Source organism: Rhodococcus sp. LB1 (assembly GCF_001583455.1).
In the GTDB taxonomy this organism is placed as follows: Bacteria; Actinomycetota; Actinomycetes; order Mycobacteriales; family Mycobacteriaceae; genus Rhodococcus_F; species Rhodococcus_F opacus.
In genome coordinates, this window is sequence record NZ_LTCZ01000068.1 from 1 (window position 1) to 55848 (window position 55848).

58 protein-coding genes (1 of these 58 only partly in view) are annotated in these 55848 nt (G+C 67.5%); 27 read left to right on the forward strand and 31 right to left on the reverse strand.

The window, feature by feature from the left end:
• Nucleotides 1–47: 47 nt before the first annotated feature.
• Complete coding sequence (locus tag AZG88_RS12635) at nt 48–1679, forward strand: transposase (RefSeq protein ID WP_442971715.1); 1632 nt, start codon at nt 48–50, stop codon at nt 1677–1679.
• A gap of 112 nt (nt 1680–1791) precedes the next feature.
• Here AZG88_RS12635 and paaI read toward each other — a convergent pair whose 3' ends face one another.
• The 3 genes from paaI to paaZ are packed head-to-tail and all read right to left on the reverse strand — an operon-like array spanning nt 1792 to nt 4566.
• Complete coding sequence (paaI, locus tag AZG88_RS12640) at nt 1792–2205, reverse strand: hydroxyphenylacetyl-CoA thioesterase PaaI (RefSeq protein ID WP_061697886.1); 414 nt, start codon at nt 2203–2205, stop codon at nt 1792–1794.
• Between the two features lie 7 nt (nt 2206–2212).
• Nucleotides 2213–2530 (reverse strand): EthD family reductase, encoded by a 318-nt coding sequence (locus AZG88_RS12645; RefSeq protein ID WP_005250763.1) that lies wholly within the window; start codon nt 2528–2530, stop codon nt 2213–2215.
• The gene (gene paaZ / locus AZG88_RS12650; protein WP_061697887.1) at nt 2527–4566 is read right to left on the reverse strand and encodes a phenylacetic acid degradation bifunctional protein PaaZ; all 2040 of its coding nucleotides are present in this window, start codon (nt 4564–4566) and stop codon (nt 2527–2529) included. Before paaZ ends, AZG88_RS12645 begins: the two co-directional genes overlap by 4 nt.
• A gap of 159 nt (nt 4567–4725) precedes the next feature.
• Between paaZ and AZG88_RS12655 the strand changes: the two genes are divergently transcribed.
• The 12 genes from AZG88_RS12655 (at nt 4726) to AZG88_RS12710 (ending at nt 16027) form a co-directional block, all read left to right on the forward strand.
• A complete protein-coding gene (locus AZG88_RS12655) occupies nt 4726–5946 on the forward strand; it encodes a thiolase family protein (RefSeq protein ID WP_005250766.1) in 1221 nt (406 codons plus the stop codon).
• Nucleotides 5943–6671 carry an enoyl-CoA hydratase/isomerase family protein gene (locus AZG88_RS12660; protein WP_025433341.1) on the forward strand — a complete coding sequence of 243 codons (729 nt, stop codon included), beginning with the start codon at nt 5943–5945 and terminating at the stop codon, nt 6669–6671. Before AZG88_RS12655 ends, AZG88_RS12660 begins: the two co-directional genes overlap by 4 nt.
• Complete coding sequence (locus AZG88_RS12665) at nt 6668–7522, forward strand: 3-hydroxyacyl-CoA dehydrogenase family protein (protein WP_005250769.1); 855 nt, start codon at nt 6668–6670, stop codon at nt 7520–7522. The genes AZG88_RS12660 and AZG88_RS12665 overlap by 4 nt, the downstream gene beginning before the upstream one ends.
• Nucleotides 7523–7562: 40 nt before the next feature.
• Entirely contained in the window at nt 7563–8354 is a 792-nt protein-coding gene (locus tag AZG88_RS12670; protein ID WP_005250771.1) for an enoyl-CoA hydratase-related protein, read from the forward strand.
• Nucleotides 8355–8440: 86 nt separating this feature from the next.
• The gene (gene paaA, locus AZG88_RS12675; RefSeq protein WP_005250773.1) at nt 8441–9394 is read left to right on the forward strand and encodes a 1,2-phenylacetyl-CoA epoxidase subunit PaaA; all 954 of its coding nucleotides are present in this window, start codon (nt 8441–8443) and stop codon (nt 9392–9394) included.
• Complete coding sequence (paaB, locus tag AZG88_RS12680) at nt 9391–9696, forward strand: 1,2-phenylacetyl-CoA epoxidase subunit PaaB (protein ID WP_005250775.1); 306 nt, start codon at nt 9391–9393, stop codon at nt 9694–9696. Before paaA ends, paaB begins: the two co-directional genes overlap by 4 nt.
• An 8-nt stretch (nt 9697–9704) precedes the next feature.
• Nucleotides 9705–10622, forward strand: a complete 918-nt coding sequence (gene paaC / locus AZG88_RS12685; RefSeq protein WP_061697930.1) for a 1,2-phenylacetyl-CoA epoxidase subunit PaaC — start codon at nt 9705–9707, stop codon at nt 10620–10622.
• Between the two features lies 1 nt (nt 10623).
• Nucleotides 10624–11133: a 1,2-phenylacetyl-CoA epoxidase subunit PaaD gene (paaD, locus tag AZG88_RS12690; RefSeq protein WP_061697888.1), complete on the forward strand. Its 510-nt coding sequence runs from the start codon at nt 10624–10626 to the stop codon at nt 11131–11133.
• A gap of 2 nt (nt 11134–11135) precedes the next feature.
• Nucleotides 11136–12233 carry a 1,2-phenylacetyl-CoA epoxidase subunit PaaE gene (gene paaE / locus AZG88_RS12695; RefSeq protein WP_061046099.1) on the forward strand — a complete coding sequence of 366 codons (1098 nt, stop codon included), beginning with the start codon at nt 11136–11138 and terminating at the stop codon, nt 12231–12233.
• 32 nt (nt 12234–12265) lie between these two features.
• Nucleotides 12266–13564 carry a phenylacetate--CoA ligase PaaK gene (paaK, locus tag AZG88_RS12700; RefSeq protein ID WP_061697889.1) on the forward strand — a complete coding sequence of 433 codons (1299 nt, stop codon included), beginning with the start codon at nt 12266–12268 and terminating at the stop codon, nt 13562–13564.
• A gap of 11 nt (nt 13565–13575) precedes the next feature.
• A complete protein-coding gene (locus AZG88_RS12705) occupies nt 13576–14535 on the forward strand; it encodes a helix-turn-helix domain-containing protein (RefSeq protein ID WP_061697890.1) in 960 nt (319 codons plus the stop codon).
• 70 nt (nt 14536–14605) lie between these two features.
• Entirely contained in the window at nt 14606–16027 is a 1422-nt protein-coding gene (locus AZG88_RS12710) for an amidase (protein WP_082833294.1), read from the forward strand.
• A gap of 16 nt (nt 16028–16043) precedes the next feature.
• On the opposite strand, the gene AZG88_RS12715 is transcribed toward AZG88_RS12710, so the two are convergent.
• Genes AZG88_RS12715 through hpaC form a run of 4 tightly spaced genes read right to left on the reverse strand, consistent with a single transcriptional unit; the run spans nt 16044 to nt 19763 of the window.
• A complete protein-coding gene (locus AZG88_RS12715; protein ID WP_061697891.1) occupies nt 16044–17321 on the reverse strand; it encodes an amidase in 1278 nt (425 codons plus the stop codon).
• Nucleotides 17318–18868 (reverse strand): solute symporter family protein, encoded by a 1551-nt coding sequence (locus AZG88_RS12720; RefSeq protein WP_061697892.1) that lies wholly within the window; start codon nt 18866–18868, stop codon nt 17318–17320. The genes AZG88_RS12715 and AZG88_RS12720 overlap by 4 nt, the downstream gene beginning before the upstream one ends.
• A 5-nt stretch (nt 18869–18873) precedes the next feature.
• Complete coding sequence (locus AZG88_RS12725; RefSeq protein WP_061697893.1) at nt 18874–19167, reverse strand: DUF485 domain-containing protein; 294 nt, start codon at nt 19165–19167, stop codon at nt 18874–18876.
• 2 nt (nt 19168–19169) lie between these two features.
• Nucleotides 19170–19763, reverse strand: coding sequence for a 4-hydroxyphenylacetate 3-monooxygenase, reductase component (gene hpaC, locus AZG88_RS12730; RefSeq protein ID WP_025433337.1), 594 nt, complete (start codon nt 19761–19763; stop codon nt 19170–19172).
• 223 nt (nt 19764–19986) lie between these two features.
• On the opposite strand from hpaC, the gene AZG88_RS12735 reads away from it, so the two are divergent.
• Nucleotides 19987–20607: a response regulator transcription factor gene (locus AZG88_RS12735; protein WP_005250795.1), complete on the forward strand. Its 621-nt coding sequence runs from the start codon at nt 19987–19989 to the stop codon at nt 20605–20607.
• 16 nt (nt 20608–20623) lie between these two features.
• Here the strand turns inward: AZG88_RS12735 and AZG88_RS12740 are convergent, their stop codons facing one another.
• Genes AZG88_RS12740 through AZG88_RS12770 form a run of 7 tightly spaced genes read right to left on the reverse strand, consistent with a single transcriptional unit; the run spans nt 20624 to nt 26262 of the window.
• Nucleotides 20624–21583, reverse strand: a complete 960-nt coding sequence (locus AZG88_RS12740) for a PDR/VanB family oxidoreductase (protein ID WP_061697894.1) — start codon at nt 21581–21583, stop codon at nt 20624–20626.
• Between the two features lie 45 nt (nt 21584–21628).
• Nucleotides 21629–22369, reverse strand: coding sequence for an SDR family NAD(P)-dependent oxidoreductase (locus tag AZG88_RS12745; protein ID WP_061697895.1), 741 nt, complete (start codon nt 22367–22369; stop codon nt 21629–21631).
• Between the two features lie 41 nt (nt 22370–22410).
• Nucleotides 22411–22914, reverse strand: a complete 504-nt coding sequence (locus AZG88_RS12750) for an aromatic-ring-hydroxylating dioxygenase subunit beta (RefSeq protein ID WP_061697896.1) — start codon at nt 22912–22914, stop codon at nt 22411–22413.
• On the reverse strand, nt 22904–24190 hold the full coding sequence (locus AZG88_RS12755) for an aromatic ring-hydroxylating oxygenase subunit alpha (protein ID WP_061697897.1): 1287 nt from the start codon (nt 24188–24190) through the stop codon (nt 22904–22906). The genes AZG88_RS12750 and AZG88_RS12755 overlap by 11 nt, the downstream gene beginning before the upstream one ends.
• A complete protein-coding gene (locus AZG88_RS12760; RefSeq protein WP_061697932.1) occupies nt 24190–24690 on the reverse strand; it encodes a nuclear transport factor 2 family protein in 501 nt (166 codons plus the stop codon). Before AZG88_RS12760 ends, AZG88_RS12755 begins: the two co-directional genes overlap by 1 nt.
• Nucleotides 24691–24695: 5 nt before the next feature.
• The gene (locus AZG88_RS12765; RefSeq protein WP_061046108.1) at nt 24696–25073 is read right to left on the reverse strand and encodes a hypothetical protein; all 378 of its coding nucleotides are present in this window, start codon (nt 25071–25073) and stop codon (nt 24696–24698) included.
• 28 nt (nt 25074–25101) lie between these two features.
• Nucleotides 25102–26262 (reverse strand): acyl-CoA dehydrogenase family protein, encoded by a 1161-nt coding sequence (locus tag AZG88_RS12770; protein ID WP_037182472.1) that lies wholly within the window; start codon nt 26260–26262, stop codon nt 25102–25104.
• 198 nt (nt 26263–26460) lie between these two features.
• Here AZG88_RS12770 and AZG88_RS12775 point away from each other — a divergent pair, with 198 nt between their 5' ends.
• Entirely contained in the window at nt 26461–27966 is a 1506-nt protein-coding gene (locus AZG88_RS12775; RefSeq protein WP_061697898.1) for a PAS domain-containing sensor histidine kinase, read from the forward strand.
• A gap of 98 nt (nt 27967–28064) precedes the next feature.
• Nucleotides 28065–28334 (forward strand): hypothetical protein, encoded by a 270-nt coding sequence (locus AZG88_RS12780; RefSeq protein WP_005250812.1) that lies wholly within the window; start codon nt 28065–28067, stop codon nt 28332–28334.
• An 81-nt stretch (nt 28335–28415) separates the two neighbouring features.
• Here the strand turns inward: AZG88_RS12780 and AZG88_RS12785 are convergent, their stop codons facing one another.
• The 8 genes from AZG88_RS12785 to styD form a co-directional block, all read right to left on the reverse strand.
• A complete protein-coding gene (locus AZG88_RS12785; protein WP_061046111.1) occupies nt 28416–30125 on the reverse strand; it encodes an amidohydrolase in 1710 nt (569 codons plus the stop codon).
• Between the two features lie 34 nt (nt 30126–30159).
• Nucleotides 30160–30681 (reverse strand): hypothetical protein, encoded by a 522-nt coding sequence (locus tag AZG88_RS12790; RefSeq protein WP_005250815.1) that lies wholly within the window; start codon nt 30679–30681, stop codon nt 30160–30162.
• An 8-nt stretch (nt 30682–30689) separates the two neighbouring features.
• A complete protein-coding gene (locus AZG88_RS12795) occupies nt 30690–32129 on the reverse strand; it encodes an APC family permease (protein WP_061697899.1) in 1440 nt (479 codons plus the stop codon).
• Nucleotides 32122–34080, reverse strand: a complete 1959-nt coding sequence (locus AZG88_RS12800; protein ID WP_005250817.1) for a primary-amine oxidase — start codon at nt 34078–34080, stop codon at nt 32122–32124. The genes AZG88_RS12795 and AZG88_RS12800 overlap by 8 nt, the downstream gene beginning before the upstream one ends.
• Before the next feature lie 172 nt (nt 34081–34252).
• Nucleotides 34253–34822 (reverse strand): TetR/AcrR family transcriptional regulator, encoded by a 570-nt coding sequence (locus AZG88_RS12805; RefSeq protein ID WP_061046205.1) that lies wholly within the window; start codon nt 34820–34822, stop codon nt 34253–34255.
• 52 nt (nt 34823–34874) lie between these two features.
• Nucleotides 34875–35195, reverse strand: a complete 321-nt coding sequence (locus AZG88_RS12810; RefSeq protein ID WP_005250819.1) for a DMT family transporter — start codon at nt 35193–35195, stop codon at nt 34875–34877.
• Nucleotides 35196–35261: 66 nt separating this feature from the next.
• Nucleotides 35262–36377, reverse strand: a complete 1116-nt coding sequence (locus AZG88_RS12815) for an NDMA-dependent alcohol dehydrogenase (protein ID WP_005250820.1) — start codon at nt 36375–36377, stop codon at nt 35262–35264.
• A gap of 39 nt (nt 36378–36416) precedes the next feature.
• A complete protein-coding gene (styD, locus tag AZG88_RS12820; RefSeq protein WP_061697900.1) occupies nt 36417–37904 on the reverse strand; it encodes a phenylacetaldehyde dehydrogenase StyD in 1488 nt (495 codons plus the stop codon).
• Nucleotides 37905–38074: 170 nt separating this feature from the next.
• On the opposite strand from styD, the gene AZG88_RS12825 reads away from it, so the two are divergent.
• Complete coding sequence (locus tag AZG88_RS12825; RefSeq protein ID WP_005255983.1) at nt 38075–38740, forward strand: helix-turn-helix domain-containing protein; 666 nt, start codon at nt 38075–38077, stop codon at nt 38738–38740.
• 57 nt (nt 38741–38797) lie between these two features.
• Complete coding sequence (locus AZG88_RS12830; protein ID WP_061697901.1) at nt 38798–39409, forward strand: cupin domain-containing protein; 612 nt, start codon at nt 38798–38800, stop codon at nt 39407–39409.
• 71 nt (nt 39410–39480) lie between these two features.
• Here the strand turns inward: AZG88_RS12830 and AZG88_RS12835 are convergent, their stop codons facing one another.
• Nucleotides 39481–40833, reverse strand: a complete 1353-nt coding sequence (locus tag AZG88_RS12835) for an ammonium transporter (RefSeq protein ID WP_005250824.1) — start codon at nt 40831–40833, stop codon at nt 39481–39483.
• Nucleotides 40834–41025: 192 nt separating this feature from the next.
• Between AZG88_RS12835 and AZG88_RS12840 the strand changes: the two genes are divergently transcribed.
• A complete protein-coding gene (locus tag AZG88_RS12840; protein ID WP_061697902.1) occupies nt 41026–41577 on the forward strand; it encodes a HutD/Ves family protein in 552 nt (183 codons plus the stop codon).
• Nucleotides 41578–41622: 45 nt separating this feature from the next.
• Here AZG88_RS12840 and AZG88_RS12845 read toward each other — a convergent pair whose 3' ends face one another.
• The 5 genes from AZG88_RS12845 to AZG88_RS12865 are packed head-to-tail and all read right to left on the reverse strand — an operon-like array spanning nt 41623 to nt 45090.
• Nucleotides 41623–42198 (reverse strand): TetR/AcrR family transcriptional regulator, encoded by a 576-nt coding sequence (locus AZG88_RS12845; RefSeq protein WP_005250826.1) that lies wholly within the window; start codon nt 42196–42198, stop codon nt 41623–41625.
• Nucleotides 42195–43193, reverse strand: a complete 999-nt coding sequence (locus AZG88_RS12850; RefSeq protein ID WP_061697903.1) for a heme-dependent oxidative N-demethylase subunit alpha family protein — start codon at nt 43191–43193, stop codon at nt 42195–42197. The genes AZG88_RS12845 and AZG88_RS12850 overlap by 4 nt, the downstream gene beginning before the upstream one ends.
• Complete coding sequence (locus AZG88_RS12855) at nt 43190–44167, reverse strand: PDR/VanB family oxidoreductase (protein ID WP_061697904.1); 978 nt, start codon at nt 44165–44167, stop codon at nt 43190–43192. Before AZG88_RS12855 ends, AZG88_RS12850 begins: the two co-directional genes overlap by 4 nt.
• The gene (locus AZG88_RS12860) at nt 44164–44700 is read right to left on the reverse strand and encodes a dimethylamine monooxygenase subunit DmmA family protein (protein WP_061697905.1); all 537 of its coding nucleotides are present in this window, start codon (nt 44698–44700) and stop codon (nt 44164–44166) included. The genes AZG88_RS12855 and AZG88_RS12860 overlap by 4 nt, the downstream gene beginning before the upstream one ends.
• Nucleotides 44701–44706: 6 nt before the next feature.
• On the reverse strand, nt 44707–45090 hold the full coding sequence (locus AZG88_RS12865) for a cupin domain-containing protein (RefSeq protein WP_061697906.1): 384 nt from the start codon (nt 45088–45090) through the stop codon (nt 44707–44709).
• A gap of 315 nt (nt 45091–45405) precedes the next feature.
• Here AZG88_RS12865 and AZG88_RS12870 point away from each other — a divergent pair, with 315 nt between their 5' ends.
• The 6 genes from AZG88_RS12870 (at nt 45406) to AZG88_RS12895 (ending at nt 52275) form a co-directional block, all read left to right on the forward strand.
• Nucleotides 45406–46599 carry an NAD(P)/FAD-dependent oxidoreductase gene (locus tag AZG88_RS12870; RefSeq protein WP_061697907.1) on the forward strand — a complete coding sequence of 398 codons (1194 nt, stop codon included), beginning with the start codon at nt 45406–45408 and terminating at the stop codon, nt 46597–46599.
• A gap of 45 nt (nt 46600–46644) precedes the next feature.
• Nucleotides 46645–48006, forward strand: coding sequence for a type III glutamate--ammonia ligase (gene glnT / locus AZG88_RS12875; RefSeq protein ID WP_061697908.1), 1362 nt, complete (start codon nt 46645–46647; stop codon nt 48004–48006).
• Nucleotides 48007–48030: 24 nt separating this feature from the next.
• Nucleotides 48031–48927, forward strand: a complete 897-nt coding sequence (locus AZG88_RS12880) for a class II glutamine amidotransferase (RefSeq protein WP_061697909.1) — start codon at nt 48031–48033, stop codon at nt 48925–48927.
• On the forward strand, nt 48915–49613 hold the full coding sequence (locus AZG88_RS12885) for a protein glxC (RefSeq protein WP_054245623.1): 699 nt from the start codon (nt 48915–48917) through the stop codon (nt 49611–49613). The genes AZG88_RS12880 and AZG88_RS12885 overlap by 13 nt, the downstream gene beginning before the upstream one ends.
• 10 nt (nt 49614–49623) lie before the next feature.
• Nucleotides 49624–50940, forward strand: coding sequence for an FMN-binding glutamate synthase family protein (locus tag AZG88_RS12890; protein WP_005250836.1), 1317 nt, complete (start codon nt 49624–49626; stop codon nt 50938–50940).
• Nucleotides 50941–51045: 105 nt separating this feature from the next.
• Nucleotides 51046–52275: an allantoate amidohydrolase gene (locus AZG88_RS12895; RefSeq protein ID WP_061697910.1), complete on the forward strand. Its 1230-nt coding sequence runs from the start codon at nt 51046–51048 to the stop codon at nt 52273–52275.
• A 37-nt stretch (nt 52276–52312) separates the two neighbouring features.
• On the opposite strand, the gene AZG88_RS12900 is transcribed toward AZG88_RS12895, so the two are convergent.
• Nucleotides 52313–52906, reverse strand: coding sequence for a TetR/AcrR family transcriptional regulator (locus AZG88_RS12900; RefSeq protein ID WP_025433327.1), 594 nt, complete (start codon nt 52904–52906; stop codon nt 52313–52315).
• An 80-nt stretch (nt 52907–52986) separates the two neighbouring features.
• Between AZG88_RS12900 and AZG88_RS12905 the strand changes: the two genes are divergently transcribed.
• Both AZG88_RS12905 and AZG88_RS12910 read left to right on the forward strand, forming a co-directional pair.
• Nucleotides 52987–53373: a DUF1304 domain-containing protein gene (locus AZG88_RS12905; protein WP_061046134.1), complete on the forward strand. Its 387-nt coding sequence runs from the start codon at nt 52987–52989 to the stop codon at nt 53371–53373.
• 26 nt (nt 53374–53399) lie between these two features.
• Nucleotides 53400–54407: an NADP-dependent oxidoreductase gene (locus tag AZG88_RS12910; protein WP_061697911.1), complete on the forward strand. Its 1008-nt coding sequence runs from the start codon at nt 53400–53402 to the stop codon at nt 54405–54407.
• 53 nt (nt 54408–54460) lie between these two features.
• On the opposite strand, the gene xylB is transcribed toward AZG88_RS12910, so the two are convergent.
• Together xylB and AZG88_RS12920 are read right to left on the reverse strand one after the other, a co-directional pair.
• Nucleotides 54461–55843: a xylulokinase gene (gene xylB, locus AZG88_RS12915; protein WP_061697912.1), complete on the reverse strand. Its 1383-nt coding sequence runs from the start codon at nt 55841–55843 to the stop codon at nt 54461–54463.
• Nucleotides 55840–55848 carry the 3' end of a carbohydrate kinase family protein gene (locus tag AZG88_RS12920; RefSeq protein ID WP_061697913.1) on the reverse strand. The gene runs 915 nt beyond the window's last position, so 9 of the gene's 924 nt are visible here — the last part of the coding sequence; its start codon lies beyond the right edge, outside the window; it ends in the stop codon at nt 55840–55842. Before AZG88_RS12920 ends, xylB begins: the two co-directional genes overlap by 4 nt.

Below are 55848 nucleotides of genomic sequence, written 5' to 3' on the forward strand. Positions count from 1 at the left end.
GGGTCTCCGCGTGCCGCGGCGCCCCGACCTGATGTTTCTTGGATAATGTGTTGGTGGCCAAGGGGTATCGACCGGTGAATCGTGATCAGCAGTTTTTGTTGCCGCCGGACATGCGGGAGTGGGTGCCGCCCACGCATCCGGTGTGGACGGTGATCGAGATCGTCGACACTCATCTCGACACCAGCGCCTTTCATGGCTCTCGCCGCACCGGGGGTGCCGGGCGGGCCGGGTACGACCCGGACATGCTGGTGACCCTGCTGATCTGGGCGTGGTCGCGGGGGATGCGGTCGTCCCGGCAGATCGAGCGGGCCTGCTCGGAGGTGGTGTCCTACCGGGTGATCTGCGCCGGCGACACCCCCGATCACGTGACGATCTCACGGTTCCGCAAGGACAACCACACCGCCTGCGAGGCCCTGTTCACGCAGGTCCTGATCCTGGCCGCCCGGTTGGGTCTGGGTCGGCTCGAGACGATCGCGTTGGACGGGGTGAAGATCGCCTCGAACGCGTCGAAGGACGCCAACCGCACCGAGGACGGGCTGCGCCGGGCGGCCGAGGCCGAGGCCGCGCGGATCGCCGCCGCCGCGGTGGCCGCGCACGCCGCCACCGATGACGCCGAGGACGACCTCTTCGGCGAGGACGATCCGGGCCCGGGACAGGTGCCCGCGGAGTTGGCCGATCCCAGCACCCGCTCGGCACGGATCGCCGAGGCGTTGGCGCAGCTCGACGCGGAGAAGGACGCCGAACGGTGCGAGCGGGACCAGAAGGCGCAGGACTATCTGGCCCGGCTCGACGCGGGCCAGACGGTGATGGGCCGGGTGCCGGTCGGGGCCGAGGTCGCCGCCGCCGAGCGGCGTCTGGCCGAGGCGGTCGCCGCCCAGCAGGCGGTGATCGAGCGGTTCCAGGGTGGCACCGCGGCCGGGGGCGGGGGCACCCGGTTCGCACCGAAGCCGGTCGAGAAGCACCACCTGGTCCGGCGCCGGCGCACCGAACTCGACACCGCCCTCCGCAAACAGGGTGAGCGCACCGCCGCCGCCGGGCAGCGGCGCCGCAACACCACCGATCCCGATTCGCGGTTGCAGCCGCTGCGCGGCGGCGGCTGGGTGCAGGGCTACAACTGTCAGGCCTTCACCAGCGAGGACGGGTTGATCCTGGCCACCGGGGTCGGGACCGGCCCGGCGGACTACGACTACTTCCCCGAGATGGTCGACAAGGCCGGGGCGGCCGCGCACCTGATCGACACCACCCGACGTGGGAAGGAACAGACCGGCACGAGCCCGGAGGAGCTGATCGGGGTGATGCTCTTCGACGCCGGCTACTGCTCCCGCGAGAACCTCACCGCGCCGGGCCCGGACCGGTTGATCGCCACCGGCAAATCCCGTCACCTCGAGGCCGCCGCCACCGCTGATCCGGTCACCGGACCGCCACCGCCGCAAGCGGATCCGATCCAGGCCATGACCCACCGGCTGCGCACCGAGGCCGGTATCGCCACCTACCGCAAACGCTCACCCATCGCCGAAACCGTGTTCGGGCACGCCAAACACAACCTCGGATTCCGCCGCTTCACCAGCCGCGGCCTCGACCGCGCCCGCAGCGAATGGGCGTTCCACGCCGCCGTGCACAACCTCGGCAAGATCCTCACCCACCTGACCGGCGGCACCCCGCTCCCGGCCACCCCCTGACCCGGCGGGGGCCACCCCCCGCCCCGCACCGGCACCCACCTCGGCACGAGACACCCGCACCCGAACCGCCCTCACTCAATTCCGCAACAGCCCCCCCGCGGTTAATAAGTACTCACGGGCGCGGCTGCGCACGACTGTCGCCGCGGAACTCGGCGATGACGTCGTCGCCGCGCCGGACGGTGACGTCGTAGATGCCGTTGCGCCCGAAGCGGGCCCGTTCCACGGCCTCGGCGACGAGGGTGTCGCCGAGGCGGGTGGCGGTCAGGAATCGGATGTCGGCGCGGGCGGCGACGGCGGGCGTGTCGTATCCGTTGCACGCCATCGCGAATGCGGTGTCGGCGAGGGTGAACACGAACCCGCCGTGGGTGATGCCGTGGCCGTTGACCATGGTCTCACCCACGACCATCGACGCGACCGCGTGGCCGGGGCTGAGTTCGAGGATCTCGATGCCGAGCGCCTGGGACGCGTTGTCGGCCTCGAACATCTTCCGCGCGATACGGCATTCCGTGGATGCGTCGACAGTCATGGTTCTCCTACTGGTTGTAGACGGATTCTTCTTCTTGGACGTACATGGTGACGCCGCCGGTGGCGAAGTTGCGGACGTCCTTGCCCGCCTGCTTCATCTCCTCGGACTGCAACCCGGACTTCATGGTGGCGGCGTCGGGGAAGACGAGGCTCGCCACCGCGTAGTACGGCGGCGTGCCGCCGTCGAGGGCACTGCACTTGCCCCAGGTGAAGTCGGTCAGGCCGGGGACCTTGCGGGCCAGCGGCATGTGGGTGTCGCGGTAGTAGGCGTCGAACGCCTCGGGATCATCGGGCTGGCCGTAGCAGACGGCGACCTTGAAGCTCATGCGTTTTCTCCTTTGGCGACGAGGGTGAGAACGTCGTATGTTGCGACGGGATCGCCGTTCTGGTTGACGACGACTGCATCCCAACGGACTTCACCGTAGTCGGCGCTGCTGCGCGGGGTGATGAGCTTCGCGGTGAGCGTGACGGTGAGGCTGTCGTCGGCCTTGACGGGGGTGAGGAACCGGAGGTTGTCGACGCCGAAGTTGGCGAGGACGGGACCGGGATTCGGTTCGACGAACAGGCCGGCGGCGAGGGAGACGACGAGGTATCCGTGGGCGACGATGCCGCCGAACAGCGGGTTGGCGGCCGCGGCCTCGGGGTCGGTGTGGGCGTAGAACGTGTCGCCGGTGAACTCGGCGAAGTGGTCGATGTCGGCGAGGGTGACCTGGCGGGGGCCGCCGACGATGGTGTCGCCGATCCGCAACTGTGCGAGGTTCTTCCGGAACGGGTGGATGCCGTCGTCGTTGCGCTGCGAACCGGTGACCCACTTGTTTCCGACCGCGGTGAGGATGTCGGGGGTGGCCTGGACCGCGGTGCGCTGCATGTGGTGCAGGATGCCGCGGATGCCGCCGAGTTCTTCACCGCCGCCTGCGCGTCCGGGGCCGCCGTGCACGAGGACGGGCAGGGGTGAGCCGTGGCCGGTGGATTCCTTCGCGTCGTCGCGGTTGAGGACGAGGACGCGGCCGTGGAACGGGGCGAGGCCCAGCACGATGTCGCGGGCGAGTGCGGAATCGCGGGTGACGAGGGAGGCGACGAGGCTGCCCTTGCCGCGGGCGGCGAGTTCGATGACCTCGTCGGTGCTGTCGTATCCGATGACGGTGCTGACGGGTCCGAAGGCCTCGATGTCGTGGGGTTCGGTGGCGTCCTTGTCGTCGGAACGCAGCAGGATCGGCGGCAGGAATGCGCCCGTCGCCTTGTCGGCGCCGACGACCTCGAAGTTCTCCGGGTCGCCGACCACGATCTGCGCCGTCTTGGTCAGGCCGCGCAGCGATTTCAGGACCTCGTCGCGCTGTTCGAGGCTGGCGAGCGCACCCATCGTGACGCCTTCGGCGTCGGGGGCGCCGACCACGACGCGCGAGAGCCGGGCCTCGGCCGCGGCGATGACGTCGTCCATCAGTGCGGTCGGCACGAAGGCGCGCCGGATGGCGGTGCACTTCTGGCCGGCCTTCACCGTCATCTCGGTGACGAGCTGCTTGACGTAGAGGTCGAATTCCTCGCTGCCGGGCTCGACGTCGGAGCCGAGGATCGACGCGTTGAGCGAATCGGCCTCGGCGTTGAAGTGGACGCCCTCACCGACGACGTTCGGGTGCGCCCGCAGGGTGGCCGCGGTGTCGGCGGATCCGGTGAACGCCACGGAGTCCTGCCCGCCGAGGTGGTCGAGCAGCCCGCGGGCGCTCCCGGACAGCAGCTGGACCGAACCCTCGGGCAGCAGCCCGGACTCGATGATGCGACGGAACACGAGCTCGGTGAGATAGGCCGATTGGCTCGCGGGCTTCACGATCGACGGGACGCCGGCGATGAACGCGGGGGCGAGCTTCTCGAGGAAGCCCCACACCGGGAAGTTGAACGCGTTGATCTGGACGGCCACGCCGCGGCGCGAGGTGTAGACGTGCTGGCCGAGGAACGTGCCCTTCTTGCCCAGCTGCTCGAACGCGCCGTCGAGGTAGACGGTGTCGTTGGGCAGTTCCCGCCTGGCCTTGCTGGCATAGCTGAGGAGGGTGCCGAACCCGCCGTCGATGTCGACGCCGGAGTCGCGCTTGGTGGCGCCGGTCGAGGTGGAGAGGGCGTAGAACTCGTCCTTGCCGGCCATGAGGGTGAGTGCGAGCGCCTTGAGGGCGGCGGCGCGCTCGTGGAAGGTCAGCTTCGCGAGTGCCGGTCCGCCCACCTCGCGGGCGTAGGTCACCATCTCGCCCAGGTCGAGTCCGGTCGCGGAGATGCGCGCCACCTCGGAGCCGTCGACCGCGCTCAGCAGCGGCGTTCCCTCGTCCGGCGCGGTGTGCCAGCGTCCGGCGGCGTAGCTTTCCAGTAACTTGCTCACGACAACTCCATTTCACCGTACGTTCGGTCGGTTAACAGAATCGTCGCTTCTGCCGCTGGTTGTCAAGGGAGGATCGCAACTTTTCGTGCGCTACCTCCTCTTGCGTACCGACCGAAGATTCGGTTATTAATAGACGGCACCCCCGTGAAGGAGAAGACTGTGGCCGAAGTGTTTCTGGTGGACGGAGCCCGTACCCCGCAGGGTCGATACGGCGGAGCGCTCGCAGGAGTGCGCCCCGACGACCTTGCCGGTCTCGTGGTGGCCGAGGCCGCCCGCCGGGCCGGAATCCCGGGCGACGCCGTCGACGAGGTGATCCTCGGTGCCGCCAACCAGGCCGGCGAGGACAACCGCGACGTCGCCCGCATGGCCGTGCTGCTCGCGGGCCTGCCCGACAGCGTTCCCGGTTACACGGTGAACCGCCTGTGCGCGAGCGGTCTGACCGCCGTCGCGTCCGCCGCGCACACCATCCGCAGCGGCGAGGCCGACATCGTCATCGCCGGCGGCGTCGAATCGATGACCCGCGCACCCTGGGTGATGGCCAAGCCCGGCACCCCGTGGGCACGCCCCGGAGAGGTGGCCGACACCTCGCTCGGCTGGCGCTTCACGAACCCGCGATTCACCGCCACCGACCGGGACGTTCCGGCCGGGGCCGGACCGGACGTCCGCAAGGTGACGTTGTCGATGGGCGAGACGGCCGAGGAGGTCGCCGCGCTCGAGGGCATCACCCGCGCCGAGAGCGACGCCTTCGCGCTGCGCAGCCAGGAGCGGGCGATCGCGGCGGTCGACGCCGGCCGGTTCGAGCGCGAGATCGTGCCCGTGCCGGTGCGCGACGGTGAACTGATCGCCGACGAAACCCCCAGGCGGGGAACAACGCTGGAGAAGCTGGGCTCGCTGAAACCGGTGTTCCGCAAGGACGGCATCGTGACCGCCGGTTCGTCGTCCTCCCTCTCGGACGGCGCCGCGGCACTGGTCGTCGCGAGCGAGGCGGCGGTGGAGAAGTACGGCCTGACCGTTCGCGGCCGCATCGTCACCAGCGCCAGCGCGGGTATCGCCCCCAACGTCATGGGGCTGGGCCCGGTCCCGGCCACCCGGAAGGCGCTCGCCCGCGCCAACTGGTCGATCTCCGACCTCGGCGCCGCCGAACTCAACGAGGCCTTCGCGGCGCAGTCGCTCGGGGTGATCCGGCAGCTGAAGCTCGACGAGTCGATCGTCAACGCGGACGGCGGCGCCATCGCACTCGGCCACCCACTGGGCTGCTCGGGTGCGCGGATCCTGCTGACGCTGCTCGGCCGGATGGAACGCGAAGGCGCCCGCCGCGGGCTCGCCACGCTGTGCGTGGGCGTCGGCCAGGGCGTCGCGATGCTGATCGAGGCGCCGTGAACACACTGAAGATCGAGGACCGCGACGACCGCATGGTGGTCACGCTGCACCGTCCCGCGCAGCGCAACGCGATCAACGCGGAGATGATCGGCGAACTGCACCAGGTGTGCGCGTCGCTGGAGGCGACCCCGAAGCCGATGCTGCTGACTGGCGAGGGCGACCACTTCGCCGGCGGCGCCGACATCGCCGAACTGCGCGAACGCGGCCGCGACGAGGCGTTCGCCGGCATCAACCGCAATCTGTTCGACCGTATCGCGAAGCTGCCGCTGCCCACCGTCGCGGCGGTGAGCGGGTACGCGCTCGGCGGCGGCGCCGAACTGTCCTACGCGTGCGACATCCGCATCGCCACCGAGACCGCGGTCTTCGGGAACCCGGAGCCGGGACTGGGGATCATGGCCGCGGCCGGGGCCAGTTACCGGCTGCCCGAACTGGTCGGCAAGTCCGTCGCCAAGCAGGTCCTGCTCGGCGGCCGGAACCTCGACGCGCAGGACGCGCTGCGCAGCGGACTCGTGATGAGTGTCGTCGCACCCGGCGAGCACATCGATGCAGCGCACAAGATCATCGACCGCATCACCCGGTCGGCGCCGCTGGCGCTCAAGCTCACGAAGATGATCGTCGACGCGCCGGGCTCGCACCCGTTCGCCGACGACATCGCCCAGGCGGTGCTGTTCGAGAGCCGCGACAAACACGACCGCATGACTGCGTTTCTGGAGAAGAAGAGATGACGAGCACAGCACCGAAGAACGTCGGCGTGGTCGGCGGCGGCCGGATGGGCGCGGGTATCGCGCAGGTCTTCGCCACCCTCGGCTCCACCGTCACCATCGCCGAGAGCGGCGACCGGCAGGCGGCCCTGCAGCGGGTGTCCGACGGACTGGACCGCGCGCACGAACGCGGCAAGCTCGGCGACGTCGATCCCGCGACGATCCTCGGACGGGTGTCCACGGTTGCCGCCCCCGACGCGCTTCCGCCGGCCCTGGATCTGGTGGTCGAGGCGGTGCCGGAGTTGGTGGACCTCAAGCTCGGCGTGCTGTCTGTCGTCGAAAAGACGGTCGACCCGTCCACGGTGATCGCCAGCAACACCAGTTCGATCTCCATCGCCGAACTCGGCAATGTCCTCACCGACCCGGCCCGGCTGATCGGCATGCACTTCTTCAACCCGGTTCCGGCGTCGACGCTCGTCGAGATCGTCCGCGCCCCCGCCACCGACGCGGCTGTCGTCGACCGGGTGCGCGAGTGGGTGTCTCAGCTCGGCAAGACCGAGGTGCTGGTCAACGACTCCCCGGGTTTCGCGACCAGCCGGCTCGGCGTGTGCCTCGGGCTCGAAGCCATCCGGATGCTGGAGGAAGGCGTCGCCGACGCCGAGTCCATCGACCGGGCCATGGAACTCGGCTACCGGCACCCGATGGGTCCGCTGCGGTCCACCGACCTCGTCGGCCTCGACGTCCGGTTGGCCATCGCCGAACACCTCGCGAAGACGCTCGGCGACCGGTTCGCGCCGCCCGCGCTGCTGCGGGAGAAGGTCGCGAAAGGCGAACTCGGCCGTAAGAGCGGCCAAGGGTTCTTCACCTGGTCCTGACCGGGCCACGCACACCACAACCAGCAGGAGGCACATTCTCATGAGCACTGACGACGTGGTCGGACTTTCCGTGGACGCGGGACTGGCCACCATCACCCTGCGCCGCGCGGGCGCGTCCAACGCCCTGGACCGCGCGGTGAAGGAACAGTTGCTGGCGGCGGTGGAGAAGGTCGCCGCCGACGACGGCGTGCGTGCCCTGCTGCTGCAGGCGGAGGGCAAGAACTTCTGCGTCGGCCAGGACCTGGCCGAGCACGTGGCCGGCCTCGAGGCGGACGCCGCGCACGCGATGGACACCGTCGCCGAGCACTACAACCCGCTGCTCCGGGCGCTGGCCGGGGTCCGCGTCCCGGTCGTCGTCGCGGTCGGTGGGGCCTGCGTCGGGGCGGGGCTGGGCATCGCCCTGGCCGCCGACATCCGGATCGCGGGGGAGGGCGCGAAGTTCGCTACGGCCTTCACGGGGATCGCGCTGGCCGGCGATTCCGGGCTGAGCCACACCCTGGTGCAGGCGCTGGGACCGAGCCGGGCGACCGGGCTGATGATGCTCGGCGACCGGTTCACGGCGGCGCAGGCGCTGGACTGGGGGCTGGTGCACCGGGTGGTTCCCGACGCCGAACTCGGGGACGCGGCCACTGCGCTGGCGCGGAAGCTGGCTGACGGTCCCACGGCCGCGTACGCGCAGGTCAAGTCGCTGGTCTCGGCGGCGTCGAGCGGGCTGTCGGAGGCGCTCGAGCGGGAGCGCGAGGCCGCGGAGCAGCTCGGCCGGTCGAAGGATCACCGCAGCGCGGTCGACGCGTTCCTCGCGAAGCGCACGCCCGCCTTCGAAGGCCACTGACGTAATTCGGCTCCTGCCCTTGTGTGGGCGGGAGCTGACATGCATACTTGATACCAACCGATCATTCGGTAATAGAGGTAGGACATATGACCACGTCACACGCTTCCGATGAGCTGCAAGAGCTCTTCGATGACACCATCGCAGCCGACCAGAGGGTCGAGCCGCGGGACTGGATGCCCGACGGCTACCGCAAGACGCTGATCCGGCAGATCGCGCAGCACGCGCATTCGGAGATCATCGGCATGCAGCCGGAGGGCAACTGGCTCACCCGCGCGCCGTCGCTGCGTCGCAAGGCGATCCTCATGGCGAAGGTCCAGGACGAGGCCGGACACGGCCTGTACCTGTACTCGGCGGCCGAGACGCTCGGAGCCGACCGCGCCGACCTCACCGAGAAGCTGATCGAGGGCAAGCAGAAGTACTCCTCGATTTTCAACTATCCGACGCTGACCTACGCCGATGTCGGCGTGATCGGCTGGCTCGTCGACGGCGCCGCGATCTGCAACCAGGTCCCGTTGTGCCGCAGCTCCTTCGGGCCGTACGCGCGGGCGATGATCCGGGTGTGCAAGGAGGAGTCCTTCCACCAGCGTCAGGGTTTCGAACTGCTGATGACGATGATGCGCGGCACCGACGCCCAGCGCGAGATGGTGCAGGAGTCGGTGAACCGCTGGTGGTGGCCGGCGCTGATGATGTTCGGACCGCCGGACGATCAGTCGCCCAACTCCGAGCAGTCCATGAAGTGGCGCATCAAGCGGCACACCAACGACGAACTTCGTCAGCGGTTCGTCGACATGTCCATCCCGCAGGCCGAGGTGCTCGGCGTGACGTTCCCGGATCCGGACCTGAAGTGGAACGCCGAGCGCGGCGCTCACGACTTCGGCGAGCCCGACTGGAGCGAGTTCATGCAGGTGATCAAGGGCAACGGCGCGTCGAGCGTCGAGCGCGTCGCCAACCGGCGGGCAGCACACGAGAACGGGGCGTGGGTGCGGGAGGCCGCGACGGCCTTCGCCCGCCGCGAGAGCAGCAAGGAGAACGCACGATGAGCACGGACGACAACGCGGTGCGCGCGGACTGGCCCCTGTACGAGGTGTTCCTGCGCGGCAAGCGCGGACTCAACCACGTTCACGTCGGATCCCTGCACGCCGCCGACGACGAGATGGCCGTCCGGCACGCCCGGGACGTCTACACCCGCCGCAACGAGGGCGTGAGCATCTGGGTGGTGCGGTCCAATTCGATCGTGGCGTCCAGCCCGTCGGAGAAGGATCCCTACTTCGCGCCCAGCGGCGACAAGGTGTACCGGCACCCCACGTTCTACGAGATCCCCGACAACGTTCCCCACATGTGAGGCTGACGATGACCGACCACGACAATGCTTACGAAGGCCTCGTCGACGAAGACAGCCACGGCCAGTGGGCGTTCGGCACCAGCTTCGACGACCCCCTCGCGGGTGTCGACACCACGGTTCCCGAAGATGTCGACCTCTCCGCGCTGGCCGGCTACTGCCTGATGCTCGGTGACGATGCACTGATCAGCTCACAGCGTCTCGCCGAGTGGAGCACGCGCGCACCGGAACTCGAGGAGGAGGTCGCGCTCGCGAACGTCGGACTCGACCTGCTCGGTCAGGCGCGACTGCTGCTCGCCCGTGCGGCCGCGGCGGACGCGTCGGTGGTGCCGTACATCTCGGACACGAGCCCGGTTCCCGCGGAGGACGCGCTCGCGTTCTTCCGGGACGAGAATCGGTTCCGCAACACCCGGCTGGCCGAACTCGACAACGGCGACTTCGCTCAGTCGATCACGCGACTGCTGGTGTTCTCGACGTGGCGTCTCGCGCTGTTCGATCGTCTCCGCACGTCCCGGGACCCGGTCCTCGCGGCGGTCGCGGTGAAGGGCGTCAAGGAACTCACCTACCACCGCGACTACGCGGCCCGCTGGGTTGTGACGCTCGGCTGCGGCACGGAGGAGTCGAAGACCAGGATGGCAGCGGCGCTTACCCACGTGTGGCCGTTCGTCGAGGAACTGTTCGTCCCGACCACCGAGGAGCTTGCGCTCGCGGCGGTGGGGGTGGGCGTCGACCCGCGGGACGTGCGTGAGGAATTCGATTCGGTGCTCGAGCAGGTGCTGCACGCCGCCGAGCTCACCGCCCCGACCGGCCGGACCGTCGGCACCGTCGGCGGCCGGGCCGGACGGCAGGGATTGCACACCGAGGCGCTCGGACTGCTGCTCGCCGAGATGCAGAGCGTGGCCCGGGCGCATCCCGAAGGAGTGTGGTGACATGACCACCGCCGTGCGCAGCGACGCCCGTCGCCTCGCCGAATCCGTGCTCGACCCCGAGATGCCGATGCTCACGCTCGCCGATCTCGGTGTGCTGCGCGACGTCGAGGAACACGCCGACGGGTCGGTGGTCGTGACCATCACCCCCACCTATTCCGGTTGCCCCGCGATGGCCACCATGCGGGACGACATCGAGCACACCCTGCAGGACGCCGGGTTCGGCAGCGTCGAGGTCAGGACAGTCCTGTCGCCGCCGTGGAGCACGGACTGGATCAGCGAGAACGGCAGGCGCAAGCTCCGCGAGAACGGCTACTCGACACCCGGTCCCGCGCCGCGACGCGCATCGGGTCCGGTGCCGTTGACGCTCACCGTCAAGCCGCGACCCGTGGCGTGCCCCAAGTGCAACTCGGCGAACACCCGGCTCGACTCGGAATTCGGGGCGACGCTGTGCAAGGCGCTCTACCGGTGCCTCGACTGCCTCGAACCCTTCGATCACGTGAAGGAAATCTGACCATGACCACAGCGGTCTCCCCGAAACCCGGTGCGGCGTTGCGCAACAGGGCGTTCCACACCCTCACCGTCGCCGACGTCGAATCCCTGTGCGACGACGCGGTCGCGGTCACGTTCGACGTTCCTGCCGAGCTCGCCGACGAGTTCGCGTTCGGCCCCGGACAGTCGCTCACGCTGCGGCGGACGATCGACGGTGTCGAACACCGCCGCTCCTACTCCATCTGCGCCCCTGCCGGTTCCGCGCCGCGGGTCGGTGTGCGCGAGGTGTCCGACGGTCTGTTCTCGACGTGGCTCGTGCGCGACGTCCGCCCCGGCGACCGGATCGAGGTGCAGGGCCCGAGCGGAACGTTCGTCGCCGACCCCGCGGCCGGTGGTCGCCACGTGCTGATCGCCGCCGGGTCGGGCATCACGCCGATGCTGTCGATCGCCGCATCGATGCTCGCGAATCCCGAGGCCGAAGTCGTTCTCCTGTACGGTAACCGGCGGACCCGCTCGGTGATGTTCGCCGAGGAAATCGCCGACCTCAAGGACACGTACGGGTCGCGCTTCGACATCGTCCATGTCCTGTCCCGCGAGCCCCGCGAGGTCGAGCTGTTCACCGGCCGTCTCGACGCCGACCGGCTCCGGGCCATCTTCGACGCCGTGGTCCCCGTGGCCGATATCGATCACTTCTGGCTGTGCGGACCGTACGGGATGGTCACCGACGCCGAGACGGTTCTCGGCGACTTGCAGATCGACAAGAGCCGCGTGCATCACGAGTTGTTCTTCGTCGACGACGTGCCCCCGCCCATGGAAACCCACCGCGAGCCCGGCGTCACCGGGCCGAGCAGTGAAGTGACCCTGGTTCTCGACGGTCGCTCGACCACCGCGACGTTGCCGCGGGACGAATCGATCCTCGACGCCGCCGAGAAGTACCGCTCGGACCTTCCGTTCGCCTGCAAGGGCGGCGTCTGCGGAACGTGCCGCGCCAAGATCACCTGCGGTGACGTGGACATGCGCCGCAACTACGCGCTCGAGGACTACGAGGTCGACTCCGGCTTCGTGCTGACGTGCCAGACCTTCCCGGTCAGCGACAACGTGACCGTCGATTTCGACGCCTGACCATACCCAGCCCGCCCACCCCGGAGACTAGAATGACCAGTATCGCCACCCCCTCGCAGGACATCGAGTTCGCCACGCGCGACCGGATCTCATCGCTGCAACTCGAACGCCTGCAGTGGTCACTTCTCCACGCGTACACCAACGTTCCGCACTACCGGAAGGCGTTCGACGACGCCGGTGTGCACCCGAGCGACCTGAAGGACCTGTCCGACCTGGCGAAGTTCCCGTTCACGGCGAAGGCGGACCTGCGGGCGAACTATCCGTTCGGGATGTTCGCGGTGCCGCAGGAGAAGGTCTCGCGCATCCACGCGTCCTCCGGGACCACCGGGCGCCCGACGGTCGTCGGGTACACCACGGGCGACCTGAACAACTGGGCCGATCTGGTCGCGCGGAGCCTGCGGGCGGGTGGGGTGAAGCCGTCGGACAAGGTGCACGTCGCGTACGGGTACGGCCTGTTCACCGGTGGCCTCGGTGCGCACTACGGTGCGGAGCGGCTGGGCTGCACGGTGATCCCGATGTCCGGTGGCATGACGGACCGCCAGATCCAGCTGATCGAGGACTTCGAGCCGGACGCGATCATGGTGACCCCGTCGTACATGCTCACGATCGTCGACGCGATGATCAAGAAGGGCATCGATCCGTCGAAGACGTCGCTGCGGACCGGTGTGTTCGGTGCGGAGCCGTGGACCGAGGAGATGCGCACCGAACTCGAGAAGCAGCTGAACATGGACGCCGTCGACATCTACGGACTGTCCGAGGTGATGGGCCCGGGTGTGGCGATGGAATGCGTCGAGACCAAGGACGGCCTGCACATCTGGGAAGACCACTTCTACCCGGAGATCATCGACCCGGTCACCGGGGAGGTGCTGCCCGACGGTGAGGAGGGCGAACTCGTCTTCACGTCGCTGACCAAGGAGGCCATGCCGATCATCCGGTACCGCACCCGCGACCTCACGCGGCTGCTGCCGGGCACGGCGCGGTCGGTGCGGCGGATGCAGAAGGTCACCGGACGCACCGACGACATGATCATCCTGCGCGGGGTGAATCTGTTCCCCACCCAGATCGAGGAACTGATCCTCGCGGTGCCAGCGCTGGCCCCGCAGTTCCAGTGCATCCTCGACCGCCCGGGCCGCATGGACGAGCTGACCGTGCGGGTGGAATCGCGTCCGGATGCCGTGATCGACGACCACGCGCGGGCCGCGGGTGAACTGCAAAAGCTGGTGAAGAATAGAATCGGCGTGAGCGTGAAGGTCGACGTCGTCGCTCCCGGCGACCTCGAACGCTCACTCGGTAAGGCACGTCGACTGATCGACAACCGCTCAGCTCTGTGAGGTGATCGAAGGTGCGTCTCGGTGGTGGGCCCGCGCGTGACGACGGGCAGTTCGAGCACTGGCGTCAGGCCGTTTCCACGGCGTTCGTCCCGCTCGCCGTGATGTCCACGGCGGAGGACGGGCCGGGGCGCTTCACCGGGACCCTGCGCACCACCGCGCTCGGCGGGTTGCAGCTCAGCGAGGTCGGGGGACACGCGGTCGACGTCCGCCGGACCCGCACGTCGATCAAGCGGTCCGACCCCGGCCTGGTGAAGGTGGGCCTGCAACTGTCGGGCAGCGGCGTCATCGTCCAGGACGATCGCGAGGCCGTGCTCGGGCCCGGCGACTTCGCCGTCTACGACACCAGCAAGCCGTACGACCTGCACTTCGCGGGCGACTTCAGCATGTTCGTGTTGATGTTTCCCCGCGAACTACTGCGCATCGCCTCGCGGGAACTGGGCACCGTCTCCGCGCGCCGCATCCGCGGCAGCACCGGCATGGGCGCGCTCGTCTCGCCGTTCCTGACGAACCTCCACCACTCCGTCGTCACCGGCACCATGCCGACGACCCCCCTCGTCGAGGACGCGGTGCTCGACCTGCTCAGTGCCGCGGTGCAATCGGAGGCGCCCGCCGACGCCACCGCTCCCGGCGCGTCGTTGCTACTCCGGGTGAGGTCGTTCATCGACGCGCACCTGCACGACCCCACACTCGACACCGCTACGGTGGCGTCCCACCACCACGTGTCGACGCGGCACCTGCAGAAGATGTTCGAGGCGGACGGACACACGGTGGCCGGGTGGATCCGCCACCGCAGGCTCGAGAAGTGCCGCCGCGATCTCAAGGACGTCCGATTCCGCGGCGACAGCATCGGAACCATCTGTGCCCGATACGGTCTCGTCAACTCGTCGCACTTCTCGCGGCTGTTCAAGGAGACGTACGGGGTCTCGCCGCGAGCCTTCCGCGAACAGGAACTGCTGTCGATCACCGCGTGACGGCGGCAGAAATTCGGTCGCGCCGCACGGCCCTCCGGGTCACACTGAATCGGTCGTCGCGACCTGAGGAGTGGGACTGCTGGAACTGCACGAGTACACCGGGCTCGACGCCGTCGGTCTGAGTGAGCTGATCCGCGCTGGTGAGGTGACGGCAACGGAGGTCGAAGCCGTTGCGCGCGTCGCGATCGCGCAGGCCGATGCCGACCTCGGCGCACTGACAATGCCGATGTTCGATCCGGCCCTCGACCACCGGTCCGACGGGCCACTGGCGGGGGTGCCGTTCGTCATCAAGGACAGCGGCCCGTTCGCGAAGGGGGTGCCGTTCACACTCGGTAGCCGCAGCATCCGCGGCGCCGTCGCCGGTGTGGATCACGAACTGATGTCCCGGTTCCGGTCCGCCGGACTGGTGGCCCTGGGGCAGACGACAGCGCCGGAGTTCGGGCTGAACTTCGCGACGGAGCCGGTGCGGTACGGACCGACGCGCAATCCGTGGGGGCTGGGTCGCGGCACCGGCGGGTCGAGTGGTGGATCCGCTGCGCTCGTCGCCGCCGGGGCGGTTCCGTTGGCGCACGGCAACGACGGCGCCGGTTCGCTACGGGTGCCGGCCTCGTGCTGCGGGCTCGTCGGCCTGAAACCGAGCCGCGGCCGAATCCCCTGCGGCCCACTGGTCGGCGAGGCGGGGTTCGGGCACATCTACGAGTTCGCCCTCACCCGGACCATCCGCGACACGGCCCAACTGCTGGACGCCGTCGCCGCCCCGCCGGTCGGTGAAAAGTACACCGCCCCGGCGCAGTCCGGTCGCTACGCCGACACGATGCGCGCCGATCCCGGCCGTCTGCGGGTGGCCCTGACGACCGAGCCGTGGGGCGGGAGTTCGGTCGAGACGCAGGTGTCGGCGGCCACGGTCGCCGCCGGGAAGATCCTCGAATGGATCGGCCACACCGTGACCGAGACGCGTCCGCAATTCGACGCGGAGGACGTCGTCGAGGCGTCGACACTCACCGCGATCGCCACGGGCGCGGCGATCCTGCGCGCTCCACGCAGGCCCGATCCCGCTCTGCTCGAGGCGGTCTCGCGGACCGTGCTGCAGGAGACCCAGGCGTTCACGGCGCTCGACGTCGCGGCAGCACTCGACGCGCAACACCGGGTGACCCGGTCCATCGGACTGTTCTTCACCCGATTCGATCTGCTGGTGACCCCGACCGTCGCCTGGCTGCCGGTGCCGCACGGCACCCTCGACTACGACGACCCCGGGCACAGTGTGCGCTCGTGGTTACGCCGCATCTTCGAGTTCGGACCGTTCACGGCACCGTTCAACGTGTCCGGGAATCCCGCTATCAGCTTGCCGCTCGCGTTGAGCCGGGAGGGCCTCCCCATCGGCGTCCAACTCGTCGCGGCCACCGGCAGAGAGGATCTGCTGCTGCAGGTGGCCGCGCAGTTGGAACAGGCTGCGCCGTGGAAGGATCGCCAACCGTCGATCTTCGTCGCCTGACGACCTTCTGTCATTGTCAGAGTGCGGATTCCAGCCATGCGGCTGTCTCGAACAGGCGTTGCTCCGCGCCGGGACGTCCGATCAACTGCAATCCGAGGGGAAGCCCTGCGGTGTCGCGCTTCCCGGGGATCGTGACCACCGGCAGACCCATGGCCTGCCACGGCCGACTGAGCACGGGCGTGCCCGTCGCGTCGTGACCGTGTGGAGCGGCGCCGAGAGCCGCGGGCCCGAGGATGGCTTCGTCCTCGTCCAACGCCGAGAGCAGCAGCTGCCGGGTCTCGCGGATTCCGGCGAGGGCGGCACGGTAGTCGACCTCTGCGGTCGCTGCCCCCGCGGCGAACAGTTCGGCGAGGGGTGCGCTGATCTTGTCGGTCTGCGCGGCCTCTGCGGCGCGTTCCCTGGCCGCCTCGTACGCCATCACTGTGTGGTGATGTTCCGTCAGTGCCACGATCGTTGCGGCGGCGTCCAACTCACGACATCGGATCCCCGCCGACTCGGCGGAATCAGCGGTCGTCCTGAGCGTCTTCGTCATCTCTCGGGACACCTCGCCGAGCTCGAACCCACTCCACAGGCGAAGCCGGCGCGGAGCGGAAGGTTCGAGGACGGGCGCCGGCGTGCCGTCGCGCAGTGCGGTCCACGCGAAGTGGAGATCGGACACGGTTCGTGCCAGCAGCCCCACCGTGTCGAGACTGGGACTCAGCCCGGTGATGCCCGCGGTCGGAAGTTCGCCGTGGGCGGTCACGAAACCTGCGACTCCGCAGAACGACGCGGGCCTCGTCAGCGACCCCGCGGTCTGCGTGCCGAACGCCAGCGGCACCATGCCCGCGGCCACCGCTGCCGCCGAGCCGCTCGACGACCCGCCGGGGGTGTGACCCAGGGTGCGGGGATTGCGGGTCGGGCCGGGCTTGAAATACCCGAACTCGGTGGTGACGGTCTTGCCGAACGGGAGCGCGCCGAGGGCGCGCGCTCGCGCCACACAGTCGGCGTCCGCCGTCGCCGGATCCGTGCTCCGCAGCTCACTGCCGCAGCGCGTCGGCATACCGGCGACATCGATGAGATCCTTGACGCCGACGGGTACGCCCCAGAGCGCGCCGTCCGGGCCGCTGTCCTGGATCCGGGCGGCCGCGGACCGCACCGCGTCGGCGTCGAGGTCGGCCCAGGCGTGGATATCCGGCTCGAGGTCCGCGATCCGTGCGAGTGCCGCCTCAGCCACGTCGATCGGCGTCGTCCCGCCCGTCGCCAGCTGCTCCGCCAGGTCCCGGAGTGGGCTCGGTGACCGTAGTTCCGTCTTCATCGCATCGCCACCATCGTGTCGTCGTTCGTCGTCTCGGTCTGCCCGGTGAGTGCTCGGGTGCGCATCACCGAGAAGAGGCGATCGGCTCGTGCTTTCGCCTCCCCGGACGGCGCCGACACCAGCGCGACGATGACGGACACCGCCAGCGAGAGGGGTGCCACGGCAAGTGCCGGGTTCGAGAATCCGAGGATGGAGTCCGGTCCCTGCACGACCGGGCTGAGCAGGATGACGGTGACCGACAGGACGAGCCCGACAACGATGCCGGAGATGACGGCGCGCGCCGTCATGCGCTTCCAGTACATGGTCAGAAGCAGTGCCGGCAGGTTCGCACATGCTGCGATGGACATGCCCAGTGACGCGAGGAACGCGACGTTCTGCTTCTGCGCCGCGAATGCGATGGCGACACCGATGACGCAGGTGGCCACCGTCGCGACCCGGGCCGCGCGGTGCTGAGCCTTCGCCGACACCGATCCGTTCCTGATCACCTGCCCGTACAGGTCGTGTGCGATCGCACCGGAGGTCGCGATCACCAGGCCGGACAGTGCGGCCAGAATGGTCACGAACGCCACGGCCGCGACGAACGCCAGCAGGACTCCGCCGCCGACTGTCTCGGCGAGCTGCGCGACCGCGAGGTTGCCGCCCCGATTCTCGGACTTGATCACCTCGACACCGACCAGCTTGGCGGCGCCGTAACCGAGCACGGGAACCAGCAGGTAGAAGGCGAAGAAGATCCAGATCGCCGTGTAGGCGGACGTTCTCGCCTGCTTCGCGTCCGGAACGGTGAGGAATCGGATCATCACGTGCGGCAGGCCGAGCACGCCGAGGACGAGCCCGACGGTCTGCGACAACTGGTCGAACGAGGCGGCACCGGACGTGCGCTGCGGCGCGACGAACGATTGCCCGAACTCGGCGAGCGCGGTGCTGAACGGGCCGAAGGGATTGAAGTCGAAGCGCACCAGCACGAGAACGAACAGCACCACGGCGCAGACCATGAGAAGACCGGTCTTGATGATCTGGATCCAGCTGGTGGCGAGCATTCCACCCACCAACGTGTACGCGGTGGTGAGTGTTCCGATGATCAACACGGCCACGGCGTAGTCGAGGTCGAACAGCAACGACACCAGAAGCGCGGCACCGACCAGCTGCGACACGAGATAGACCACGCTGATCACCACCGTGCTGATCGCCATCATCGACCGCACGTCCTTGCCGGGGAACCGGGTGGCGAGGACATCCGCCAGCGTGAAGCGGCCGAGGTTGCGCAGGGGTTCCGCGATCAGCAGCATCGCGAGGACGAACGCGACGGGCACGAAGACCGCGAGGTAGAACCCGTTGAAACCGGTCAGCGCGATCGCACCGGTGACTCCGAGAAACGAGGCGGCGGAGATGAAGTCGCCGGCGATGGCGACACCGTTCTGCCTGCCGGTGAGGCTGCCGCCCGCGACGTAGTGATCGGCGGCCGACTTGTTCCTCTTGGAAGCCCATGCGGTGATCATCAGGGTGACAGCGACGAGGGCCGCGAAAAGCGATGCGGAGACGAGGTTCATGGCTGTTATCCTTTCGCCGGCGAGGTGGTCCGGGAGTCGAGTTCGGCTGCCCGCGCCATGTAGTACCGGGCCACGACGATGGCGACGACGAATTGCGCGACCGCGTAGAGCCACGCCACGGTGACACCGCTGAAGACGACGCCGTCCAGCAGCGAGGTGAAACCACCCAGGATCGGCAGGGGCAGGAACAGTGCGAGGACCAGGGCGCTGAGACGAAACGTCAAGGCGGCACGCGTGTCTGCGAGCACCTGCAGGTCGGAATTCTGTGGGACTTGTTCGGGCGGTGACGAGGTGACCATGGCTATTTACCTCCGGCTGCGGCGGGAACGAGGGCGGGCGTCACGGTGATCGGATCGGACCATTCGTCGTAGAACAGCCAGTCGGGGGACTCGACCGGAACCGACAAACGGTGGAATTTGCGTTGGAAGTAGACGAGGCTGTCGCCGTGTTCGCGGGTCTGCACGCGGTCCAGTTCGACGAACATCACCGAATGCGAACCCACGGTCTTGCTGTCCGCGATCCGGCCGGCGAGCACCACGTGTGCGGCGCGCAGGATCGGAACACCGTCGTCGGTGTCTTCTTCCCAGATGTCCCACTGGAACCGGTCCGCCATCGCGACTTGGGTTGCGCCCGCGAAATGCATGGCCAGCTCTTCGTCGTCGCCGGAGAGCACGTTGATGCCGACTCGGCCGTTGTTCTGGAATACGTTGTGCATGGCGCTGTTCTGATTCACGCACACGAGTGCGGTGGGCGGGGAGTCGGTCACCGAGCAGACGGCGGTCACCGTCATTCCGCAGCGCCCGGCAGGGCCGTCGGTCGTCACGATGTTGACCGCGGCCGGCAGATTCGCCATGGCGGTGCGGAAGCTCGATTGCATGGTTGTGAGTTCGGGCATTTCGCCTCCATGAGTTGGAACAGGAAGTCGTGTCACCACGTTGCGCCGGCGTTCCTGCAAGAAGGATATGACGCGCGTCGTGCGCTGGAACATTGGCGGCGACGCTACTTTCTCGCAGTAAGTCGCGTATCCGAGTAGGGGATTCCTTCAGTTGCCTACCGCTTCCGTTACGGTCGGTGTTGACTGGACGAGAAAGCAAGCCATCTGTGCGAGGCAGGATTCGATGGATCAGCAAGAAACACGGGTTTACATCGTCGACGACGATCAGGAGTTGTGCGCATCGCTTGCGTGGCTACTCGATTCGGTCAACATCACGTCGGAGTACTACTTCTCCGTTCAGTCGTTCCTGGACGAGTACCGCCGCGACATCCCGGCCTGCCTCGTTCTGGACGTCCGCATGCCGGAAGTCGGGGGATTCCAACTCCAGGAGGCACTCCTCGCCGACGAATCCCCGATCCCGATCATCTTCGTGTCGGCGCACGGTGACATCAAGATGTCGGTGCGGGCCCTCCAGCGGGGCGCGCTGACATTCATCGAGAAGCCCTACGATCCGCAGCACATGCTCGACGTCATTCAGGACGCGCTCCGGGTTGCGCGTCAACGGTTCGGCGAGCGTCGCACGAGAACAGAATTGCAGGGACGAATAGACGCGCTGACGGTGCGAGAAAAGGAAATCCTCGCACTCGTCCTCGACGGATTGCCGAGCAAGAACATTGCGAAAGAGCTGGGAATCAGTGTGAAGACGGTCGACGTGCATCGCACCCGTATCAAGGAAAAGACCGGAGCAGAAAGCATCGCGGTTCTCGTACGCGATATTCTGCAGGCCGGAATTGCCGTGACCTGAAATGATTCAGCACTTTTCAGGGAAGTTCGACGAGTAGTCGCCCGGATTTCGCGCGCGACACACACGCGGCAATTCTGTCTCCCGCCTTTCTCTCACTCTTGGTGAGGCAATTGTCGCGGTGGTCGGGCTCGCCCTCCAGCACGTCCATGACGCACGTGCCACAGATACCTTCCCGGCACGACGTGTCGATCTCGATGTCGTTCTCTTCGAGTACGTCGGCGATGGACTTCCCGGCAGGCACTTCGAACACCTCGCCCGTGTCGAGTTCCAACTCGAACGCCGTGTCAGATCCGGTCGCTGTAGGCGTCGCCGCCTCGAAGTGTTCGAAGTGGACCGCGTCCTCACCGACCGCGGGTTCCGCCAACCCACGCACCCGATCCATGAAACCTTCGGGGCCACAGGTGTAGACGTGCGTGGCGGCGGACGCGTCCGCCAGGATCTTCTCGAGGGCGGATAATTGGTCGTCCCTCGTCAGGCCGAAGTGCAGGTGCACGTCCCGGCGGAAATCCGCACCCTCCAGCAGGTCGACGAACGCGGCCTGCGCCCTCGTCCGCGCGAAGTAGTGCAGGTCGAACTGTTGTCCCTGCCGGTGCAACGCGAACGCCAGACTCAGCATCGGGGTCAGCCCGATGCCCGCCGCGACGAGGATGTGCCGATCGGCGCCCTCGGCGAGTGTGAGCAGTGTGCGCGGCCGGCTGATCTGCAACTCGCTGCCGATCGTCACACGATCGTGCAGCGCGGCCGAGCCACCGCGGGGCCCGGTCTCGCGTTTGACGGCGACCACGTACGAGTCGGACTCGTGCGGCGGACTGCACAGCGAGTACTGGGTGAGGACCTCGGTGGGACCGAGGATGTCGATGTGGGCGCCGGGAGGGTACGGGTCGAACGGTGACCCGTCCGTCCGAACCAGCCGGAACGACTTGATATCAGGCGTTTCCTCGACAATGTCCGCAACGGTGACAGTGAACATGCTCATGGTGATTTTTCCTCCGGTGCTGCGACCCGTCGCCCTGGAGCGGGGTCAGCGCATGTACAGGCCGCCGTTGACGTCCCAGCAGGCTCCCGTGACCGACGCGGCCGTCGGCGATGCGAGCAGGGCGACGGTCTCGGCTATGAAGTCGGGCGAGCCCAGGGTGCCCACCGGAATCGTGGTGAGAATGGCGGCCAGCTTGTCCGCGGGCACCGTCTCACGCACGACCGGTAGATCCAGAGGCCCCGGGGAGACGGCGTTCACCGTGACACCCGACGGGGCGAGTTCGCGTGCGAAGACCTTGGTCAGTGTGCCGACGCCGCCCTTGGCCGCGGCGTAGTGCGCGCCGGTCGCCGTGCCACCGTTCTGTCCCGCCAGCGACGCGATGTTGACGATTCTGCCGTATCGCTTCTCGGCGAAGTAACTTCCGAACACCTGGCAGCCGAGAAAGGCGCCGTTGAGGTTGATCTCGACGATGTCGGAGAATTCCTCCGGCGCAATGTCCATCAGCGAGCCGGTCTGCGACCGGCCGGCGTTGTTGACGAGGACGTCGATGCCGCCCCACTCCTGGATCACCCGGTCACGTACGGCTTCGAAACTCTTCCGCTTCCGAACGTCCAACTCTACGCCGATGGCCGTGTCGCCGTTCGGATCCAGCTCCGCTGCGGTCTGTTTCGCGGCACCGCTGTCGATGTCCGCGACCGCGACGCGGTATCCGCGGTCGTGCAATTGCTGTGCGATCGCGGCACCGAGGCCGCGTCCGCCGCCGGTGACTACTGCGACAGAATCCACGTCGAGCTCCTGTTCGGTCGATGAAGTTCGGAAAATGCTGATCAGAGCAGGTAGCCGGAGGCGTTGACCGCTGCCTGCGAGTTCACCAACCGGATGACCTTGAGATCCAACCGCGGCCCGCTCTCGGTGTAGCGGATGCGGTGCGTGACGTCGGCGGCGAGGGTCTGCTGATCGTCACGCTTGAAACCCACGAGGATCTGCGCGGACTTCACCGTGATCGAGTCCTCGGTCCGTTCCTCGACCGTGAACCGCGAGACGGTGCGGACCGTCCGGGCGGCGGCGAGCGCGGACATCGAGTATCCGGAGGTCAGACGTTCGATACGCATGCGCCGCATGCGAGTGTCGTCATTGACCATGTTCAGCGATCCGTCGAAGTCGTCGGTGTCCGGGTCGATGGGAATGACGTACCGGCCTTCGTCGGTCCAGAGGGCGTCCCACGCCTGGTAGTCCTTGGCGTCGAGGAGGGCCGCTTCGTGCCAGATGAGTTCGATCGCCTGAAGTACCCGGGTGTCGGCGAGTTGGGCGGTCATCAGATCAGTGCTCATCGGTCATCATCCTCTTCCACATTGCGTAGGCCTCGCGCATGCCGGTCTCGTCGGTGACGTGTGAGGTGCGGTGTCCGTCGCTGTCGAGCGCTTCACGATTGAGACCGCGGTTCACCATGATCGGCATTCCGGGTGCGCCGCGAGAGCCGCGTTGTACCCGGTCCCAGGCCTCGGAATCGTCGGGGCTCCCGAACCCGAACGGGCCCTGGAAGTGTTCGTGGATGCGGAGGCGTTCGCGGTTGACGATCTCCGGTCCACCGTCCATCCCGAGGGCGATGTGCCGGATCTCGGTCTCGTCGACGGAGATCGGGCGCAGTACCCGGAAGAACGACATCGACATCGCGACGTTGGGGAAGATGTTGAGGTTGAACCCGGCGCCGTGCATGGAGCGGACGATGCGGCGGACCTTGTCGGCGGGCATCGTCTTCGACAGTTCTTCGACGATGTGGTCGAAACGGGCCTGAATCTTCTCGGTGCCGTCGTCGTGGTCCAGGTCGACGTGCTCCGGCACCATGATCGCGACGCTGTGGCCGTTTCCGAGAGCGTGGGTCACGGCGTTGTCGTCGGTCATGAAGGAGAGCATGTCTGCGGTCTCGGCGTCGACGGAGGACATCCAGGACCGGTGCACGATCGGGAAGTGGTATCCGTCGGTGGTGTTCTCCAACTGGATCTTCCAGTTTCCGCGGAAGCGGAAGCAATGTTCGCCCTGCGTCTTGATGGGGTATCCGGCGCCCTGCTTCATGAACAGGTCGATCCATACCTTCGCGTCACCGAGGAAGTCGTCGAGGGGTTCGACGTCGGGGTTGAAGCTGGCGAAGATCATCCCGGCGTACGACTCCACCCGCAGGCTCTGCAGGGGCAGGTCCTTCTTGTCGAGGTCCTCGTCGTAGCCGTCGGGGTACGGGATTCCGCGCAGTCGCCCGTCGAGGGCGTACGACCAGCTGTGGTAGGGGCAGGTGAACCCGTTCGCCTTGCCCTTGGGGACCTCGCAGACGCTGGCCCCGCGGTGGCGGCACCGGTTCAGCAGGACATTGAAGTTCCCCTTGCGGTCGCGGTTGACGATCACCGGTTGCCGGCCGATGGTCGCCATCTTGTAGCTTCCGGCCTCGGGGATCTCGCTCTCGTGGGCAACCCATACCCACGTGCGGTAGAAGATCCTCTCGAGCTCCGCCTCGAACATGTCGGGGTCGGTGTACAGCGATCCGTCCACGCGGTCGTCCGTGGCGAGGTCCGCGAAGTTGGTGTCCGTGGTGGTGGGATCCAGTGAAGTGGTCATCACGTTCTCTTTCCATTCGATTCGAGCAGTCGTGTCGCCTCGTCGAGGCGAGTGACGAACAGCTTCTCGGTCGTGAAGTGCTTGATTCGGGCGATACCGCCCCGCACTTCACACTCGGCGGTGATGCGTGCGACGAGCAGTTCGGCCGATTCGTCCTCGTATCGCGACAGCTGCTGCATGATCCACCGCCCCCGCGCTGCGGGGCCGTCCACGTCGATCTGCTCACTCCCGAGCAGGTGTACATTTCCCCGGAAATGGGAGTTCGGTGGAAGGTACGCGGTGAGCATTCCGACGATCTCCGGCCGGCCCCGACGCGTGCCGAACTTGTGCGCGTACTCGGCGCCGATGCCTTCCCACACCGCGTCGGGCGTGAACAGCGAGGCGAGTTCCTCGACCGAAAACTCCACGGAGGGAACATCGCACAGTTCCATGTAGCGGCACATCACGCGGTGAACGGCCTCGCGGCTCTCGATGCGCTCGGTCGCGGTCGCAGAGTGCATTTCGCTCACACGCCGAGGTCGACGTCTTCGCGGACGGTGAGCGCACGGCCGATGCGGGCTTCGATCTTGGCGTATCGCCACAGCGTGTACTCGCCGACCGGGGTGGTGCGGAAGAGGTTGCAGACGGCCTTGACGGTCTCCTGGGTGTCGACGTCGGCGAGGATGTAGCAGGTCCACGGCCAGCCGTCCGACGGTCCGACCATGTGGCTGTCGTCGTCGATGTCGCCGATCACCCGGACGCCCGGTGTCTCGGCCACCGCGTCCATCATCCCGGAGAACGCCTTCCACACCAGCCCGCCCTGGCCGGTCGGGAGGTCGAAGAAGTTCTGATTGATGCCGATGCAGAACAGTACTCGCAGCGGTGCGGTCTTGGTGTCACTCACGATGATCTCCTCGATTCGAACGGGGTGGTCAGATGAAGCCGGGGAACGGCGGGATGTCCATGAGCACCGCACCGGCGCTGTCGTAGATGCCGTCGCCGAGGAAGGCGTGCTGCGGCGGGACCAGGGCCTCGCGCATGTACCGCTGCATCGCGTTGCCGTCGTAGATCGCGCCGGTCCCCGACAACTGGAATGCGGTGTGGACGGCGGAAGCGCCCGCCTTGGCCACGTGCGTCGAGGACAGGCGAAGAAGTGCCGCAAGCTTGTCCGGGACCGGATCGCCGGCGACCACAGTGGCGTACGCCTCGTCGGTGACCTCGTAGAAGAAGGCACGCGCGGACCTCAGCGTCGCCTCGGCCTTGGCCAGGTCTATGCGGTAGTAGGCGCGATCGGCGAGCTTGGGCGCTCCGGTGATTCCCGTGCGTCCCGCACCGACCTTGATCGCGTAGTCGAGCGCGGCGCGGCCGACTCCGAGATTGACGACGGCCAGGACCTGGGCGGCGTAGGCGATGGAGGGGTAGCGGTAGAGGGGTTCGTCGACGGTCGGGGTTCCGCCCCGGATGAACGTCCAATCCTCGGGTACGACGACGCCGTCGACCTTCAGTTCGTGGCTTCCGGTACCCGACAGACCGACCACGTCCCAGTTCTCGACGATCTCGACGTCCTTCGGCCACAGCAGTGCGGTGCGGGGTTTTCCGGCTGTGGAGTCGCCGCCGCGGATTCCGACACCGAGAATGTCGGCGCCCTTGCATCCGCTGGCGAACTTCCACTGCCCGGTGATCTTCAGACCACCCGGCACCTGCTCGGCGGGTTGGACCGGGAACAATCCGCCGGCGAAGACGAGGTCCGGGCTGTCCTTGTACAACTCCGCCTGCGTCGCGAGGGGCAGTGCCGCCAGGTAGACGAGCGCGGAACCGAAGCTCGCAACCCAGCCCGCCGACGCATCCACCGCGGAGATTCGTTCGATCATCCGCAGAAACTCGCTCGGGGGCAGTGCGTCGCCACCGAACCGGCGGGGGGTCGCCGCGCGGTAGATGCCGATCTGCTTGAACTCGTCGATCATGTCGCGAGGCACGAACTTCTGGCGAGCGAACTCTTCCCGCCGCAATGCGACGTGCTCGAGGACGTCCTCGAACGACAGCGTCCCGTTCGCGGCGGTGTCCGTCGTGTCGAGGGTCGGTGCGTTGGTCATCAAATACTCCGATCGACGCGAAGTAGAAGGGGTGTGGCGTTTTTCGTGTCGAATTCACGCTATTGCGGTGGCGGGCATCACTCAATCGGGGCTTCCTCCCGCGGACGTGCAGAGATGTCGCCTCGGAGTAAAGGATTTCCCTATCGTGTCCGCGGTCCGTCCGCTCAGTAGACTCGAGATGAGCCGAAGGAGGCCGCATTGTCCGATCTCGCGCCGTCCGACTACGAACGACTCGTCGAGTCCCTTCGCTACTGCGTCCTGGTCCACGATGCGGCCACCAAGGACATCCTCTGGGCGAACCGGGCTGCGTCGGAACTGCTCGAGTTCACGGTCGAGGAACTCAAACCGCTCAAGGCGCCCGATATGAGTTCCCCGGCGAAGCGGTACCGCCGTTCGGTGGGACGGCGGTGGCTGCAGGAGGCTGTCGTCAACGGGGCGGCGGTCATCGAATGGACGTATCGTGCGAAGAGCGGGCGAGAAGTCCTGACGGAGGCGATCGCGATCCGGGTCGAGTTGAGCGCCCGGACCGTGGTGATGGTGCAGTTCCGCGACATCGAGCAGGAAACGTCGATGCGTCGCGACCTCACCCGCACCGAGGCCGACCTCACCCGCACCGAGGCCCGCCTGGCCGCCTTCCTGCGGAACATGGCCGAAGGAATCCTCGTCCTGGACGACGACAGCCGTATCACGTACGCGAGTGAGGCGGCGTCGCAGCTCCTGAAAGTTTCGGTGGCATCGCTTGTCGGCGAACGCTTCACGGAGTTCTGCCGGGCGGGGCAGTCACGGGAGAGCGTGCGCCGCGCCCTGGAACTGACAACCGCCGACGGGGGCTCCCAGAGCCTGCGCTACGAGGTGGAACTGTCAGCCGAGGAGCGCCGGTGGCATGCGGGAAGCTGCCAGCACATCGGTATCGAGAACGATCTGAGCGGCCACCTCCTGCTCTTCCACGACGTCACCGAACACGTCCGCACCGAGCAGGAGCACGAACGGGACTCGCAGTACCTCAATTACCTGGCCCGCTACAACGCGATGGGCGACATGGCCATGGCCATCGCTCACGAGTTGGCCCAGCCGCTCGCGGCCGCCACCAATTTCATCGCCGGAACGCAGAGCCGCCTCGACGACGGCCGGAGCGGTCACGACGAGGTGAGCTGGGGCCTGGGGGAGGCGCGCAAGCAGATCGACCGGGCCAATCAGATCGTCCGGAGTCTGCGTGAATACGTGACGCAACTCGAGGAGTCCCAGCAGATCGTCGATCTCAACGACATCGTCGACGAATGCGCGTATTTCATCGACATTCGTGCGCGGCAGAAGGGAGTTCACGTCGAGTACCTCCGTGCGCACGACACGGTTGCCGTCGTGTGCGAACGTGTGCTCACCGGGCAGGTCTTCCTGAATCTGTGTTTCAACGCCATCGACGAGATGGCGGAATGGCCGGCGGCCGACCGCATCGTGACGGTACGCACCGACGTTACCGCGACGGAGGGCGTCGTGAGCGTCGAGGACCACGGCAAGGGGCTCTCGCACATCCCGGACGGCCGAATCTTCGACGGCGCGTTCACGTCGAAGTCCACGGGCCTTGGTATCGGGCTCGCACTGAGCCACCGCATCATCACTCGCCAGGGTGGGACACTCACCGCGCGCGAGAACGATCCGCACGGGGCCGTCTTCACGTTCACGTTGCCCGCCGATCCGAACCGCTGAGCGGCCGACCCTCACGCGGGTAAAGGTTTCTTGGATTCCGTTGGGCACGATCCGGTTCTAGCGTGGTGGGAAACACCACCGCGGCCCGGAGGTACCTCGTGGACTATTCGCACCATCACCGGACATTCCTGACCTGTTACGCCGACACCCACCGCTACGGGTGGCACCACGTCGACCTCTTCGTGCACGACGAGGACGGCAACGAAGTGAACTGGGTCCATTGGCAGACCCGCGAGGACGGACCGGACGGCGCCGACGCGGCTACCGCGCGTGTCGAGCCGAACCTGAGACGGACCACCGACTGGCAACGCGGAATCAGCGCCGACGGAAGCGAGTACTGGATCGCCGAGGCGGCATGGGCTCAGTGAATCGACGGATCGGATAGACGTCCAACAGCCGGTTCGCCGACCGAGCGGCGAACCGGCTGTTCCGACGTATCGGTACCGGACTTACGCGACGCTTTCGGCGACGCGCTGGAACACGACCTCCCCGCCCAGCACGGTGGAGACGACCTGCATTGCCGGAATGTCGTGCGGGTCGATGGTCTCGAGGTCGCCGTCGAGGATGCACAGGTCGGCCACCTTGCCGACCTCGAGGGATCCCTTCCAGTCCTCGGCGAAGTCCTGCCAGGCCGCGTTGATCGTGTACGTGCGGATCGCGTCGGCGAGCCCGATGCACTGGTCGGGCCCGCTCACCGCGCCGCTGGCCTTGCTCTCGCGCAGGATCATCGTCGAGATGCCCTGGCGCCAATCGGGCGGTGTGACCGGTGCATCGGAACTGCTCATCAGGTGCACCCCGGATTCGACGGCGCTGCGATACGGCCATTCGTAGGCGGCTCGTTCGGTCCCGACTACCCCGACCTCCAAGTCGGCGATCGTCCACTTGATCGTCGGGTTCATGTTGACGCCGATGCCGTTCTCGGCCAGGCGCTTCAGGGTGGCTTCGCTGATGAAGTCGCCGTGGATCAGGTAGTGCCGGGCATCCTCGCGGGGGTGCGCATTCTGCGCGGCGACGATCGCGTCGGCGACGGTGTCGATGGCACGGTCACCGGTGACATGCACACCGATCTGGTAGCCGGCCTCGTGGCCGATGCGGACCATCTCGGTCACCTCGTACACCTGACGTTCGTCGGTGTCGCCGCCGACGCAGAGTGAGCCGCAGCCGCCGCCGACGTACTCCTCGTGCATCCACGCGGTCTTGCTCGGCGGGATGCCGTCGGCGAACACCTTCACTCCGAGTACCCGGAACATCCGCGGATCCACCGATTCCGGAACGTCGATTTCGGCGAGGTTGCGTCCGAAATCCTCAGCCGATCCGGACATTCCGGTAGGCAGGAGGAGAAGGTTGACGCGGGCGCCCAGTTCGCCGCGGCGGGCGAGGTCGGCATACACCGCGAGTCCCTCGGCGCCCATCGCGCCACCGGCGAGGGCCTCGCCGCCGGGGCCGATCGCGGGATCGGTGAAGCTGGTGATGCCCTCGCTCTGCAGGATCGAGACCGCCGAGCGAAGTGCCTCCTCCCGGCGTTCCCGGGTGAGGGCCGGGAGAACACGCTGCACGAGGGCCTGCGCACCCTCCATGACGATGCCGGTCAGCAGGCCGTCCTCGCCGACGGGCATGAGGCTGCCCGGCGGCAACGGGGTGGTCTCGTCCACCCCGGCGAGCGCGAGCGCCGCGGTGTTCACCCACGACGTGTGCCGCGAGAAGTCCTGCAGGAACACGGGATTGTTCGGGGACACCTCGTCGAGGTCCCAGCGGGTCGGCGTGCGACCGGCCTCGGCGAGACACTCGTCGAGATACCCGTCGTCCCAGCCGGTTCCGATGATCCACTCGCCGTCCTCGGCCGCCGCGGCGGCCTCCCGCACGAGTTCACGGACGTCCGCGATCGACCGGACAGCAGGGAACGACACATCCAGCGACAGCGGCGGAGTGTCGAGCCCGTAGGCGATGGCGTGCAGGTGCGAATCGTTGATTCCCGGGAGGATCGTCTTCCCACCGAGGTCCGTGACCACGGTGTGCGGTCCGATCAGGGTTTCGATCTCCGCATCGCTGCCCACCGCGTGGACGAGTCCGTCACGCACCGCGAGGGCGGTGGCGATCGTGAAGTTCTCGTCGACGGTGAAGACCTTGCCGTGGATGTAGACGGCATCGGCGTAACTCATCGGTTCCTCCAGGTTGCTGTCGGTGGGAAGGATGTCAGACGGCCATGGGAGCCATGCCCAGGATCATCAGTGCGGATCCCGTCGCCGCGGTCTTGACGCCGGACCCGTGTTCGGGGCGCGGGGTGGAGCGAAAGAGATGCAGTGTCACCAGTGCCCAGCACACGAGCACAGCGAGGGGGAACCAGCCCGTCGAGATCCCTGCGCCACCGTGGTGGTGACCCGAGGGTGCCGGCGCCGACGCCGTCGAGGCGGGAGCGGACGTCGGGGCCAGGAGCAGCAGCACCCCCATGGCGGTGAGGTCCACCGCGCAGGGAACGGCTGTCCGGCGGTGCATGGTCTCACCGGTGACGAAGACGGCGAGGGCGATGAGGACGGCACCCTCGAGCAGGTGAATCCCCGCCGGCACGCCGGGGATCATCATCGCGACCATGGACACCGCCATCGCACCGTGCGCGATCCGCACCCGGCAGTCCGTTCCGTGCGCCCGCCACATCGGCACGACGGCCCCGACCGCTCCGACGAGCATCGCCGCGTGCACGGCAGGGATCTCGAACATCGTCGAACTCAGATCGTGGGGGTGAGTTCGCGACGCTGCCCGACGTCCGCCCGGCTCTGCCGGGTGACCCGGGCGACGACCAGTCCGGCGACGAAGAACAGAGCGATCACTGCCAGCAGGATGTCCGCGAGCAGTTCCGAACCGCCGATCAGCGTGGTGAAGTTGTCGAGCACCAGCCCGGTGACGGCCACCAGACCCACGCATCCGAGCACCGGAGCGATGCGCGTGTGCCAGAGCCGGGTATCCAGCCAGGTGCGGGCGAAGAAGGCGATGATCGCGACGCTGGTGAGCACCATCAGCACCAGGATGCTCACGGTGGCCAGACCCGCCATCCAGGTGAACAGTTCCAGCACCGGGTCCGCGCCGACGAGGGCGAACACCCCCACGACCACCGTCGCGGAGATCGTCTGGGCGACCGAGCCGATATGCGGGGAACCGTGCTTGGTGTGGGTGCGGGACAGTGCGCGCGGAGCCGCGCCCTTGCGGGCCAGGGCGAACACGTACCGGGAGATGGCGTTGTGGAAGGCGAGGAGCGCGGCGAACAGGCTGGTGACGAGCATGATTGCCATGACGTCGGCCGCGGGTCCGCCCAGGAACTGCGCGGCGGCGGCGAACGTCAGACCGGCAGGGTCAGCGGCGGCTGCGGCGGAGACGTCGTCGCTGCCGAACGCGAGCACCACGGCCCAGCTCGCCAGCGCGTACACCAGTCCGATGACGATCACGGCGGCGTACGTCGCGATCGGAATCGTGCGCCGGGGGTTGCGGGCCTCCTCGCCGTAGATCGCGGTCGCCTCGAATCCGATGAACGACGCGATAGCGAACATCAATGCGACACCGGGGGATCCGCTGAAGAACGACGTCGGGGTGAACGACGCGAAGTCGATACCCGCGGCCCCGCCCCGCACCAGCACGCCGAACGACAGCGCCAGGATGATGCCGATCTCGAGCACGAGGAGAACCCCGAGGACCTTGGCGCCGAGGTCGATGCTGCGGTATCCGAGCACGGCCACGAGTGCGATGAGCACGAGCGCCCACATCCACCACGGCAGGTCGGGTCCGCCGTACTGGACCACGAGGCCCTGAATCGTCGCGGCCGCCAGACCGTACACGGCGGCCTGGATGGCCGTGTAGGTCAGAAGTGCGAGGCCGGCGGCCCCGAGCCCGCAGGATTCGCCCAGCCCCTTGGCGACGTAGGCGTAGAAGGCGCCGGTGTCGACCATGTGGCTGCTCATGGCCGCGTAACCGACGCTGAAGACGAGCAGGACCAGTGCGGCGATGAGATAGGCGGTCGGGGCGCCCGCGCCGTTGCCGATCGCGATCATGACGGGCAGAGCACCGCCGATCGCGGTCAGCGGCGCGGCGGCAGCGATGACGAGGAAGACGATCCCGACGACGCCGATGGATCCGCGTAACTTGCCGGCTCCCGAACCCGTGGTGGTGTCAGACATCTGTTCCCCCGTCCGCGTGGCAGCTGCCGCCTCCGGTCGCGCAGTGCTTCGACGTCGTGCGGGGAACGTCGAGAGCGGGGTTGCGGTCGAAGAAGCCGTTGGGCTTCAACGTGAAGCCGGTGTAATCGACGGGCATGATCGGCCAGTCCTCCGGTCGCGGGAAGTGGGTGAGGCCGAACGTGTGCCAGACGACGACGTCTTCGTTCTCCAGATCCCGATCGCCGGCCACGAAGCTGGGCAGACCGGCGCCACCCGCGTGCTGGTTCACGAAATCCCCTGCTGCGTAACGCTCTTTCTCGTCGAACTGGGTTACCCACAGGTGCTTGGTGGCGAACGTCGCCCGCGCCGCGATCGAGGAGTCGTCGTCGGCCAGCAGGATCGGCTGCCCCTCCGGGTGGAGTGCGTACGCCACCGGCTTGCCCAGACGATTCAGCTTGTTCGGGTTGCTGATGTGCCACACGCGTCCGACGCTGTTGTCCGCGAGGCGCTGCGCCTCGGATTCCTTCGTCAGCGGCGTGCGCTCGAGGGTGAATGCGTTTCCGTGCAGGTTCCCGGGGCCCATCTTCACCCGCTTGGTCTGTACTTCCTCGACGGAGTTGCGGTCGCCGTCGATCATCATGTCGAGGCGGGCGCTGAACAGGTGCTGGTGGTACGGGGCGCCGAGGCCGGGGGCGATCTCCGAGGCGTACGGGTAGTCGCCACCCGGGTGACCCGACGTGAAGACGATGCCGGTGGCCTTGACCTCGAACTCGATGGTGCCGTCGAGGTACAGGTACCAGAAGAATCCGTAGTCGTAGTTGCCGATCGTGGTGAAGAACGAGATGACGAGACGGCGCTGGCGGCGAGTCTCGGCGGAGCCGGCCCACAGGTCGGTGTGCTTCCACAGCACGCCGAAGTCCTCCTCGTGCATGCACACGGCGTTCTTCAGCGTCTTGGGGGTGCCGAACTCGTCGGCGATCACGGCGTCGAAGTAGGTGATGTCGCCGACGCAGTCGCAGCCGAGTTCGAGGGCGTTCGCGTAGCGGCCCACCATGTACTCGCCGGTGTCGAAGTAGTTCTGCCACGACCGGACCGGCGAGGGATCGCCGTACGGCACCACCATCTCGGCGATGGACGCGCGGTGGATGATCGGGCGGACCCGGTCACCGTCGGCGAATCCGAGCTGATGGAGGACGAGACCCTCACGGGCGTCGAAACCGACGCGGAAGGACCACTTCTCCCAATCGACGTGGTTGCCGTCGACGACGAAGCTGGGTCCCTCGGGCTGGGTGATCTCGATGGGCTTCTGGGTGGTGCGCAGGGGGCCGGTGACGGCGAGATCGTCGAAGTTGCCCGACTCCTCGGGGATCGGGACGGCGCCGAGGTCGAGAACATCGGTGACGGTCCGGTTCATGACGTCGACGAATCCGACGAGCCCGTCGATCGGGTGGGCCCAGGCATGGTCCTTCGGGTGGTCCTGGCGGAACGCGAGCCCCCGGAGGATCCGGGTGCCCGTCTCGCCGGGGTAGTCGAAGACACCCGCCGAGAGGGGAGCGACCCGGACGTCGGCGACGTCGAGTCCGCGGGCGGCGAGCGCGGCGAGCCAGCGTTCGTCGGCGGCCAGTACCTGCTCGACGAGCTCGAACTCCTCGTCCAGGACGGGCATCTGACCGTCGCGGGCGGCGTCGAGGGTCACCGAGCTGATCACCGACCGCTGGGTCACGGACACCACGACGTCCACCGCGTTCGGCGACGAGATGTCGTGCAGCAGAACGCGGAATCGGCGATCGGTCTCCGGGGACTCAGCCGTGTACAGCGTCGACTTGTCCGGTTCCTCGAGGCCGACGTAGACGAATCTCGTCTGCTCGGTCAGCGCGTCGGCGGCCTCGAGGATCTCGCGGAGGGAGGCGATTTCTTCGACGGTCGGCAGCGACAGCGGGTGGTCGATACGCGCAGGGGAAAGGGTGGGCATGTCGCGATCCTTTGGTTCTACGGATGTTGAATAAAAAGCTTAGTGACGTACGTTACAGCCGAGGTGCCCTCGTGTAAACAGTGAGTTTCGCGCCCGAACATACTGACCGTTCGGTCAATAATGCCGCGCTAACAGATTCCGGGGCAACGTTTTTGGTGGAGACGCTGACGGCTCAGAGCGCGGCGAAGAACTGCTCGAGCATCTCCAGCTGACGTGCCGCCGACGTTTCGCCCGGCGTGAGGACACCCAGAATCTGCATGCCCATCATCATGTTCAGAAGTTGCTCGACCACGATGCTGACGTCGATGTCGCCAACGGTGCCCTCCTCGCGCGCCTGATCGAGGAAGACGGCCATCTGCTCGCGCCAATTGTCCATCGTCCGGCGGTTGGTGGCGGCCATCTGCTCGTCGTACATGGCCCGCGGCCACAGCGAGGCGGCGATCCGGGCCTCGAGGAGTTGCTCCTCGTTGATCGGCATCACTTCGCGGCACAGGATGCGCAGCGCGTCGAGCCCGGTCGCGTCGCCGAGCGCCTCCGCGATCCGGCGGTCGGTGGCCTCGGAGATGTGCTCGTACGACGTCCGGAGGATCTCGTCCTTGCCGGCGAAGTAGTGACTCAGGGCGCCGTTGGTGTAGCCGGCCTCGGTGGCGATGTCGCGCATGTTGGCGGCGTCGATACCGCGGGCGGCGATCAACCGCCAGGCGGCGGCGGTGATGCTGCGCCGACGCTCGTCGTGATCCACGAGCTTAGGCACGACGCGTACCTGCCCCACCAGCGATCATGCGACCACGGTATCAATGAGCTCCGCCGAGATTGAGAACGACCACTCCCGAGACGACGAGACCCAGGCCGAATACCTTCGTCGCGGTCAGCGGCTCGCCGAGAAACGCCGCGCCGATCGCGACGATCGCCGCCGTCCCGAGCCCCGACCACATGGCGTAGGCGATGCCGACCGGCACCGTCTTGACCGCCTGCGACAGGAACACGAACGCGAGAATGTACCCGGTGAGGCACCCGACCGTCGGCCAGAGCTTCGTGAAGCCCTCGGTGGACTTCAACAGGCTCGTTCCGAATACCTCGGCGGCGATCGCGGCAATCAGGAACACGTACGGCATGGGGACAGGGAACCATGCCGGGAGCGGCGGAGCGTGCATCGCCCTACCGCTCCCGGCCGTGCCGATCTACGAGTACATGATGACGCCGCGGACGTTCTCGGCCTTCCGCATCGCCTCGTAGCCGTCGTTGATCCGATCGAGTGTGTATGTCCTCGTGATCATCTCGTCGAGCTTCAGCTGACCCTCCATGTACAGGCGGAGCAGATGGGGGATGTCGAACCGGATGTTCGCGTTGCCGAACCACGCGCCCTTGAGCGTCTTGCGCATCGCCGTCAGATCGAACAGATTCAGGTCGACGTCGTTCTGTGTGATGTCGCCGACCGACACGTGGACGCAGGTGCCGCCCTTGGCCACCAGGCTCATCGCCGGCGCGATGATGCGGCCACTCGCGTTCGCGACGGTGATGAGCACCTTGTCGGCGAGCTGGCCCCACGTCAGATCCTGGAGGAGCGGCAGCGCCTCGTCGATGCTCGCCGCGGTGTGGGTCGCGCCGAAGATCTTGGCCTGCTCCCGCTTGAATTCCGACGGGTCGACGACCACGACGTGCCGGGCCCCGGCGAGCGCTGCGCCCTGGACCGCCCCGCACCCGACGCCGCCCATGCCGATCACGACGACGGTCTCACCGGCCTGGACGCCGGCCGCGTACACCGACGACCCCCAGCCGGTCGTGACACCACAGCCGACCAGCGCCGCCTTGTCGAGGGGAATGTCCTTCGTGATCTTGACGCACGACGCCTCGTTGACCACGGTGTACGGCGAGAACGTCCCGATCAGGCACTGGATGGCGGCGTCCTTGCCGCGAACGTGATGCCGCGCCGTGCCGTCCGAGATCTGCCAGCCCTCGAGCAGGTGGGCTCCCAGGTCGCAGATGCTGGACTGGCCGGTCGCGCACTGCCGGCACCGGCCGCACGCGGGGATGAATCCGAGAGCGACGTGATCGCCCTTCTCGACGCTGGTGACACCGGGCCCGACCTCGAGCACGACTCCGGCGCCCTCGTGGCCACCGATGAACGGGTAGTACTCGAGCGGCACGCTGCCGTCCCGGACATGCTCGTCCGAGTGGCACATCCCCGACGCCGCCAACTGCAGCAGCACTTCACCGTGCTTCGGCGGGTCGAGTTCCAGTTCTTCGATCTGCCACGGCTGACCGGGCTCCCACAGCACTGCTGCCTGGGTCTTCATAAGTCCTGCTCCTGTCCGACGACGTCGATGCGGTGGGGATCAGAGGACGATCGTGACGACCTTCTCCTCGGTGTTGGCTTCGATTCCGGCCCAGCCGAGTTCGCGGCCGGTGCCGCTGGTCTTCATGCCGCCCCACGGCAGGGCGGGGTCGATCGGTGCCCAGCCGTTCACCCCGACCGCTCCGGCACGGACCTTGCCGGCGAGAGTGTGGGCGTGCGACACGTCGCGCGTCCAGATGGTCGCGGCCAGCCCGTAGTCGGTGGCGTTGGCGATCGCGATCGCTTCGTCGGTGGTGTCGAACGGGATGACGGTCCCGACGGGGCCGAAGATCTCTTCCTTCGCGATCTTCATGTCGTTGTTCGCGTCGGCGAAGATGGTCGGCTGGACGAAGAACCCGTCCAGGTCCGGGCGGCCACCGCCGGCGACGACGCGTGCGCCCTCGCTGCGTCCGGCCTCGATGTAGCCGAGGACGGCGTCGCGCTGCTTGGCGTTGACCAGGGCTCCCATGGTGGTGGCGGGATCGAACGGGTCGCCGAGGACCTGGGCGGACGCGGCGGCGGCGAGACCGTCGACCACCTGCGAGTACAGCGACCGGTGCACCAGGATGCGCGTGCCCGCGGCGCAGACCTCGCCCTGGTTGAAGAACAGCCCCATCGCGGTGCCGTTCAGGGCAGCCTCGAGGTCGGCGTCGGGAAGGATGATCTGCGGTGACTTGCCGCCGAGTTCGAGGGTGGTCCGCTTGAACGTGTCGGCGGCGCGCTTGGCGATGATCCGGCCGACGCGGGGGCTGCCGGTGAAGCTGATCTTGTCGATACCGGGGTGGGCCGCGAGCGCGTCGCCGGCGACCTCGCCCAGTCCGGGCACGATGTTGACGGTGCCTGCGGGCAGTCCGGCCTCCACCAGGAGACTCGCGAGGTGCAGGATCGACAGCGGTGCGTCCTCCGGCGGCTTCACCACCAGGGTGTTCCCGGCGGCGAGCGCGGGGGCGATCTTCCACGCCGAGATCATCAGTGGGGTGTTCCACGGGACGATCGCGCCGATCACGCCGACCGGTTCGCGGACGGTGTACGAGTGGGTGGGCTGGCCGAAGTAGCCGGCGGTCGGGATGGACTGGCCGGTGATCTTGTCGGCCCAGCCGGCGAAGTGACGGAACGTGCCCGCGGCCATCGGGATGTCGAGAATGGTGGGCTGGCCGACGGGCTTGCCGACGTCGAGGGCCTCGAGTCGGGCCAGGAGTTCGCCGTCGCGTTCGATCAGGTCGGCGATCTTGTTCAGGATTCGTCCGCGGGCGGCGCCGGGCAGTGAACCCCATTCACCGTTCAGCTGCGTGCGGGCGGCCCGGACCGCGTCGTCGATGTCCTGGGCGGTGCCGGACGCGATCTGGGCGAGGGGGCGAGCGGTGGCCGGATTCAGATCCGTGAACGTCCCGCCGTCCGACGCCGCGCGCCACTGCCCGCCGATGAACAACTCGGTCGCGGTTCCATCAGGAAGTCCTGTGGCACTGACGTTCTCGTGTACTGCGGTCATGGCGTCAACTCTCCCGGTGATGTTGTGATGGCTGTCACAAGCATGCGGGCGGAGGCGCGGCGTCGTCTTGCACGCATGCGCATGGTTGTTGCTCGTATGCGCACCGATTCGCCGTCCGGTGTAGTGAGTCGCGGTTTCCTGACAGTAAACGGCGCTGTTACGATGCGGACGTGACCACTCGACCCGAGACCGAGGTCCACCGCGACACGGGAGACCCAGCGCCCGTCGAGCGTGAGGTGCCGTCCGATACGCCGACCGGGCCCGATCTCGAGAAGGTGATCGCCAGGCAGGTCCGGTCGCTCCGCAAAGCCAGTGGACTCTCAGTGGGGGACATGGCGGCCAAAGTCGGAATCTCGAAGGCCATGCTGTCCAAGATCGAGAACTCGCAGACCTCGTGCAGTTTGTCGACGCTGGCGCGTCTGGCGGCAGGACTCGACGTGCCCGTGACCTCCCTGTTCCGGGGTGCCGACACCGCACGCGACGCCGTGTACGTCGAGGCGGGCCACGGTGCGGTCATCGTCGGACGGGGCACCCGGGTGGGGCATCACTACGAACTTCTCGGCGCCCTGCGCGGGCAGCACAAGCGGCTCGAACCCGTGCTGGTCACGCTCACCGACTCCAGCGAGACGTTTCCGCTCTTCCAGCACGCCGGCACCGAACTGCTCTACATGCTCGAAGGCGTCATGGTCTACGGGCACGGTGAAGCCGAGTACACACTGCGGCCGGGTGATTCACTGCTGCTCGACGGCGAAGGTCTGCACGGTCCCAACGACCTCGTGCGGTTGCCCATCCGGTTCCTCGCCGTCACGGCGTACCCGGACCATCACGAGGACTGACGGCAGAATCGGGATTTCGACCTTCCTTCGCCCCCGCGCCGGCGCGTAGAGTGGCGGATGGTTCGAAAGGTCGTGGTTACCGTGATAACGACAGTTCAGATAGCGTCCGAAGGCAAGGCCGCGCTGCCCTTCGACCGCCTCGAGCCGGTTCACCTGGCCACCGCGGGCACGATCGGCCTCTACTATTTCGACTACGGGACCGATGCGCGGATGAACCCGAACGATCCCGGCGATTTCTACGTCGTTCAGATCCCTCTGTCGGGTACGGCCCGAATCACCTCTGGCGCAGAGGAGTTCGATTCGACGATGTCGGTCGCGTCGATTCTGCAGCCGGGCCGCCCGGCAACCATGCAGTGGCACGAAGGGCAGACTCAGCTGATCATCCGACTCGCGCGCCGAAGCCTCGAGGAGCACTTGCAGGAGATTCTCGGGACTCCACTGAGTGAACCCCTGCGATTCGAGACTCGGATGGAACTGGAAAGCCCCGCAGTCCGCGGGTGGCGGGAGGCAGTCGAACTTCTGGAGCACGAAGTGGCGAATCATGCCTCCATTACTGCCGATTCGGCCGCAATGGAGGAATTCGACCTGATCGTGCTGAGCCAGTTCCTTTCCGCTCAGCCGAACAACTACAGCGCGAGGCTTCGGAATCTGGCTCAGAGCTTGACCTAGCTGGACACCGGCAGTGGCCCTGCCCCGCGGAGTGCTGCGGGGCAGGGCCACTGTCCGTGTCGGACGCTGGATCAAGCCTTGGCGGGGTCCACCGCCCTGGTGGTGATCGCTTCTGCCCCGAGCACCGCGTCGGCGCCGTGCTTCGAGGCACCGGTGAGGCCGACGGCGTCGAGCACGTACGCCGTCTCGCCGTGAACGGCCACGTCGAGGCCGTCGTATTCGCTGTCCTGGTCGGCCCGGATGCCCATGAACTTCTTCAGTGCCAGGGCGATCACCAGCGTGACCACGAAGGAGTACGCGAGAACGGCTGCCACGGCGACACATTGGCGCCACAGCACGTCGACGCCGCCGCCGTAGAAGAGTCCCGTCGCGCCACTGGGAGCGGCCGGATCCGCGAGGAAGCCGATCAGAACGGTACCGAGGATGCCGCCGACCAGGTGCACGCCGACGACGTCGAGTGCGTCGTCGTAGCCGAGCCGGTACTTCCAGGAGACCGCGAAGCAGCAGACCGCGCCGGCTGCGCCTCCCACGACGAGCGCGCCGAGGGGTGAGACGGCGCCACAGGCCGGCGTGATGGCGACCAGTGCCGCGATCAGGCCCGATGCGGCGCCCAGCGACGTGGCGTGGCCTTCGCGCAGTTTCTCGACCACCAGCCAGGCGCAGATGCCGGCACACGACGCGGCGACCGTGTTGAGGATGACGACGGACGCACTGTTTCCGGCGGAGAGGGCCGAGCCTCCGTTGAACCCGAACCAACCGAAGAACAGGATTCCTGCGCCGAGCATGGTCAGGGGAAGGCTGTGCGGGCGCGGCGAGACGGGGAACGTCTTGCGGGCCCCGAGGACCAGGACGACCGCGAGAGCTGCAACGCCGGCATTGATGTGCACGGCCGTGCCGCCGGCGAAGTCGACGGCGCCGAGGGTGTTTGCGATCCATCCACCGATCACCGACCCGTCCTCGGAGTCGAACGCGAAGACCCAGTGGGCGACCGGGAAGTAGACGAACGTGGCCCACAGTCCGGCGAACACCATCCAGGCACCGAACTTCATCCGGTCGGCCAGCGCTCCGGAGATGAGCGCGACGGTGATGCCGGCGAACAACAGCTGGAACCCGGAGACCAGCGCGGGCGGCAGTCCGGGTTCGGCGGGGGCCTCCAGCAACGAGCTGGAGCCGAAGTACTCGAGGGGGTCGCCCAGGACGCCGAGACCGCCGAGGGAGTTACCCAGCACGGCGGAGTAGCCGAACACGATCCACAGCACGCCGACGACGGCGAACGCGCCGAACGTCATCATGGCCATGTTGAGGGTGTTGCGTACGCTGACCATTCCGCCGTAGAACATGGCCAGACCGGGCACCATGAGGCTCACTGCCGTGAAGGCCGCCAGAATCCAGGCGGTATCGGCCGCAGCGACTGCTTCGTTCATAGTCGTCCACCTTGATCGAGGATGGCAGGACACATGTAGCGTCCGCCGTTGGGAATCAATGTCTATCGTCAGTGAACCAAAGTGGAGATTGCGAAAATAGTGCGCCGCGTGACGAATGCGTAAAGGATTGATGTACCTATTTGTTGATAAACAACGTATCGTGACAGTAGACAGTCTGCGTGAGGAGAATCTGTGACTGCAGTTCGCGAGGCCCGCATCATCCGGCGCTCGGATCGCCGGAACACCCCGTGGGCGAACGGTGCGGGGACGACCGCGGAGATTGCCACCGGTGCCGCGTCCCGGTGGCGGTTCAGCGTCGCGACGCTCGACGGGAGTTCGACGTTCTCGCCGTTCCCCGAGGTGGACCGCATCTTCACGGTGATCGGCGACCACCCGGTGTCCCTCGACTTCGGCGGTGCCCCGACCGAGATTCGGCGCCTCCGTCCGACGCCGTTCGCCGGTGAACGCGGTCCCATCTGTGCGGCGGCAGGGCCGACCGAGGCGTTCAACGTCATGGTCCACCGATCCACGACCGCCGCCGCGGTGGACGTCGTCGAATTCGGGCCCGACCACGAGGTGGCCGCCGACGGTCGGGTGGCCGTCCTCGTACTGGTCCTGGACGGACGACTGACGACCGACCTCGGACCCGTCGACGCCGGTGACTGCCTCCTCGTCGAGCAGGGATCGGTCGGCACGTCCGGGCCGGCGTCGGTCGTGATCGCCGAGATCCTCGCCCGCACGTGAGTGGCAAAGCGTGCCGGGGCACACTTTGCCACTCACGTGCGGGGGTTACCTCGCGGTCGACAGGATCCGGCGTAGCCGCTCGATCGCGCGTTCCGTCGCGGGACGATCCTTCGCGATCAACTGGTGCATGATGAATCCCTCGATCGCCGAGTACACCAGCAGGGTCAGGTCTTCGTCGGCGGTGATGCCCAGGCGGGTCAGCGCCTGGGACGTCGCCTCGATGTACGTGGCGTACAGCAGTTTCACGTGCGGGTCGAGGCGTGGCGTGCGCCGGGACTCGAGCATCAGCTCGTACTGGAAGACCTGGAGGTCGGGGTCGCGGGCGACGAGGTCGGTGAGGTGCTCGACGAAGTGGTCGAGCGACGATCCGGCGGCGATGTCGGCGAAGACGCTCGCGCTCTTGTCCAGTGCGTAACGGAGTGCGGCGTCGACGAGGGCGTCCGTCGACCCGACACTGTGCAGGACGCCCTCGTCCGCGACGCCGGCCTCACGGGCGACGGCCTGGGTCGTCAGACCGCGCAGGCCGTCGCGGGCGATCACGGAGACCGTCGCGAGAACGAGGTCGAGAGCCTGATCGCTCTGGGATGCCGGCCTCCGCGGCCGCCGGTCGGCCAGCGTCACGGTGCGACATTCCCATGGGTCAGCAGCCATCTCATGCCGGGTTCCCGGGTGCGGCTGATGCCCTTGTATTCGGCCATGTCCACCGGGAGGTCCTCGAGCACCCGGTACAGCCGCTCGCCCCACTCCGCAACGGACGCGACGTCCCGGAACGGGAGCAGATACGTCCGGATCAGGAACATGACGGTGCCGGAGTGTGCGAGCCGGATCAGATGCTGCACTTCGGTTCTCAGGAACAGGCGGTCCCCGACTTCGTCCAATGGCCCGTCGGCGAGGGTGCGCCGGTCCTTCCCCCACTCGGGATAGGTCTCGGTCGACGTGTCGAGTTTGCCGTCCACGGTCAACGACCAGTTGGTGCGCCGGTAGCTCTGGCCGGGCTCGAGCCGCATCAGGAAGTTGTGTGCGCGGGTGATGATCTTCTCGCTGTGAATTCGCGGGACGGGGCCGTGAATTTCGAGGAAGCTCATGCCCACGTCGAATCCGAAGGACCAGTCCGCCGCGAACGTCACGAGTCCGGCGTCCCCCCACAATTCGCCCTCACGCTGGTCGAGCAGCACGACGTCTTCCTGGATCTGGCCGCAGATGTACACCAGCGGCGGCGCCGGCAACGTATCGAGATCCCCGAACACGAAGCTGTGCTCGATCCCGAGGAGGTCGTTCTTCCAGAACCAGCTGCCCTCGTGCCGTTCGAGGATCATGGTGCGGGGGTATTCGTCGGCAAGCATGCGCATCAGCGTGAGCATCGCGTCCCACGCGGCGGGGACCATGTGGGGCAGGCACTGGTGCCGCGACGGATCCTCGGCCAGGATGCGCTCGCGTTCGGCGAGTTCGCGGTGGTAGTCGGCGTCGATGGCGATGCGGGTGTCACCCCAGCTACCGGTGGCGGTGCCGGTGGGGTTTCCGGCCGGTTCGACGTTGGTGCTGTAGCGGTACCGGTCGCTTGGAAAGGGGAACGGAAAGCGCGCGATGTGGTCGGCGCGCGAGTCGGTAGTTGTCACAGATCCAGCTCCAATCGGTCTCCTGCGGAACGTGATACGCACGGCATGATCGAATCTCCGGAGGCCTTCTCCTCCTCGGTGAGGAAGAGGTCGCGGTGTTCGATCTCGCCGCCGCGAACCGACAGCCGGCATTCGCCGCACACACCCTGCCGGCAGAGGTTCGGGACGTTGATTCCCTTGTCCAGCAACGCTTCGAGGAGGCTGGTTCCCGAGGGCACGGGCACGATCATTCCGGTGCGCCCGAGCGTGGCGGCAAAGGGCGCCCCCTCGGGCAGCGCTCCCGCCCCGAATGCCTCCGAGTGCACGCGCCCCGGCGGCCAGCCGCAGTCGCGGGCCCACTCGGCCACCGCCGCGATCATCGGCGCGGGACCGCACGTGTAGACGTGAGTACCGAGCGGCTGGTCCGCCAGCTTGGGGACGAGGCGGTCCGCGAGTTCTCCGGGCGTGGAGACCGTGATCATCCGGTCACCGCACAGCGCCGCCAACTCGTCGGCGTGCGCTCCCGACTGGTCGCGGAAAGAGTAGATCACTTCGAACGAACGACCCCACTCGAGCGCGGCTCGGACGTGCGACAGGATCGGCGTGACGCCGATTCCACCCGCGACCAGCAGGTGGTGCCGAGCATTGAGCACGGGCGCGAACGCACTCCGCGGAAGGCTCACACGGATGCGCTGATCCGGCTGGAGGTCGTGGACCCAGCGCGAACCCCCGTGGCCGTTCTCGTCGAGCCGGACCGAGATCGCGTAGTGGTCCGGCTCGATCGAGGGGCCGGTGAGCGAGTAGGAATTCTGCCGACCCTCGGCCCAGGTGACGGCGATGTGGCTGCCCGGGGTGAACGACGGCAGGGTGCGGCCTGCCGGGTCCGCGAGGACGACGTGACGGATACCCGGGCACAGCAACCGTGCCTCGCGCACTGTCAGAGTGAGCCCTCCGGTGATGCTCTCGTCCGCAACTGTTTCGAGGGCCGTGGTCATGGCAGTTCCTCCGAGTCGGCTCGATATCCCAGGTAGGCGCTGTGGCGTCGGGAGTAGTGGTAGTAGACGGTGAGTTCGGCGGAGCAACCGGCGCACGGTGTCCGGCCGCCGATGGCGACCGGCACCGAGGGCGACGTGGTGTGGCAGTGCGCGCAGAACACGTCGCGCACCGGGGCGTCGGGGTCGATGATCGCGGCGATCTCGGCGGGCAACGCGCCTGCGGAGATCAGCCGAGCACGCACCGCCCCCACCATGCGCTCGGGGCCCGCCACGACGAACCGGCACCCGATGCGCGCCTCGGACAGCAGTTCGCCGAGCCCGCCGAACCCGGATCCGGCCTCGTCGTCCACGATCACCGTGCGAGTGGAAACGGGCGCCACGCGCTCGGACAGCTCGCGGATGACCTGCGCGCTGACCGAGCGCTCCGAGACCAATACGTAGCGGGTGACGAGAGCGCCCGCTGCGAGGTCGTCGACGGCCGAGTAGTCGGATCGCCACCGTGGGACGCTGGTCGACCTCATCGATACCGCCATCGTGGATCAGGGAGCGAAGGAACGGTGGCCGACGAAGTAGGCCAGTGCGCGGTCGGGTGTGGTGAAACGGATACGCGAGCCCCTGGGGAAGAAGATCGCATCCTTCGCCTTCGCCACCTCGACCTGGCCGGTGTCGAGGTTCTCGAGGGTGAGCTCCCCTTCGAGGACGACCTTCATCTCGTCGTAGGCGTAGTAGTAGTCGAGCGGTGCGTCGGTGCGCTGGAGTTCGAAGTAGCCGGCCGACATCTCCGAGCCGTCCGGGTTGGCGAAGACGTCGTCGATGTATCCCTTGGTGCCCGGGTATTCCGAGACCGGCATCTGAGGCAGGTTCTCGTGGAATCCAGCGGTGACGCGGAACGGGACGGCGGTGGGCTTGTCGGTCGTGGTCATGGGTTCTCCCTGAAGGTGTGGTGAGTTGGGTCCGAGACCTCCCCTGTATGAAACGAGGAGTAGCAACAGGAAACCACAAGACGTATTTCGATGACGTAAATCAATCCGGCGAGGCCGGAAACGTGCAGATCAGCGCGAGGATAGATATTGAAAGAGCGTTTGAGCGACGTGATTTGGTGATGCACCAACAACGTTGCCGTAACACGATCGACATAGTAGAACTGTTTCATAGTGAACAACGGCGATTCATGAGGTGAAACGAACCGCTACTCAAGCCGACAGCGCCCGATCATCCGGCCGAATGAAGGAAGCAACGTGACACAGACAGCAAAGTTCGTGATCGTCGGTGGGGGACTCGAAGGTCTCGCCATCGCGTGGTCGCTCGCGGACCGCGGAGAGACCGACGTTCTGGTCCTCGAGCGTGGCACCCTGTGCTCGGGCATGACCGGCAAGTCCAGCGGCGTGGTCCGGTGCCACTACGGGACGCCGTCGCTGGCGGCGATGTCGTGGTACGGCGTCGACATCTTCACCAGGGCCACCGAGATCTTCGGCGACGACATGGCAATCCGTCAGTGCGGATACGTGGTCGGCGTCGGTGAGAACAACATCGACCCGCTCAAGGCGAACGTCGCGATGATGCAGGGCCTCGGTATCGACGTCGACTACATCGGCCACGACAAGATGGCCGAACTGTGGCCGGGGCTGCATCTCGACGACTTCGCCGCCTTCGCGTACGAGCCCCTCGGTGGCCGCGGTGAGGCGTACATGGCCGGTATGGCGTTCGGTGCGTCCGCCCGCAGGCTGGGCGTCACGATCCGTCAGAGCACACCGGTGACGTCGCTGCTACAGAACGCCGACGGCCGCGTCTACGGGGTCACGCTCGCGAACGGCGACGAGGTGCATGCCGAGCACGTGATCCTCGCGACCGGCCCGTGGGCGCCCGAACTCGGTGCCGGAGTCGGCGTCGACATTCCGGTGAAAGCGCAACGGGCGCAGCTCGTCCTGATCGACCAGGGAGTCCCCACCCCGGAGGTGCCGGTGCTGTCGGACCTGGCCGGACTGCAGTACATCTGCCGCGAGCCCAACGGCGAACTCCTCGTCGGGAACAGCGACCACGCCGCGCCGCAGTACATCGATCCCGACAACTACAGCAACCGCGCCGACGATTCCACCATCGAGAAGAACATCATGAAGCTGGGCAACCGCCTGCCCGACATGCCCGACCCGCGGATCACGTCGAGCTACGTCGGTGCGTACGACGTCACTCCCGACTACAACCCGATCATCGGACCGGCCCCGGTCGACGGTCTGTTCCTCGCCACCGGGTTCTCCGGTCACGGTTTCAAGATCTCACCGGCGGTCGGGCGCCTCGTCGCCGACATGCTCCTCGACGACGGCACGACCACCCTCCCGAACGTCGAGCCGTCCGACTTCCGCTACTCGCGCTTCGAGGAGGGCGATCTCCTCTTCAGCCTGCACCCCTACGAGGGCGCCGGCGAGATGCGCTGACCCACAGACCACCTCACCCGTAGACCACCAGTTCAGGAGCTCCCCATGGCTGTCGACACTGCTGACGCGTTCACCGCGCAGAACATCGTGACATCCCCACCGCAGACCTTGTCCGAGGTGGCCCGGGCCACCGGAACCACCTTCATCCTCGCCCTGTTCGTGACGCTGTCCGGAAAGCCGTGCGCCAAACTCGTCCCGATCGAGGCCGTCGAGCAGCTTCAGGACGACGGCGTGGGCTTCGCCGGGTACGCGGCGGGGCACATGGGGCAGGAGCCGAGGGACTCCGATCTCGTTGCCGTACCGGATGTCTCGTCGTTCACGCCGATCCCGTTCGTGAAGCCCGGACTGGCGATCGTGCACTGTGATCCGCACGTGGAGGGAAAGCCCTGGCCGTATGCGCCGCGGGTGATCCTGAAGGAGACGCTGAAGAAGGCGTCCGACCTCGGCCTGTCCGTCAACGTGGGCGCGGAGATCGAATACTTCCTCGTCCACCGCACCGGAGACGGCGCCCTCACCACCGCGGACACCGCCGACGTCAGCCGTCAGCCGTGTTACGACGCCCGCGACGTCACCCGAATGTACGACCATCTGACCGAGGTGTCCGCGGCCATGAACGCGCTCGGGTGGGGCAACTACGCCAACGACCACGAGGACGGCAACGGGCAGTTCGAGCAGAACTTCGACTACGCCGACGCGATGACCACCGCCGACCGGGTCATCACCGCAAGGTACCTGCTGTCGGTGATCGCCGAGAAGCGCGGCATGAAGGCCACGTTCATGCCCAAACCCTTCTCCGACCGCACCGGTTCCGGCATGCACCTGCACCTGTCGCTGTGGAACGACGCCGGCTCGGTGTTCCCGGACGGGGACGACCCCAAGGGGCTGGGACTGTCGAGGACGGCGTACGCGTTCATCGCGGGGATCCTCGAGCACGCGTGCGCACTGCAGGGTGTGATCGCGCCGACCGTCAACTCGTACAAGCGGACCGGCGCCACGTCGACGAGCAGCGGCGCGACCTGGTCGCCGCGGTACGCCACGTACGGCGGCAACGACCGCACCCACTACCTCCGGGTGCCGGACAAGAACCGGGTGGAACTGCGCGGCGGCGACGGCTCGGCCAACCCCTACCTCGCCGCGGCCGCCGCCATCGCCGCCGGCCTGGACGGCATCGAACGGGATCTCGACCCCGGCACCCCCGGATCCGGCGACAGTCCCAGCGACATGCTGCCGATGACGCTGCTGCACGCGATGGACGCACTGGAATCGGATCCGGTCGTGACGGGCGCCCTGGACGTCGCGGGCCCCGGGGTCGCCGAGTACTTCGCGACACTCAAGCGCGAGGAGTTCTTCGCCTGGCACAACACCGTCTCCCCCTGGGAACTCGACCACTACCTGACAGCGTTCTGACAGACCTCCCGAAAGGAGACATCCATGTGTGGAATCGTCGGACTTCACCTGCGTGAGCCGTCCCTCTACCCACAACTCGGCGCCCTGCTCACCGACATGCTCGGTCAGATGTGCGACCGCGGACCCGATTCCGCAGGCATGGCGATTTACGGGGACCGGGCCTGGTCCCCGGTCGGTGAGTCCACGGTCTCGCTGCTCGACTGCCCCGTCCCCGCAGCGGAACTCGCCGCAACGCTGTCGGCGTCCCTCGACACCACCGTCACCGGAATCGACCTGCACCCGACGACGATCCTGCACGGCGTCGTCGGCGCGGCAGACCTCGCGGCGGCCGTGCGCAGTGTGGTGCCCTCGGCCCGGGGCATCGGCTTCGGTGACGACCTGACCGTCCTCAAGGGCGTCGGAAACCCCATCGACCTGGCGAACCGGTTCGGGCTGCCGTCGGCGAGCGGCTGGCAGGGTGTCGCGCACACCCGCATGGCCACCGAATCCGCGGTGACCGCCGAGGGTTCGCACCCGTTCTCCGTCGGCCCCGACCAGTGCCTCGTCCACAACGGCTCGTTCTCGAACCACATGAGCATCAAGCATCAGCTCGAACGTGACGGCGTCGTGTTCGACAGCGCCAACGACACCGAGGTCGGGGCGCGGTTCGTCGCCAAGCAGCTCGCCGAGGGCATCGACCTGGAGAAGGCGCTGCTGATGCTGAACGAGACGTTCGACGGCTTCTACACCCTGCTCGTCTCGACGGCCGACTCGTTCGCCGTGGTCCGGGACGCCATCTCCTGCAAGCCCGCCGTCATCGCCGAGACCGACCAGTGGGTCGCGATGGCCTCCGAATACCGCGCCCTGGCGAACCTGCCCGGCGTCGACAACGCCCGAATCTTCGAGCCCGAACCGGAAGAGGTGTACGTATGGCACCGGTAGCCACCACCGAAGCGACTGTCCTGAACCTCGAGACGTCGAGTACCCGTGCCGTCAACGAGCGGCTCACCTCCCCAGAAGCCCCGAAGACGGTCACGGTCACCGGCCCGCAGGGCGCGCACGCGCTGGCCTGCGGCCTCGACTCCGACATCGACGTCACCATCGAAGGACACGTCGGCTACTACTGCGCCGGCATGAACCAGCATGCGACGGTAACCGTCACCGGCAACGCCGGAGTCGGGGTCGCCGAGAACATGATGTCGGGAACGGTGCACGTCAAGGGCGATGCGTCGCAGTCCGCGGGCGCCACCGCCCACGGCGGCCTCCTCGTGATCGACGGCAATGCCGCTGCGCGCTGTGGCATCTCGATGAAGGGCGTCGACATCGTCGTCGGCGGCAACATCGGCCACATGTCCGCGTTCATGGGTCAGGCCGGACGTCTCGTCGTTCTCGGCGACGCCGGCGAGGCCCTCGGCGACTCGCTGTACGAGGCCCGCATCTACGTGCGCGGCACCGTCGCCTCCCTCGGCGCCGACTGCATCAAGAAGGAGATGCGCGAGGAGCACCTGACGGAACTGCGGGAGCTGCTGGATCTGGCCGGTTTCGACGCCGACCCGTCCGAGTTCACCCGCTACGGCTCTGCCCGCAAGCTCTACAACTTCCACGTCGACAACGCCAGCGCGTACTAGGAGAACCGTCATGAACACCCCGAACCCGGCCCTGCGCGAATCGGCGACGTTCGACCGCGGCGTCATCTCCGAGATCCAGCGGGCCGCCGAGACCGGCATCTACGACATCCGCGGTTGGGGTGCCAAGCGCACGCTGCCGCACTTCGACGACCTGCTGTTCCTCGGCGCGTCGATGTCGCGGTACCCGCTCGAGGGCTACCGTGAGAAGTGCGACACCGACGTCGTGCTCGGCGACCGCAACGCCAAGTTCCCGCTGCACCTGGACATCCCGATCACCATCGCCGGCATGAGCTTCGGGGCACTGTCCGGGCAGGCGAAGGAAGCCCTCGGCCGCGGCGCCAGCGAGGTCGGCACGTCCACCACCACCGGTGACGGCGGCATGACCCCCGAGGAGCGGGGACAGTCGAAGAACCTCGTCTACCAGTACCTGCCGTCCCGGTACGGGATGAACCCGGACGACCTCCGCAAGGCCGACGCCATCGAGATCGTCCTCGGCCAGGGCGCCAAGCCCGGCGGCGGCGGAATGCTCTTGGGGCAGAAGATCACCGAACGCGTTGCCGGGATGCGCACCCTCCCCATGGGCGTCGACCAGCGGTCGGCGTGCAGGCACCCCGACTGGACCGGTCCCGACGACCTCGCCATCAAGATCATCGAACTCCGCGAGATCACCAACTGGGAGAAGCCGATCTACATCAAGGTCGGCGCCACCCGCACCTACTACGACGTGAAGCTCGCCGTGAAGGCCGGCGCCGACGTCGTCGTGGTCGACGGCATGCAGGGCGGCACCGCCGCCACGCAGGACGTGTTCATCGAGCACGTCGGCATCCCCACCCTGGCCGCGATCCCGCAGGCGGTCCAGGCGCTGCAGGAACTCGGGGTGCATCGCAAGGTACAGCTCATCGTGTCGGGGGGCATCCGTAGCGGCGCCGACGTCGCGAAGGCCATGGCCCTCGGGGCGGACGCCGTCGCCATCGGCACCGCCGCCCTGATCGCGCTGGGCGACAACAGCCCCCGCTACGCGAAGCAGTACGAGGAACTGGGCTCGGCGGCCGGGTTCTACGACGACTTCCAGGCCGGCAAGGACCCCGCCGGCATCACCACCCAGGACCCGGAACTGTCGAAGAACCTCGACCCCGTCGAGGGCGGACGGCGGCTCGCGAACTACCTGCGGGTGCTCACCATGGAGGCGCAGACCCTCGCCCGCGCCTGCGGCAAGTCGCACCTGCGCAACCTCGAACCCGAGGACCTCGTCGCCCTCACCGTCGAGGCGTCGGCGATGGCCCGCGTGCCCCTCGCCGGAACCACCTGGATCCCCGGCGCCCTGTAGGCGGCTCCGCCGCCCGTGCGTGCTTGAGGAGTCCAGGGACTCGCTAACCACGCACGGGCGCGAAGCGCCTACCGGCTTTGACACTATGAGTAGAGGACCGAGAACATGACTTCCTTCGATTCGCTCTGGGCGAGCATCCTCGATGTGGGACAGCACAAGTCGACCAGGGGATACCGAAGATTCGCGTGGAACGACGCCGACATGACGCTGCGCGAATGGTTCTCGGACTGTGCGCAGGCTCGTGGCATGAGCGTCGAGGAGGACCGCAACGGCAATCTGTGGGCGTGGTGGATGCCCGAGGGCTGGGACGGCGACCCTCGCGACGCGTTCGTCACCGGATCGCACCTCGACTCGGTACCCGACGGCGGCGCCTACGACGGACCGCTGGGGGTGGTGTCCGCGTTCGCCGCGATCGACCTCGTCCGCGAGCGGGGGATCACGCCGACGCGTCCGGTGGCGGTCGCGGCCTTCTCCGACGAGGAGGGCGCACGGTTCGGTGTCGCGTGCGTCGGCTCGCAACTGTCCACCGGGGCAGTGGCACCCGCCCGTGCCCTCGCGCTGCGGGACAACGATGGCATCAGCCTCGGCGAAGCACTGGTCGGCGCCGGCCGCGACCCGCACCATCTCGGCGAGGACCCCGACCTGGTCGACCGCGTCGGCGTGTACGTCGAGTTGCACGTCGAGCAGGGACGCGCCCTCGACCTGATCGACAGTCCCATCGCCGTGGCCTCGTCGATCTGGCCGCACGGCCGGTGGCAGTTCGTGTTCTCCGGAGAGGCCAACCACGCCGGCGCCACCCGGCTCGTCGACCGCCGCGACCCGATGCTCGCGTTCGCGTCCTCGGTCCACACGGCCCGGACCGCCGCGACGCTGCACGAGGCGGTCGCGACGTTCGGAAAGGTGCGGGTACTTCCCAACGGTGCCAACGCCATTCCGTCGGAGGTGCGGGCGTGGCTCGACGCGCGGGCCGCCGACGAGGAGACGTTGACGAAGCTGGTGCAGCAGATCACCGCCGAGGCGCAGGCCTACGCGGCCGCCGACGGTATCGGTCTGGAGGTCGACGCCGAATCGGTCACGCCGATCGTCGAGTTCCCACACTCGACCCGGGAACGACTGCGCCGCTCACTCGCCCACCTGGGTGACATTCCCGTCCTCCCGACCGCTGCCGGGCACGACGCCGGAATCCTGTCCGCGAAGGTGCCCACCGCGATGATGTTCGTCCGCAACCCCACCGGGGTGTCCCACTCGCCCGACGAGTTCGCCGAAGCGGACGACTGCAACCGCGGCGCCGAGGCGCTGGCAGACGTGATGGCGGACTGGGTCACCGCCATGTGAGTGGCAAGGTGTGTCCGGGCACTCTTTGCCACTCACGTCAGGAGGTGGGCCGCCACTCCTCCAGTTGCTCGACAGCGGTGTTCGCGACCGCGACGGCCTCGTCCCGGTTGACCCGCGACAGCAGGAGCGCGCTGACGGACAGTGACGTCAGGAGTCGGGTCCGGTGTGCCAGGGTGGTCGTCGACGCGTCCGGGTCGTGGGCCCGGAGAGCGTGGGCGAGCGCCCCGGACAGTTCGCGCTGGTATGCGTCGACGACGGACCGTTGCGTGTCGTCGTGCGCGGCGAAACCGGCGGCACTGTTGAGCAGCAGGCAGCCGCGTCCGGGGGTTTCGTCGGGGAGAGACGCGAGGGCGTCGGCGAGGCTGCGGTAGTAGCGCTCGGCGGCGTCGGGGCGGGTCGGCTCGTCGGTCAGGATGCGGAGCCGGGGGCGAACCACCCGGTCCAGGTAGTCGTGCACCGCGGCGTCGAAGAGCCCGCGTTTGCTGGTGAACGCGTTGTACAGGCTCGATCGATTCAGTCCGGTGACGCGTTCGAGGTCGGGTATCGACGTGGCTTCGAAGCCCTTGTCCCAGAACAGGTCGCGGGCGCGGCCGACCACTTCGGCCGTGTCGAAATCCTGCGTGCGCGGCATGACGATCCTCACTCCTTGTTGTGAAACGACCATTTCAGTATATATTGAAATGGTCAGTTCAGAACGAGGAGGAGTTTCGTATGGTCGCCGCGGGTCTTGTTCTTGCCGCACTCGCCAGTGCGCTGCACGTGTACATCTTCGTGCTCGAGTCCGTCCTCTGGACCGCTCCGCGCACCCGCGCGACGTTCGGGACCAGTGTCGAAGAAGCCGGCGCCACCAAGGAGCTTGCCTTCAACCAGGGCTTCTACAACCTCTTCCTGGCGATCGTGACGGCAGTCGGCATCGTCGCCGTGATCATCGGCGCGACCGCCGTCGGTGCGGCTCTCGTCTTCGCTGGCGCGGGATCCATGCTCCTCGCGGCCCTCGTGCTCCTGCTGTCGTCGCCCGACAAGGCTCGCGCGGCGATCACGCAGGGAACACTTCCGCTGCTCGCGGTACTCCTCCTCGCGCTCGGACTGGCGCTGTGACCCCAGAAGTATCGAAAGGAACACCCGTGACGACGAGCACCCAGATTCAGCTGATCAACCGGCCGGTGGGCTGGCCCACCCAGGACGACTTCCGCATCGCGACCGTCGAGCTGCCCGACCTCGGGCCCGACCAGGTGCGGGTGGCCAACGAGTTCGTCTCGGTCGACCCCTACATGCGCGGCCGGATGAACGACGTGAAGTCGTACATCCCGCCGTTCGCGCTGGGCGAGACGATGACCGGCGGAGCTGTCGGTCGCGTCGTCGAATCCACCGCCGCCACGCATCCGGTCGGCTCGGTGGTGGTTCACGACCTCGGGTGGCGGGACGTCGCGCAGGGTGACGCCTCGGCGTTCCGCGTCGTCGAAGAGATTCCGGGAGTCTCGATCTCGGCCTATTTGGGGATTCTCGGACTGACCGGGCTCACGGCCTACGTCGGACTCGTGCACATCGCCCACCTGAAGCCCGGCGACTCCGTGTTCATCTCCGGCGCCGCGGGTGCGGTGGGGACCGCCGCCGGGCAGATCGCACGACTCGAGGGCGCGTCGCGCGTCATCGGATCCGCCGGGTCCGCGGAGAAGGTCGCACTGCTGACCGACCGTTACGGATACGACGCCGCATTCGACTACAAGCAGGCGCCGGTGCGCGACCAGCTTCGCGGACTCGCCGGTGACGGCATCGACGTCTACTTCGACAACGTCGGCGGCGACCATCTCGAGGCCGCACTCGACGTCATGCGCAACGGCGGACGCGCCGCCCTCTGCGGTGCCATCTCCGCGTACAACGCCACCGAGCGCACGCCGGGCCCCGACAACCTGGTGAATATCATCAGCCGCGGGCTCACCCTCGAGGGCTTCACCCTCGGCAACTACACGCACGTCTTCCCCGAGTTCGCCGCCAAGATGGGACCGTGGCTCGCGTCCGGCGACGTGGTTCACGACGAGACCGTCGTCGACGGCATCGAGAACTCGGTCGACGCGTTCCTGCAGCTCATGCACGGCGGAAATGTCGGCAAGATGCTGGTGAAGGTGGCGTAGCCACCCGTGCGTGGTTGAGGAGTCCAGAGACTCGCTAACCACGCACAGGCGCGTCAGCGCCTCACGGAGGAATACCGTTCGCGCACTTCGGGTGCCGGGTCGGCCTCGTAACGCCGGGTGGACGTCTGATCCCACTTGGGTGGTTCCGGGGTCTCGGCCAGCGTCCAGGCCGCCTGCCTGCAGGCGCCGATCGCGACGTACTCCGCCGGTTGCGGCACCAGGACCGGAGCCCCGAAGATGGCGGGCGCGAGTTCGCACAGTGCCTGTGAGCGGGCGCCGCCGCCGACGAGGAGGATGCGACGCACTGTGACCCCCTGGGCGGTCAGGTGGTCGATGCCGTCCGCCAGGCCGCACAGCAGCCCCTCGACCGCCGCGCGGGCGAGGTGGGCGGGGGTCGAATTGGCCAGCCGGAGTCCGTGAACGGAGCCGGTGGCGTTCGGCCGGTTGGGGGTGCGCTCACCCTCGAAATACGGCACCATCACCAGGCCGCCGCTGCCGGACGGTGCGGACAGCGCCAGCCGCGACAGCTCGTCGTGATCGACCCCCAGCAGGGAGGCGGTCGCGTCGAGCACCCGGGCGGCGTTCAGGGTGCACACGAGGGGCAGTTGGCGTCCGGTGGCGTCGGCGAAGCCGGCGACGAAACCGCCCGGATCGTTCGCCGGTGTCACCGATACCGCGGATACGACACCCGACGTTCCGACGGACACGACGACGTCGCCTTCCTGGGCGTCGAGAGCCAATGCGGCAGCGGCATTGTCGCCGGTACCGGGACCGACGGCGGCGCCCCACCGGGTTTCGCCGGTCTTCTCGGCCGGGCGAGCCACGCGCGGCACGGCGGGGGAGCGTCCGCGCAGCGCCAGCGACAGCAGGTCGGGTCGGTAGGAATCCGTTGCCGCGGAGAAGTATCCGGTGCCGCTGGCGTCGCCGCGGTCGGTGGCCAGGGTGTCGAGATCGGCTCTGCCGGTGAGCTGCCAGCCGAGCCAGTCGTGGGGCAGGCACACCGCGGACGTCCGGTCGGCGTTCGCCGGTTCGGAATCGGCGAGCCAGCGCAGCTTGCTGACGGTGATCGCGGCGAGGGGCACGACCCCCACGGCGTCCGCCCACGCGTCCGGACCACCGAGGTCGTCCACCAGCTGGGTGGCGGCGTCGGCGGAGCGAGTGTCGTTCCACAGCAACGCCGGACGCACGACCGTTCCGGCGTCGTCGAGGCACACCATGCCGTGCTGTTGCGCCCCGACCGATACCGCGGCGACGTCGTCCAGTCCGCCGGCGGCGGCGATGGCGCTGTCGAGGGCCGCAGCCCACTCCTGCGGGTCGACCTCGGTGCCGTCCGGATGCGACGCCCTGCCCTCGCGGACGAGTTCACCGGTGTCGGCGTCGCAGACGATGACCTTGCACGACTGGGTGGACGAATCGATGCCCGCGACGAGGGTCATTGCCG

What these genes read in the sequence shown, in the direction of transcription:
- AZG88_RS12905 (WP_061046134.1), top strand. Translation starts at nt 52,987, where the DNA reads ATGGTCGCCGCGGGTCTTGTTCTTGCCGCACTCGCCAGTGCGCTGCAC.
- paaC (WP_061697930.1), top strand. Translation starts at nt 9,705, where the DNA reads ATGACCGACCACGACAATGCTTACGAAGGCCTCGTCGACGAAGACAGC.
- AZG88_RS12715 (WP_061697891.1), bottom strand. Translation starts at nt 17,321, where the DNA reads ATGAAGACGGAACTACGGTCACCGAGCCCACTCCGGGACCTGGCGGAG.
- AZG88_RS12750 (WP_061697896.1), bottom strand. Translation starts at nt 22,914, where the DNA reads ATGAGCACTGATCTGATGACCGCCCAACTCGCCGACACCCGGGTACTT.
- AZG88_RS12795 (WP_061697899.1), bottom strand. Translation starts at nt 32,129, where the DNA reads ATGTCTGACACCACCACGGGTTCGGGAGCCGGCAAGTTACGCGGATCC.
- paaB (WP_005250775.1), top strand. Translation starts at nt 9,391, where the DNA reads ATGAGCACGGACGACAACGCGGTGCGCGCGGACTGGCCCCTGTACGAG.
- AZG88_RS12665 (WP_005250769.1), top strand. Translation starts at nt 6,668, where the DNA reads ATGACGAGCACAGCACCGAAGAACGTCGGCGTGGTCGGCGGCGGCCGG.
- AZG88_RS12800 (WP_005250817.1), bottom strand. Translation starts at nt 34,080, where the DNA reads ATGCCCACCCTTTCCCCTGCGCGTATCGACCACCCGCTGTCGCTGCCG.
- AZG88_RS12855 (WP_061697904.1), bottom strand. Translation starts at nt 44,167, where the DNA reads ATGACCACGGCCCTCGAAACAGTTGCGGACGAGAGCATCACCGGAGGG.
- paaE (WP_061046099.1), top strand. Translation starts at nt 11,136, where the DNA reads ATGACCACAGCGGTCTCCCCGAAACCCGGTGCGGCGTTGCGCAACAGG.
- paaA (WP_005250773.1), top strand. Translation starts at nt 8,441, where the DNA reads ATGACCACGTCACACGCTTCCGATGAGCTGCAAGAGCTCTTCGATGAC.
- AZG88_RS12900 (WP_025433327.1), bottom strand. Translation starts at nt 52,906, where the DNA reads ATGCCGCGCACGCAGGATTTCGACACGGCCGAAGTGGTCGGCCGCGCC.
- AZG88_RS12790 (WP_005250815.1), bottom strand. Translation starts at nt 30,681, where the DNA reads ATGTTCGAGATCCCTGCCGTGCACGCGGCGATGCTCGTCGGAGCGGTC.
- AZG88_RS12725 (WP_061697893.1), bottom strand. Translation starts at nt 19,167, where the DNA reads ATGGTCACCTCGTCACCGCCCGAACAAGTCCCACAGAATTCCGACCTG.
- AZG88_RS12770 (WP_037182472.1), bottom strand. Translation starts at nt 26,262, where the DNA reads ATGACCAACGCACCGACCCTCGACACGACGGACACCGCCGCGAACGGG.
- glnT (WP_061697908.1), top strand. Translation starts at nt 46,645, where the DNA reads ATGGCTGTCGACACTGCTGACGCGTTCACCGCGCAGAACATCGTGACA.
- AZG88_RS12830 (WP_061697901.1), top strand. Translation starts at nt 38,798, where the DNA reads ATGGTTCGAAAGGTCGTGGTTACCGTGATAACGACAGTTCAGATAGCG.
- AZG88_RS12835 (WP_005250824.1), bottom strand. Translation starts at nt 40,833, where the DNA reads ATGAACGAAGCAGTCGCTGCGGCCGATACCGCCTGGATTCTGGCGGCC.
- hpaC (WP_025433337.1), bottom strand. Translation starts at nt 19,763, where the DNA reads ATGCCCGAACTCACAACCATGCAATCGAGCTTCCGCACCGCCATGGCG.
- AZG88_RS12755 (WP_061697897.1), bottom strand. Translation starts at nt 24,190, where the DNA reads ATGACCACTTCACTGGATCCCACCACCACGGACACCAACTTCGCGGAC.
- AZG88_RS12760 (WP_061697932.1), bottom strand. Translation starts at nt 24,690, where the DNA reads ATGCACTCTGCGACCGCGACCGAGCGCATCGAGAGCCGCGAGGCCGTT.
- AZG88_RS12810 (WP_005250819.1), bottom strand. Translation starts at nt 35,195, where the DNA reads ATGCCGTACGTGTTCCTGATTGCCGCGATCGCCGCCGAGGTATTCGGA.
- AZG88_RS12880 (WP_061697909.1), top strand. Translation starts at nt 48,031, where the DNA reads ATGTGTGGAATCGTCGGACTTCACCTGCGTGAGCCGTCCCTCTACCCA.
- AZG88_RS12885 (WP_054245623.1), top strand. Translation starts at nt 48,915, where the DNA reads ATGGCACCGGTAGCCACCACCGAAGCGACTGTCCTGAACCTCGAGACG.
- AZG88_RS12670 (WP_005250771.1), top strand. Translation starts at nt 7,563, where the DNA reads ATGAGCACTGACGACGTGGTCGGACTTTCCGTGGACGCGGGACTGGCC.
- AZG88_RS12645 (WP_005250763.1), bottom strand. Translation starts at nt 2,530, where the DNA reads ATGAGCTTCAAGGTCGCCGTCTGCTACGGCCAGCCCGATGATCCCGAG.
- paaK (WP_061697889.1), top strand. Translation starts at nt 12,266, where the DNA reads ATGACCAGTATCGCCACCCCCTCGCAGGACATCGAGTTCGCCACGCGC.
- AZG88_RS12865 (WP_061697906.1), bottom strand. Translation starts at nt 45,090, where the DNA reads ATGACCACGACCGACAAGCCCACCGCCGTCCCGTTCCGCGTCACCGCT.
- AZG88_RS12785 (WP_061046111.1), bottom strand. Translation starts at nt 30,125, where the DNA reads ATGAGTTACGCCGATGCCGTCTACATCCACGGCAAGGTCTTCACCGTC.
- xylB (WP_061697912.1), bottom strand. Translation starts at nt 55,843, where the DNA reads ATGACCCTCGTCGCGGGCATCGATTCGTCCACCCAGTCGTGCAAGGTC.
- paaD (WP_061697888.1), top strand. Translation starts at nt 10,624, where the DNA reads ATGACCACCGCCGTGCGCAGCGACGCCCGTCGCCTCGCCGAATCCGTG.
- styD (WP_061697900.1), bottom strand. Translation starts at nt 37,904, where the DNA reads ATGACCGCAGTACACGAGAACGTCAGTGCCACAGGACTTCCTGATGGA.
- paaI (WP_061697886.1), bottom strand. Translation starts at nt 2,205, where the DNA reads ATGACTGTCGACGCATCCACGGAATGCCGTATCGCGCGGAAGATGTTC.
- AZG88_RS12890 (WP_005250836.1), top strand. Translation starts at nt 49,624, where the DNA reads ATGAACACCCCGAACCCGGCCCTGCGCGAATCGGCGACGTTCGACCGC.
- AZG88_RS12735 (WP_005250795.1), top strand. Translation starts at nt 19,987, where the DNA reads ATGGATCAGCAAGAAACACGGGTTTACATCGTCGACGACGATCAGGAG.
- AZG88_RS12815 (WP_005250820.1), bottom strand. Translation starts at nt 36,377, where the DNA reads ATGAAGACCCAGGCAGCAGTGCTGTGGGAGCCCGGTCAGCCGTGGCAG.
- AZG88_RS12720 (WP_061697892.1), bottom strand. Translation starts at nt 18,868, where the DNA reads ATGAACCTCGTCTCCGCATCGCTTTTCGCGGCCCTCGTCGCTGTCACC.
- AZG88_RS12895 (WP_061697910.1), top strand. Translation starts at nt 51,046, where the DNA reads ATGACTTCCTTCGATTCGCTCTGGGCGAGCATCCTCGATGTGGGACAG.
- AZG88_RS12860 (WP_061697905.1), bottom strand. Translation starts at nt 44,700, where the DNA reads ATGGCGGTATCGATGAGGTCGACCAGCGTCCCACGGTGGCGATCCGAC.
- AZG88_RS12740 (WP_061697894.1), bottom strand. Translation starts at nt 21,583, where the DNA reads ATGAGCATGTTCACTGTCACCGTTGCGGACATTGTCGAGGAAACGCCT.